Origin of the sequence: Pseudomonas sp. Choline-02u-1, from assembly GCF_002836515.1 — a bacterium.
Taxonomy (GTDB): Bacteria; Pseudomonadota; Gammaproteobacteria; order Pseudomonadales; family Pseudomonadaceae; genus Aquipseudomonas.
The window spans coordinates 170,583-227,713 of record NZ_PJBC01000061.1; the positions used below are offsets into that span (position 1 = coordinate 170,583).

The window sequence follows — 57,131 nt, forward strand, 5'->3', positions numbered from 1 at the left end:
AAACCAACCGAACCTGTGGATATTTCAACAGGCTGCTGACGACCTGATCGTTGAGCAGGAGCAAGTCCGCGGTGTCGTCACGCAAATGGGTCTGCGCTTTTTCGCCGACTCCGTGGTGCTGACCACCGGTACGTTCCTCGGCGGACTTATCCACATTGGTCTGCAGAATTTTTCCGGCGGCCGTGCCGGCGATCCGCCGTCGATCGCGCTGGCGCACCGTTTGCGTGAACTGCCGTTGCGTGTCGGTCGTTTGAAAACCGGCACACCACCGCGTATCGACGGCAAATCTGTGGATTTCTCGGTGATGACCGAGCAGCCAGGCGATACGCCGATCCCGGTGATGTCGTTCATGGGCAACAAGGAACAGCATCCACGGCAGGTCAGTTGCTGGATTACGCACACTAACGCTCGCACTCACGAAATCATTGCCGCGAATCTTGATCGTTCGCCGATGTATTCCGCTGCCGGGGAAATCGAAGGCGTCGGCCCGCGTTATTGCCCGTCGATCGAAGACAAGATTCACCGCTTTGCCGACAAGGAAAGCCATCAGGTGTTCATCGAGCCGGAAGGTCTGACCACCCATGAGCTGTACCCGAACGGGATATCCACAAGCTTGCCGTTTGATGTGCAGTTGCAGATCGTGCAATCGATCCGCGGCATGGAAAACGCGCACATCGTGCGTCCGGGTTATGCAATTGAGTACGACTACTTCGATCCGCGCGACTTGAAGTACAGCCTGGAAACCAAAGTCATCGGCGGTCTGTTCTTCGCCGGGCAGATCAATGGCACCACCGGTTACGAAGAAGCTGGCGCGCAAGGTCTGCTCGCCGGGGCCAACGCTGCGCTGCGTGCCAAGGGCAAAGAAGCCTGGTGTCCGCGTCGCGATGAAGCGTACATCGGCGTTCTGGTCGACGACCTGATCACCCTCGGTACCCAAGAGCCGTACCGCATGTTCACTTCACGCGCCGAGTACCGCCTGATCCTGCGCGAGGACAACGCCGACTTGCGTCTGACCGAAAAAGGTCGCGAGCTTGGTCTGGTCGATGACGCGCGTTGGGCGGCCTTCTGCAAGAAACGCGAAAGCATCGAGCTCGAAGAGCAGCGTCTGAAGAGCACCTGGGTACGGCCGAATACCCCTCAGGGCGAGGCGATTGCCGAGAAATTCGGCACGCCGCTGACCCACGAATACAATCTGCTCAACCTGTTGAGCCGCCCGGAAATCGATTACGCCGGTCTCGTTGAAGTGACCGGGCAGGGCGCCGAAGATCCACAGGTTGCCGAGCAGGTTGAGATCAAGACCAAGTACGCCGGTTACATCGATCGTCAACAGGATGAGATCGCCCGGCTGCGCGCCAGTGAAGACACCAAATTGCCTGTGGATATCGACTACACGAACATTTCCGGTCTCTCCAAGGAGATCCAGAGCAAGCTCGGCGCGACGCGCCCCGAGACGCTCGGTCAGGCTTCGCGAATTCCGGGCGTGACCCCGGCAGCCATTTCGCTGTTGATGATTCATTTGAAAAAACGCGGCGCGGGCCGTCAGTTGGAGCAAAGCGCTTGAGTGCCAATGTCACTTCGCAACACGCCGAAGAGTTATCCACAGGAGCCCTTGAGCTCGGTATTGAGCTCACGCAAACCCAGCACGAATTGCTGCTGGGTTATCTGGCCCTGTTGATCAAATGGAACCAGGCCTACAACCTCACTGCCGTGCGCGATCCGGACGAAATGGTCTCGCGTCACTTGCTCGATAGTCTGAGCGTGATGTCGTTCATCGAAAACGGTCGCTGGCTCGACGTTGGCAGTGGCGGCGGGATGCCAGGCATTCCGTTGGCGATCCTGTATCCGGGATCGCAAGTGACCTGCCTGGACAGCAATGGCAAGAAAACCCGCTTCCTGACTCAGGTCAAACTCGAACTCAAGCTGGATAACCTGCAAGTTATCCACAGTCGCGTCGAAGCGTTTCAGCCTGCCCAGCCGTTCAACGGGATCATTTCCCGGGCATTCAGCAGCATGGAAAACTTCACTAACTGGACTCGCCACCTGGGCGACGCCGATACACGCTGGCTGGCAATGAAGGGCGTTCATCCGGCCGATGAGCTGGTAGCATTGCCGGCAGATTTCAAACTCGATAGCGAACACGCCCTGGCCGTCCCCGGTTGCCAAGGCCAACGCCATCTGCTGATACTGCGCCGCACGGCATGATTGGGAACACAAGCAAGAATGGCTAAGGTATTCGCGATAGCGAACCAGAAAGGTGGTGTGGGCAAGACCACCACCTGCATCAACCTCGCAGCATCCCTGGTCGCGACCAAGCGCCGGGTGCTGTTGATCGATCTCGATCCACAAGGCAACGCCACCATGGGTAGCGGTGTGGATAAACATGGTCTGGAAAACTCGGTCTACGATCTGCTGATCGGCGAATGCGACCTGGGCCAGGCCATGCACTTCTCCGAGCACGGCGGTTACCAACTGCTCCCGGCCAACCGCGACCTGACCGCGGCCGAAGTGGTGCTGCTGGAAATGCAGATGAAGGAAAGCCGTCTGCGTAGCGCGCTGGCGCCCATCCGTGACAACTACGATTACATTCTGATCGACTGCCCACCGTCGCTGTCGATGCTCACGCTTAACGCATTGGTCGCCGCTGACGGCGTCATTATCCCCATGCAGTGCGAATACTTTGCGCTGGAAGGTTTGAGCGACCTTGTGGATAACATCAAGCGCATCGCTGAACTGCTGAATCCGAACCTGAAAGTCGAAGGCCTGCTGCGGACCATGTATGACCCGCGCCTGAGCCTGATGAACGATGTCTCGGCGCAGCTCAAGGAACACTTCGGCGATCAGCTGTACGACACGGTGATCCCGCGCAACATTCGCCTGGCCGAAGCACCGAGCTACGGCATGCCGGCGCTGGCTTACGACAAGCAATCGCGTGGCGCGCTGGCCTATCTGGCCCTGGCGGGCGAGATGGTTCGCCGTCAGCGCAAAAATTCACGTATCGCCGCTGCCCAGCCAACTTAAGGAATCCCCATGGCCGTCAAGAAACGAGGTCTCGGACGTGGACTGGATGCACTGCTGAGTGGTCCGACGGTCAGCGCGCTCGAAGAACAAGCCGCGCAGGCTGACACCCGCGAACTGCAACACCTGCCGCTGGACCTGCTGCAGCGCGGCAAATATCAGCCGCGCCGCGATATGGATCCCCAGGCACTCGAAGAACTCGCGCAGTCGATCAAGGCCCAAGGCGTGATGCAGCCGATCGTAGTACGACCGATTGGCGGTGGCCGCTTCGAGATCATCGCTGGTGAACGCCGCTGGCGCGCGAGCCAGCAGGCCGGGCAGGAAACCATCCCTGCAATGGTGCGCGATGTGCCTGATGAAACGGCCATTGCGATTGCGCTGATCGAAAACATCCAGCGTGAGGATCTCAACCCGATCGAAGAAGCAGTCGCCTTGCAGCGTTTGCAGCAGGAGTTCCAGCTGACTCAGCAGCAGGTTGCCGAGGCTGTGGGTAAGTCTCGAGTGACTGTGGCTAACCTGTTGCGACTTATTGCACTGCCTGAAGTCATCAAAACCATGCTGTCGCACGGTGATCTGGAAATGGGTCACGCACGTGCCTTGCTCGGTCTACCGGACAATCAGCAGGTCGAAGGGGCGCGACATGTTGTCGCACGAGGGCTGACTGTGCGCCAAACCGAGGCACTGGTTCGCCAGTGGTTGAGTGGCAAACCGGAGCCTGTGGAAGCTGCAAAACCCGACCCGGACATCGCCCGCCTCGAGCAGCGGCTGGCCGAGCGCCTGGGCTCTGCGGTGCAGATTCGCCACGGGAAGAAGGGCAAGGGCCAATTGGTGATTGGTTATAACTCGCTTGATGAGCTTCAAGGTGTGCTCGCGCACATCCGCTGAAACATTTCCTCATGTAGCGTGCAGTCGGAAATCACTACCTGACAGTTGAATAGGGGCAGAACCGCCCCTATACTCTGCGCGCATTTTGTCGGCACAAATTATGCCAAGTTATTGAATTCTGGCAGCCGACCATTGGAGAGCATTTGTGATGGAAACCCGCACGCCAAACCGCTTGCCTTTCCATCGCCTGGCGGTATTTCCGGTGTTGATGGCTCAATTTGTCGTTCTGCTTATTGCCGCTTTGGCGCTCTGGCAATGGCATGGAGTCGTTGCGGGGTACTCGGGACTTTGCGGAGGCCTGATAGCCTTGCTGCCCAATGTGTATTTCGCTCATAGGGCATTTCGGTTTTCCGGCGCCCGAGCAGCCCAGTCCATCGTCCGGTCTTTTTATGCCGGCGAGGCAGGCAAACTGATTTTAACGGCAGTGCTGTTTGCACTGGTGTTCGCAGGTGTGAAGCCACTGGCGCCAATCGCAGTATTTGGCGTGTTCGTGCTGACTCAGTCGGTCAGCTGGTTCGCTCCCCTGCTGATGAGAACAAGACTTTCGAGACCTTAGGGCGTTTGAGGCAACCATGGCAGAAACAACCGCTTCGGGCTATATCCAGCACCACTTGCAGAACCTGACTTTCGGTCAGCTACCCAACGGCGGCTGGGGCTTTGCCCACACCGCAGCAGAAGCCAAGGAAATGGGCTTCTGGGCTTTCCACGTCGATACTCTCGGCTGGTCGGTCGCGCTGGGTCTGATCTTCGTTCTCCTTTTCCGCATGGCGGCAAAGAAAGCGACGTCGGGTCAGCCGGGTGCTTTGCAGAACTTCGTTGAAGTATTGGTCGAATTCGTCGATGGCAGCGTGAAAGACAGCTTCCATGGCCGTAGCCCGGTGATTGCACCGCTGGCACTGACCATCTTCGTCTGGGTGTTTCTGATGAACGCCGTCGACCTCGTACCGGTCGACTGGATTCCTCAGTTGGCCATCCTGATCTCCGGTGATGCGCACATCCCGTTCCGCGCCGTGTCGACCACCGACCCGAACGCGACCCTGGGCATGGCGTTCTCGGTGTTTGCACTGATCATTTTCTACAGCATCAAGGTCAAGGGCATCGGCGGCTTCATCGGCGAACTCACCCTGCACCCGTTCGGCAGCAAGAACATCTTCGTTCAGGCCCTGCTGATCCCGGTGAACTTCCTGCTGGAATTCGTCACCCTGATCGCCAAGCCGATCTCTCTGGCTCTGCGTCTGTTCGGCAACATGTATGCCGGCGAGCTGGTGTTCATTCTGATCGCTGTGATGTTCGGCAGCGGCCTGCTCTGGCTGAGTGGCCTGGGCGTTGTTCTGCAGTGGGCGTGGGCAGTGTTCCACATCCTGATCATCACCCTGCAGGCGTTCATCTTCATGATGCTGACCATCGTCTACCTGTCGATGGCGCACGAAGAAAACCATTAAGACGAGTCTCGACTAGTCTGATGTCCTTCCCGGTGAAACGGGAAGGGGCTCCTGACGGGGCATCTGAAACGATTTGTTTTACCGCTTTAATCTAAAAAACCTAAACCATACGACGTAAAAGTCGGGAGGAAAGATGGAAACTGTAGTTGGTCTAACCGCTATCGCTGTTGCACTGTTGATCGGCCTGGGCGCACTGGGTACCGCAATTGGTTTCGGCCTGCTGGGCGGCAAGTTCCTGGAAGGCGCAGCGCGTCAGCCAGAAATGGTTCCAATGCTGCAAGTTAAAATGTTCATCGTTGCCGGTCTGCTCGACGCCGTAACCATGATCGGTGTTGGTATCGCTCTGTTCTTCACCTTTGCGAACCCGTTCGTTGGTCAGATCGCTGGCTGATTACTCGGATATTCCGGGTAATTTGGTGTGATGGACAACGTAACTGCGAGGTGTTGGCGTGAACATTAATGCGACCCTGATTGGCCAGTCCGTTGCGTTCCTGATTTTTGTACTGTTCTGCATGAAGTATGTATGGCCTCCGGTCATCGCTGCGCTGCACGAACGTCAAAAGAAGATCGCTGATGGTCTGGACGCTGCCAGCCGTGCAGCTCGCGACCTGGAGTTGGCCCAAGAGAAAGCGGGTCAGCAACTGCGCGAAGCGAAAGCTCAGGCAGCTGAAATCATCGAGCAAGCCAAGAAACGCGGTAACCAGATCGTCGAAGAGGCTGTTGAAAAAGCCCGTATCGACGCTGACCGTGTGAAGGTTCAGGCTCAAGCCGAGATCGAACAGGAACTGAACAGCGTCAAAGACAAGCTGCGTGCCCAAGTGGGCTTGCTGGCTGTTGGCGGCGCCGAGAAGATCCTGGGTGCCACAATCGATCAAAACGCGCACGCAGAGCTGGTTAACCAACTGGCTGCTGAAATCTAAGCGAGGGCGATCATGGCAGAACTGACCACGTTGGCCCGACCTTACGCTAAGGCGGCCTTCGAGCACGCTCAGGCCCACCAGCAACTGGCCAATTGGTCAGCCATGCTCGGCCTGGCAGCAGCGGTGTCGCAAGACGACACCCTGCAGCGCGTGCTCAAGGCCCCGCGACTGACGAGCGCAGAAAAGGCCGCCACGTTCATTGACGTGTGCGGCGACAAGTTTGATGAAAAGGCACGCAATTTCATCAACGTCGTTGCCGAAAACGACCGTCTCCTGCTTCTGCCGGAGATCGCCGCTCTGTTCGACCTGTACAAGGCCGAACAAGAGAAATCGGTAGACGTTGAAGTGACCAGTGCTTTCGCATTGAACCAAGAACAGCAAGACAAACTCGCCAAGGTTCTCAGTGCACGACTCAACCGGGAAGTGCGCCTGCAAGTTGCGGAGGACGCTGCCTTGATTGGTGGTGTCGTGATCCGCGCCGGCGACCTGGTTATCGATGGCTCGATTCGCGGCAAAATCGCGAAACTTGCCGAAGCATTGAAATCTTGAGTTTGAAGGGGCAGCAGAGCAATGCAGCAACTCAATCCTTCCGAAATAAGTGAAATTATCAAGGGCCGCATCGACAAGCTCGATGTGACCTCCCAAGCCCGTAACGAAGGCACTGTCGTCAGCGTATCTGACGGCATCGTGCGGATTCACGGTCTGGCCGACGTCATGTACGGCGAGATGATCGAGTTTCCGGGCGGCGTCTACGGTATGGCCCTCAACCTGGAGCAGGACTCCGTAGGTGCCGTGGTATTGGGCTCCTACCAGTCGCTGGCTGAAGGCATGAGCGCCAAGTGCACCGGCCGCATCCTCGAAGTTCCTGTTGGTAAGGAATTGCTGGGCCGCGTAGTCGATGCTCTGGGTAACCCTGTTGACGGCAAAGGTCCACTGGGCAACACCGAGACCGACGCGGTCGAGAAAGTTGCTCCAGGCGTGATCTGGCGTAAGTCGGTAGACCAGCCTGTACAGACTGGCTACAAGGCTGTCGATGCCATGATCCCGGTCGGCCGTGGCCAGCGTGAGCTGATCATCGGTGACCGTCAGATCGGTAAAACCGCTCTGGCGATCGACGCGATCATCAACCAGAAAGACAGCGGCATTTTCTGCGTCTACGTAGCGATCGGTCAGAAGCAATCGACTATCGCCAACGTGGTTCGCAAGCTGGAAGAAAACGGCGCCCTGGCCAACACGATCATCGTGGCTGCCAGTGCTTCGGAATCTCCTGCGCTGCAATTCCTGGCACCGTACTCCGGTTGCACCATGGGTGAATTCTTCCGCGACCGCGGCGAAGACGCGCTGATCGTTTATGACGATCTGTCCAAGCAGGCAGTGGCTTACCGCCAGATCTCCCTGCTGCTGCGCCGTCCACCAGGCCGTGAAGCTTACCCAGGCGACGTGTTCTACCTCCACTCCCGTCTGCTGGAGCGCGCATCCCGCGTTTCGGAAGAATACGTAGAGAAGTTCACCAACGGCGCAGTGACCGGCAAAACCGGCTCCCTGACCGCACTGCCGATCATCGAAACCCAGGCTGGCGACGTTTCCGCGTTCGTTCCGACCAACGTGATTTCCATCACTGACGGTCAGATCTTCCTGGAATCGGCCATGTTCAACTCGGGCATCCGCCCTGCAGTGAACGCCGGTGTTTCGGTATCCCGTGTGGGTGGTGCCGCTCAGACCAAGATCATCAAGAAGCTCTCCGGTGGTATCCGTACCGCTCTGGCTCAGTACCGTGAACTGGCGGCATTCGCCCAGTTCGCTTCTGACCTGGACGAAGCGACCCGCAAGCAACTTGAGCATGGTCAGCGCGTTACCGAGCTGATGAAGCAGAAGCAATACGCACCAATGTCGATCGCTGACATGGCGCTGTCGCTGTATGCCGCTGAGCGTGGGTTCCTGACTGACATTGAAATCACCAAGGTTGGCAGCTTCGAACAAGCGCTGATTGCTTTCTTCAACCGCGATCACGCCGATTTGATGGCCAAGATCAACGTTAAAGGTGACTTCAATGACGAAATCGACGCTGGCATGAAAGCCGGTATCGAGAAGTTCAAGGCCACCCAAACCTGGTAAGCCGCAGCGGGAGCCGCGAGGCTCCCGCTTGCTAACCTGATAGGTGTTACATGGCAGGCGCAAAAGAGATTCGCAGTAAGATTGCGAGCATCAAAAGCACGCAAAAGATTACCAGCGCCATGGAAAAAGTGGCGGTCAGCAAAATGCGCAAGGCACAAATGCGCATGGCTGCTAGCCGTCCTTATGCGGAGCGTATCCGCCAGGTAATTGGGCATCTGGCCAACGCCAACCCGGAATACCGCCACCCGTTCATGATCGATCGCGAAATCAAGCGCGTCGGTTATGTCGTCGTGAGCAGTGACCGTGGTCTGTGCGGCGGCTTGAACACCAACCTGTTCAAGGCCCTGGTCAAGGACATGGCGGTAAACCGCGAAAACGGCGTCGAGATCGATCTGTGTGTAGTCGGTAGCAAGGGTGCGGCCTTTTTCCGCAACTTCGGCGGTAACGTCGTTGCAGCTATCAGCCACCTGGGTGAAGAGCCGTCGATCAATGATCTGATCGGCAGCGTCAAGGTGATGCTGGATGCCTACCTGGACGGCCGTATTGACCGCCTGTCCGTGGTGTCCAACAAGTTCATCAACACCATGACGCAACAGCCTACCGTGGAGCAGTTGATTCCACTGGTGGCAACCCCGGATCAGGATCTCAAGCACCACTGGGACTATCTCTACGAACCGGACGCCAAAGAGCTGCTTGATGGCTTGATGGTCCGTTACGTCGAGTCGCAGGTCTACCAGGCGGTGGTCGAGAACAACGCGGCTGAACAGGCTGCGCGGATGATCGCGATGAAGAACGCTACCGACAACGCCGGTGATTTGATCAGCGATTTGCAGCTGATCTACAACAAGGCGCGTCAGGCTGCGATCACCCAAGAGATCTCGGAAATCGTCGGCGGCGCTGCCGCGGTTTAACGGTTCAAATATTCAGAGGATCCAGCTATGAGTAGCGGACGTATCGTTCAAATCATCGGCGCCGTTATCGACGTGGAATTTCCACGCGACAGCGTACCGAGCATCTACAACGCGCTGACTGTACAAAGCGCGGCCGCAACCACCCTGGAAGTTCAGCAGCAGCTGGGCGACGGCGTGGTGCGTACCATTGCGATGGGTTCCACCGAGGGCTTGAAGCGCGGTCTGGAAGTCAGCGACTCTGGTGCAGCCATCTCCGTACCGGTCGGTAAAGCGACCCTGGGCCGGATCATGGACGTCCTCGGCAACCCGATCGACGAAGCTGGCCCGATCGACACCGAAGAGCGCTGGGGCATTCACCGCGCAGCACCTTCGTTCGCCGAGCAAGCAGGCGGCAACGACCTGCTGGAAACCGGCATCAAGGTTATCGACCTGGTCTGCCCGTTCGCCAAGGGCGGTAAAGTCGGTCTGTTCGGTGGTGCCGGTGTAGGCAAAACCGTAAACATGATGGAACTGATCCGTAACATCGCCATCGAGCACAGCGGTTATTCCGTGTTCGCCGGTGTGGGTGAGCGTACTCGTGAGGGTAACGACTTCTACCACGAGATGAAGGACTCCAACGTTCTGGACAAAGTGGCACTGGTTTACGGTCAGATGAACGAGCCGCCGGGAAACCGTCTGCGCGTAGCACTGACTGGCCTGACCATGGCCGAGAAGTTCCGTGACGAAGGTAACGACGTTCTGCTGTTCGTCGACAACATCTATCGTTACACCCTGGCCGGTACTGAAGTATCCGCACTGCTGGGCCGTATGCCTTCGGCAGTAGGTTACCAGCCGACCCTGGCTGAAGAGATGGGCGTTCTGCAGGAACGTATCACTTCGACCAAGGAAGGTTCGATCACCTCGATCCAGGCGGTATACGTACCGGCGGACGACTTGACTGACCCGTCGCCAGCGACCACCTTCGCCCACTTGGACGCCACCGTCGTTCTGTCCCGTGACATCGCTTCCCTGGGTATCTACCCGGCGGTAGATCCACTGGATTCGACTTCGCGCCAGCTGGACCCGAACGTGATCGGCCAGGACCACTACGACACCGCTCGCGGCGTTCAGTACGTTCTGCAACGTTACAAAGAGCTGAAAGACATCATCGCGATCCTGGGTATGGACGAGCTGTCGGAAGCCGACAAACAGTTGGTTAACCGTGCTCGTAAGATCCAGCGCTTCTTGTCGCAGCCGTTCTTCGTGGCTGAAGTCTTCACCGGTGCTTCGGGTAAATACGTTTCCCTGAAAGACACCATTGCTGGCTTCAAAGGCATCCTCAACGGTGACTACGACCACCTGCCAGAACAAGCGTTCTACATGGTTGGCGGCATCGAAGAAGCGATCGAGAAAGCCAAGAAACTGTAATCCCGGCGCCCGGCAACGGGCGCTAATTTAGGTTGAGGCAATCAGATGGCTATGACAGTCCATTGCGATATCGTCAGCGCGGAAGGGGAAATCTTTTCCGGCCTGGTCGAGATGGTGATTGCGCACGGTGCACTGGGTGATCTTGGTATCGCTCTGGGTCACGCGCCGCTGATCACTAATCTCAAGCCGGGTCCGATCCGCCTGATCAAGCAAGGCGGGGAAGCCGAGGTGTTCTACATCTCCGGTGGTTTCCTCGAGGTTCAGCCGAACATGGTCAAGGTACTTGCCGATACCGTGCAACGTGCTGGTGACCTGGATGAAGCTCAGGCGCAGGCCGCTCTCAAGGCTGCCGAGAATGCCCTGAACGAAAAAGGCGCGGACTTCGATTACGGCGCCGCTGCCACACGTCTGGCCGAGGCTGCAGCTCAGCTGCGCACCGTCCAGCAGATCCGCAAGAAGTTTGGCGGTTAATCCGTCAGCCGCTTGTTGTGCGATTGATAAAAAAGGGTAGCCTCGGCTACCCTTTTTTCTTTTCCGAATTCAAACCCCGGTCGCAGTCGCTGACCACCCAGGATTGGTAGCCAGTCATGTCTCTTGAAATCGTTATCCTCGCGGCCGGTCAAGGCACTCGTATGCGCTCGGCGCTGCCCAAGGTGCTGCACCCGATTGCCGGCAACTCCATGCTCGGCCATGTTATCCACAGCGCTCGGCAACTTGATCCACAGCGCATTCACGTCGTGATCGGTCATGGGGCCGATGTGGTGCGTGAGCGCCTGGCGGCTGATGACCTGAATTTCGTGCTGCAGGACAAGCAGCTCGGCACGGGTCATGCCACCGCTCAGGCCGTGCCGTTCATCAATGCGGACACCGTGCTGATCCTCTACGGTGACGTGCCATTGATTGAAGTCGAAACGCTGCAACGTCTGCTCAAGCATGTCGTGCCGGGTCAAATGGGCTTGCTCACCGTGCAACTTGATGACCCGACCGGTTACGGCCGTATCGTGCGCGATGCCGACGGCAAGGTTGCGGCCATCGTCGAACATAAGGACGCCAGCGAAGCGCAACGTGCGATCACCGAAGGCAACACCGGCATCCTCGCCGTGCCGGCCAATCATCTGGCGGACTGGATGAGTCGCCTTTCGAACAACAACGCGCAGGGCGAGTACTACCTCACCAACGTGATCGAGATGGCTGTCAGCGACGGCTTGGTGGTGGCCACCGAACAACCCCACGACCCGATGGAAGTGCAGGGCGCCAATGATCGCAAGCAGCTTTCTGAACTGGAGCGTCATTATCAGTTGCGCGCCGGCCGTCGCCTGATGGCCCAAGGCGTGACCCTGCGTGACCCGGCGCGTTTCGATGTGCGTGGTGAAGTCAGCGTAGGCCGCGATGTGCTGATCGACATCAACGTGATTCTCGAAGGCAAGGTGATTATCGAAGACGACGTTGAGATCGGCCCGAACTGCGTAATCAAGGACAGCACCCTGCGCAAAGGTGTGGTGATCAAGGCCAACAGCCATATCGAAGGCGCCATTCTTGGCGAGGGCAGCGACGCTGGCCCTTTCGCGCGTTTGCGCCCGGGCACGGTACTCGAGGCTCGCGCCCATGTGGGTAACTTCGTTGAGCTGAAAAACGCGCACATGGGCGAGGGTGCCAAGGCTGGCCACCTGACCTACCTGGGCGATGCCGAAATCGGCGCACGCACCAACATCGGTGCCGGCACCATCACCTGCAACTACGATGGCGCCAACAAGTGGAAAACCGTGTTAGGTGCTGACGTATTTATCGGCTCGAACAACTCGCTGGTGGCGCCTGTGGATATCTCCCACGGGGCGACTACCGCAGCCGGCTCGACCATCACGCAGAATGTGGATAACGCCCAGTTGGCGGTCGGACGAGCACGCCAGAAGAACATCGACGGCTGGAAGCGGCCGGAAAAAATCAAAAAGTCCTGATTTATCCACAGCCTCACTTAGCCACGCCAATCCATTGTGGAAGCGGGCTTGCTTGCGAAAGCGTCATGTCAGTCAACATCAAAGTTGAATGATTAACCGCTTTCGCGAGCAGGCTCGCTCCCACGCTAATTTCAAGCATTCTGAATTTTTCTCCTTGCGACTTGACGGCAACCTTTCGATAGAGTTTCATTGCTTGCGTTATCTTTCGAATCGAAACTTAGGCCGCCATGTCCAAGCGCAATACTCCCCAGCGTCGCCATAACATCCTCGCCTTGCTCAACGAGCAGGGCGAAGTCAGTGTGGATGAGCTGGCCAAGCGTTTCGAAACTTCCGAAGTTACGATTCGCAAGGATCTCGCGGCGCTGGAAACCCATGGTCTGTTGCTACGTCGCTATGGCGGTGCGATCACCATGCCGCAAGAGCTTGTCGCGGAAACCGCGCAGAGTATCTCCAAATACAAACAGGCGATTGCCCGTGCGGCGGTCAAACGCATCCGCGAACACGCACGCATCATCATCGACAGCGGCAGCACCACCGCGGCGATGATTCCCGAACTGGGCCAGCAACCTGGCCTGGTGGTGATGACCAATTCCCTGCATGTCGCCAATGCCCTGAGCGAACTCGAACACGAGCCGGTGCTATTGATGACCGGCGGTACCTGGGATCCGCATTCGGAATCCTTTCAGGGCCAGGTCGCCGAGCAGGTACTGCGCTCCTACGACTTCGATCAACTGTTCATCGGCGCCGACGGCATCGATCTGGTGCGCGGCACCACCACTTTCAATGAACTGCTCGGCCTCAGCCGAGTGATGGCCGACGTCGCGCGCGAAGTCATTGTGATGGTCGAGGCCGACAAGATCGGCCGCAAGATTCCCAACCTGGAGCTGCCCTGGAGCAGCGTCCATACCCTCATTACCGATGATCGCCTGCCGCAAGAGGCACGCGATCAGCTTCAGGCCCGCGGGATCACGTTGATCTGTGCGGCTGTCAGTCAGGAGAAATAACCATGTGTGGCATTGTCGGCGCTGTAGCTGAACGTAACATCACCGCCATCCTTCTCGAAGGCCTGAAGCGCCTCGAATACCGCGGCTATGACAGCGCCGGCGTGGCGATTTATACCAACGATGAAACCCTGGAACGCATGCGCCGTCCGGGCAAGGTCAGCGAACTGGAAACCGCGTTGGCCGAGCAGCCGCTGGCCGGCCGTCTTGGTATTGCCCACACCCGTTGGGCCACCCATGGCGCGCCGTGCGAACGCAACGCTCACCCGCATTTTTCCGGTGACATCGCGGTGGTGCACAACGGCATCATCGAGAACCACGAACCCCTGCGCGAACAACTCAAAGCGCTGGGCTACGCGTTCAGCTCCGACACTGATACCGAAGTCATCGCCCACCTGCTGACCCACAAGCTCAAGGAACAACCGGACCTGGCCGCCGCGCTCAAAGCGACCGTCAAGGAGCTGCACGGCGCCTACGGTCTGGCGGTGATCAATGCCCGGCAACCTGATCGTCTGGTTGCCGCGCGCAGTGGCAGCCCACTGGTGATCGGCCTGGGTCTGGGCGAGAACTTCCTCGCTTCCGACCAACTCGCTCTGCGTCAGGTCACTGACCGTTTCATGTACCTGGAAGAAGGCGATATCGCTGAAATCCGTCGCGACAGCGTGCAGATCTGGGACGTGAACGGCACCGCCGTCGAGCGCCAGACCGTGCAGTACACCGACGGCGCCGAAGCCGCTGACAAGGGCGAGTTCCGCCACTACATGCTCAAGGAAATTCACGAGCAACCGACCGTGGTCCAGCGCACCCTCGAAGGTCGTCTGGGCAACAATCAGGTGCTGGTTGAGGCCTTCGGTCCGCAAGCCGCCGAGCTGTTCGCTAAAGTGCGCAACGTGCAGATCGTCGCCTGCGGCACCAGCTATCACGCTGGGATGGTCGCGCGTTACTGGCTCGAAGAATTGGCCGGTATCCCGTGCCAGGTCGAAGTCGCCAGCGAATTCCGTTATCGCAAAGTGGTGGTGCAGCCGGACACGTTGTTCGTGACCATCTCGCAGTCCGGCGAAACCGCTGACACCCTGGCCGCATTGCGCAACGCCAAGGAGCTGGGCTTCCTCGCCAGCCTGGCCATTTGCAACGTCGGCATCAGCTCGCTGGTGCGCGAATCCGATCTGACCCTGCTGACCCAGGCCGGCCGCGAAATCGGTGTGGCTTCGACCAAAGCGTTCACCACGCAACTGGTCGGCCTGTTGCTGCTGACTCTGTCGCTGGGGCAAGTACGTGGCACGTTGGTCAACGGTGTTGAAGCCACGCTGGTCGAAGAGCTGCGTCGCCTGCCGACCCGCTTGGGCGAGGCGCTGGCGATGGACAGCACCGTGGAAAAAATCGCCGAGCTGTTCGCCGAGAAAAACCACACGCTGTTTCTCGGCCGTGGCGCACAATTCCCGGTAGCGATGGAAGGCGCTTTGAAGCTCAAGGAAATCTCCTACATTCACGCCGAAGCCTATCCGGCTGGCGAGCTCAAACACGGCCCGCTGGCGCTGGTGGACAACGACATGCCGGTGGTCACGGTCGCGCCGAACAATGAACTGCTGGAAAAGCTCAAGTCCAACCTGCAGGAAGTCCGCGCCCGTGGCGGCGAGCTGATCGTGTTCGCAGACGAGAAGGCTGCCATGACTAACGGCGAAGGCACTCACGTGGTGCAGATGCCGCACATTCACGACATCCTCTCGCCGATCCTTTATACGATCCCCCTGCAACTGCTGTCGTACTACGTCGCCGTGCTCAAGGGCACTGATGTCGACCAGCCTCGAAATCTGGCGAAATCCGTCACGGTGGAATAAGTTATCCACCGTAGATTGACGCTGGTGGTTTTTAACAATAAAGATTGACACAAAACAATAAAGTTTGACACTGGCGAACATAGATTGACACAAGGCTCAAACCCCCGTATCTACGGGGGTTTTCCTTTCCAGGCTTTCCCTTTGGTCTGGAATCATCGCTTCAACTTTCAGCGGGTGTAGTCTAGAAAACGTTTTGTATACGGCCGCTTTGCCGGTCGTGTCCTTCTACGACTTTTTCTCGGCGCGAGGTGAAGCGGTCCGCATCGACTGAGGAGGCGTGGGTTGCGAGGTCGTAAGTTTGCATCACAGCAGGACATTGAACGGCACATTGCAAATGGATTTGGCGAAGGCGCCGGGGCAAGCTACGTGCCTTGGCTGCGGGTACAAGATGTCCCGTCGATAGGTCGTTCGCACAAGATTCAAGGCGTGAAGATCGAGAGGATTCATCACCTCCTGTCAGATCTCGAGCGTTCGTACTTCCTTGTGTGTGAATTTTCTGAAGACGTCGTGGATATACGGGAGCAATACCCTTTACTACCCACAGAGCGTGCGCAAGCGATAGCGTCGGCGATCGATGTACGCTATCCAAGATACCCTAGAACAACACTGCCTTATGTGATGACAACAGACTTCCTGTTAACTGTTAAGGACCCGAGCGGAAACTTCAAATCGGTAGCTAGGACGGTGAAGTATCGTTCCGATTTAATTGGCAATGGAAGTAAAAGAACGCTTGAAAAACTTGAAATTGAAAAGCGTTTTTGGGAAAGCCAAGGTGTTGATTGGAAAATCGTAACAGACGAGTTTTTTACACGAGATTTGATTAAAAATCTTGGACTAATCAGGAGGTACTCGAAGCTCTCTCGTGATTTAATGAAAGCGCCGTTGCATTCGAGTTTTATCGAGTGCCTTGTAAACAGCCGGGAATATTCGTGGACCTTGGCCACCTGTCTAAGAAAAATAGCATCACTTCTGTCCATTTCCTATATAGACGCTCAAGCAATTTTCTTTCATCTGGTTTGGAACAAGATACTGAAAATCGATTTGGTTAACACTCCTCTCTACCTTACTGGTCTAGTTCCTGGCTTCGAAGTTTCACCGGGCCCTGTCCAAGTATCGTTGAAGGAGAAATTATCATGACTGTTCTCGTTAATGACGTTTTCGAGCCTGTAACCGATCTGTCGGTCATTGCTACGATAGCCAGGCTCCTTTACCAGGATGAAACGCATGACTTAGCAGTTTTGATGGATCTAGCTGACCCACCCCGGCAGCCGTACGCGGTTGGTCTGGATGAGCTGCGTCGCTCGATAGCGTCTGGTCACACCAAACCAGCAGCCATCACCACGCCCGAGTTTATGCTTGTGCTTGAGGAACAGTTGGATGAGAGAGCCAAGCAAGGCCGGGACGAAAAGTGGGCCGTCATCGCCCCTCTATTAGATCCTGAATACCCGGGACAAATATTTGTACGAGGTGAGTTAGGCCGGCTTGTTAGCAGACGGGCGTCAGAGCTCGGAATCCAGCGGAAAACGATCTATCGGCTTCTTTACCGATATTGGTTTTATGGTCAAGTTCGCAACTCATTGCTTAATAATTATACGGCGGTAGGTGTTGCCGATAGAAAATATGATCCGAGCAGGCCACCAGGGCGAAAGCCTAAATTTCAAGGCGTTCTTACTTCGCCTTCCAAGATGCTCAGTGCAGTTGATAAACGATGCATCCGTGTTGGATATGCTCTTTATGTAAGAGATAAGAAATCATCTATTTCGAGCGCATATGACGAAATGTTGAGACGATTCTACTCTGTTCGAGACATCTCTAAAAACAGTGAAGAAGAGCTTCGTTTGTTGCCTGGTTCAGAACTCCCCAGCTTGAGGCAGTTCCAATATTGGGGACAGATTTTTTTCGACGAGATTGAAACCGAGCGTGGCCGTAAAGGGTTGAGGAGGTGGTTAAAGGATTGCCGTCCGCTTTCAGGTACCGTTCGAGATTGGCTGCGTGGACCCTGTCATCAGTTCGAAATCGACGCAACGATTGCCGATATTTATTTGGTCAACAGCTACTCTAGACGGATGCTCATTGGTCGGCCCGTTGTTTATATCGTAGTGGATAGTTTCTCCGGAATAATTGCTGGTCTCTATGTAGGATTGGAGGGCCCTAGTTGGAATGGGGCGAGACAAGCGCTGTTCAACGCGTTTACCTCCAAAGTCGAGTTCTGCGCTCAGAACGGCGTTGACATCAATGCAGATGATTGGAATTGTCACCACCTGCCCCACCAGATTTACGCCGACCGGGGAGAGATGCTGTCACTCGCAGCAGAGGGGTTATCCTCAGGGTTGGGAATTGAGATGGGCACTGCCCCACCTTATCGGCCTGATTGGAAGCCTATGGTAGAAAGTCGGTTTGGCATTTTGAATGATTTGACGGGTATCAGGTGGCTACCTGGCGGGGTAGCTGCGCGGGACAAAGAGCGCGGCGAGCGAGATTACCGGCTCGATGCCACGCTGAACCTCAAAGAGTTCACCCAAATCCTCATCAATTGCGTGCTCCACTATAACCGTCACCATCGACAGCCTGACCGACTGACTCAAGCGATGATGAATGACGGCGTAGAACCTACGCCTAACGGTATATGGAATTGGGCCTGCGACAACGACCTGATCGAATCCAACAAACGTCCCGACGAGCTGGTTTATCTCCACCTTTTACCGCGTGAGCGCGCGACCGTTCAAAAGGGCGGAGTGATGTTTCGCGGCATGCACTACGTGTGTGATATGGCCATAGAGAAAGATTGGTTTGCCAAGGCTCGCAAAGGGGGCGTTTGGTCAATAGAGTGTTGGTTCGATCCGAACTCTGCGGCACACATTTGGATTCAAGGAGAGGCCAAGCAGTTTATCCGTTGTGATCTTCGACGATCGGATGCCGGTTACGCGAATTATCGCTCGGACGAGATTTTTGATCTGCTCGAAGCCTATCGCCAAAAACCGCCTACTCGCCGTCGAGCTGAGCTGGAAAGCCGTGTGCAGCTTAGCGATCAGGTCCACCAGATCATCAGTCACGCGCTCGCAGAACGAAAACAGGAACCTGCTCCGCCTACTAAGGCAGAGGCCACTGGAAACATCCGCGAGAACCGCGCAGAAGAACGTCTCCGCGAGCGTGAAAATGCGGTTGTTCCTGAAGGCGTCAGGGTGGAGCCAGCTTCACTTCAATCTGAAACGACACAGAAAGCGCATGATTCATATGCCGGTGAGCGCACCGCTCAGGTTATCGATTTGCTCAAAAGAATTCGGCCAGGACAGGCAAAATGAAAGGTGCACAGACGTTTGCCAATTACGTCAGACAGGACATTAGTGAGTATGCGGGTAACCCGCTTATCGAAGCTTTGCCTCCGATATTGTCGGAGGCGGCGGCTGTTGAACTGATTTCGAACTTTCCTCAGCCGGTGGATCCGAAAGAGCTGACGCTCGAAGGAGCCACTCGAATTCACTGTATCGACAGGCTGAGAACCGTCGTACAGCCGTTCTTGCTACATCTGGAACTGGAGGCCCTGTTCTCACTGCTCATCCGTCGAGGGTATGTCGGGCGTAACCCGATGTCGCCCGCTACCGTCCGGCATTTGCATTCTTTATCGGGAGCTCAGCGTTACCACGATGCGTTCAAGTCCACTGCAGAAACGTTTACGGTCGTCGGCCTGAGCGGCATTGGCAAGTCAACGGCACTCCACGCCATCTTGAGCCTTTATCCACAGACAATCCGTCATGAGCGCTATGAGGGAAAGCAGTTTGTTCATACCCAAATCACATGGCTGAAGCTTGACTGCCCTCGGGATGGATCGCTGGCTGGATTTTGCCAGCAGTTTTTTTATGCGGTTGGAGACGCTCTAGGAGACAAGGACTACCACAAGCGCTACCGGCATCGAAACATCAATGATGCGCTGCAACAGATGGAGCAGGTGGCCAGCACGTTTTTCATCGGCGCCTTGTTGATCGACGAGCTGCAAAACCTCCACCTGGCGAAAACCGGTGGTAAGGAGAGCATGCTGAATTTTTTCCTGCACTTGGTAAACAACATCGGTATCCCGGTGGTTTTCAGTGGCACGAACTCGACGATTAGCCTGTTCTCAGAAGCCATGCGGACTGCCCGCCGAGTTTGTGGTGCTGGTACGCTCGAATTCAAACGATTCGAAAAGGATGATGAGGAGTGGCGGTTGTTGGTCGAAAATCTCTGGAGCTATCAGTGGTGCAAACAGACGGCTGAGCTGACCGACGAGATTTTTGACACGCTGTATGAGCACACTCAAGGCGTCACGGATTTCCTGGTCAAGCTGCTGGTATTGAGTCAGCGTTATGCGGTCCAGAGTGGCTCGGAGTGTTTGACTGCCGAGATCCTGGTGAAGGTAAGCAACTCAAAAATGCAGATTCTAAAGCCAGCCCTTTCAGCTCTGCGTAGCCGTGATCCGAAGCGGATGCGACAGTTTGACGATTTGCTGCCGATTGAGGATCAGCTGAGCGAAATGATGGTTTTCGATGGATTGGCACGAGAGGATCGCCTCACCTTGCTTCGAAGCGTTGTATCCCGTGAGAAGCCGGTAGACCCATCTCCGACCATTTTTGCGAAAGATCACCCATCGCCGATTGCTACTGCTGTGGAAAACTCAGAGGCTAAAGCGCTTAGCGAACATGACGCTCCCCTCGACGCTCTGCGCGCTGCGGGCTGGCTCAACGAGGACCTGTTTGAGTTCTCACCGATGTATCACAAAGCGTGAGTCGGAGGGGGGGTGAAGTGCAACTTAAACTCCATTTCTTCCCCGCCGCGTTTCCCGACGAGACGCTGCACAGCGTGATTTCTCGTTATGCCCGTCTTTGCGGTGTTCGTAATTGCCAAGCAGCATTTGCCGGACTGAAATCGGCGGCAGCTTTTTCGCAAAATGTGGCATTCCCGAGTCATTTAGGGGATTTTGTCGATGCGCTACCCAGCGGTACTGAGCTATCGGTAGCCGAGGTCCTCATGCGCCACACATTATTACCCTACTATGCGCCGTTTTTGAGGATGAGCCAGGTCGAACACGCTCGGACGCTGATGACCGCTGATGGGAAAGGCTTGATGTTGAAGCTGGGCGTCAACGCGAGCCGTATTGGATTCGCCTCCCGAGTGCGGTTATGCCCAGAATGTATCGCACAAGATCAGGCTCAACGGGGAGTCGCTTACTGGCACAGGGTCCACATGCTTCCAGGCGTGCTGGTATGTCCGCATCACGGTACGTCACTCAGGATCCTTGATCCTCGCTGGTCCAGCCGCAGCTCTCGACAACTCAATCTGCCCAATGATGAGAATGTGCAAGCACACACAGTACTTCTCGACACCCCGTTGCGGTGCATGCCACCGCTTCACGAAATAGCGTTGCGCTCACTTCAGGTCCTCGAGTCTGACGTCACTGCTTTGTCGGCGGAGGCGGTGCGCTTCACGCTTTTACACAGGGCAACGCAGCTCAACCTTGCTTCTGATAACCATCGCTTGCACCTGCACATGCTGGCGCAGCACATGGCCGATTTTTTTGCTGCACTCCCGCGAGAATGGGAGTTTTCTATACTCGGAGATGTTCGTGCAGGTACACCCGCCTCATGGGTCACGAAGCTGCTTCGTACGCCTATAACCTCTCACCATCCGCTCAAATACATTTTATTGGCCGGTGCTCTGGGCGTTGAAATGGTGAGCTTGCTTCATGGTCAATGCCCAGTGAAAGAGGCGGTGGCATGTGATCCGAAAGCTCACATTCGGCTTCACGCGCGCCTTTCTCCGGTGATGCCTGGTGAAGGCCTGGACTGTTCGTCAGCCGCTGTGTGGCAACATGCTCTTGAAGGAGCTGATGCCAAAAAGATCGCTGCCGTTCTAGGCGTTTCATCAGCGTATGTCTATCGTCACATCAGAAATGTACCCGGCGGGCAAGATGCTTGGAGGGAGGCACGATTTCACACTGAGCTATGCGCAAGACGCGCGGCTTTCGAGGCTGATTATCGATTTTACAAAGCACATGCATGCAGGGGGTATGCGTGGCTGTATCGCCACGATAAGCAGTGGCTTTCGGAGTCAACTGCAAACCCAAGCCCCCATCGTACGCCTCGTCTAAATAGCACCGAAATGTTCGCTGCCCTCGATGCGAGACTGGCCGGCGAAGTCCGTCAGTGTGCCGACGCGCTTTATGCTCTTGCGGGTAAGCCTGTCCGCATTTCGCGTACCAGGATAGGTCGGGAGCTTCATGTTCTTTCTCGCTTCGAAAAGCAGCTTTGCAAGCTTCCTCTGTGTGCCGCAATGCTCGAAAAAGTATGTGAACCAATCGAAGGCTTTCACGATAGGCGTCTGCGATGGGCTAGACGCCAATTGCTCTCAGAGGGCAAGGCTGTATCACGTTCTTCGCTCTACAGGGTCGCGAGCATTCGACCCATGCTGTAATCCAGCTGGGCATTCCCCCTCCATCTAAAAAGTTCTAAATCAATTCACCATAAACCCATTATTTTTCTGTTAATGAAAAAATTCCCCTCCAGAATAGGTCCGGCATACGCTGGATCATCACGATCAGCATGTAAACGTACTAACCCGCGATCAACTGAAATAGTTTTGCAACCGGCATGGGCTGACCTACGCGGGTTTATCGATACGTGTTTTGTATTCGAGGAATACGGGCGCGGCAGGATTTAGATGAATTCACTACGATTCAAAGTTGAGCGGCTTGTCATTTCAAATCCAGACCGGATGCAGAATTTTAGGGGTTGCATATATACTGCCCCCGGATGCACATTCTCTTCGAGCCCTACCTTTAATCGGTAAATGATGTCTGATCTATTATTTTTCCCCGTTTCGATGCCGGATGAAATGCTTTACTCTCGTGTCACCCGATATCACTATCTGTCAGGTAACAGAACCGCGACGGAAACCTATCGCGATTTGTTCGCATCGAAACCCTTTTGCATCGGTGGCATCGTACCCAAGCAGATCGAGAGGCTCGCGCACAGGCTGCCGGGGCAATCGGAGAGCAATCTCGCAGAGTTGATCAGAAGCAATACTACTTTTCCTGCTTACCGACCGTTTCTTGGGGTTAAGCAGGGGCCAGAGAACGACGTAGGGCCACTGGGTTATGACGGGGTGGTACGGGTGCCCCGCAGAGAAGAGTCCACCCATGGCAAGGCTAAGCTTTGTCCTACCTGCGTTCAGGAAGATTTGATTGAGCGGGGTTCTGCCTACTGGCATCGATCTCACCAGATACCCGGTGTTGCCGTCTGTTGGCGTCATGGCGACGCATTGATCCATGCCTGCCCCGAGTGCTCTCGCCCGTTCTACCGTAAATTGAAGCTGCTTCCCAATCTGACTGAGCCATGCGCATGCGGCTGGAGCCCGTTAAACAGCGCAGCAATACACAAGGGGTCAAAGATGGAACAGAAAGTCGCTCTGTTCGCACACGATATCCTGCAACGCAATATCCCTCCGATAGGCAGTACGGTATTAAGTTCGTGCTACGTCCGCCAATGCAAGAAACGCGGATTCATTTTCGGAAAAAATGCGGGTATCGCAAAACTATTCGACAGCATCCAAAGCGCTTACGGCGATGAGCTTTTGGCGCAGATTGATCCAGCCTACAACACCGGAAAGCATGAGCAATGGATCCGGCTCAAATCAGATAAAGGTCAGCTAAATATGCCGCTCGCGCGGCATTTGATCATTGCTCTTCATTTGTTTTCCAGTGCAGATGGCTTTGAAGAGGCTCTGAAGAATGAGTCTATTCTGCTGAGTGCCGCTGTTTCTCCGCGAGCGCCCAAAGTCGAAGAATCGCGTCTTAGTCAAAAAACTAGATATCGCCAAAAAATCGAGTTGCTTTTAGCGCTACGTACCGATGCCAATATCGAGTACCTCTGGAAGAAGGCGTACAAACCTACGCAATGGATTCTAGAAAATGATAACGCATGGTTAATGGCAAAACTCCATGCCCCTAAAAAAGCTACAGTTAAGGTCGAAAAGTCCGTCGACTCAAGAGACGACGCCTATGCAGCCCTTATCGAAGCGGGCGTAGATGAGCTGTATAAAGTTACGAAAGATCCGAAGAGAGTGAACATTCGGAATTTACAATCGCTGCTCCCAGGTTCGTTACCTCATGAGCTGGATCTACGCAAGCAGAGGTTCCCTCTTACTTATCAACAGATCAAGATTCATCAGGAGTCAGTATGGCATTTCCGTCTAAGAACTTTAGTGTGGACTGTCTCTGAACTCATCAGGATGAAGCTCCCCGTGAATTACTCGACGGTAAGATTGACCTCAGCGGTATCAAGCAAGGTTTTCCTGGCTTTTTGCAGTTTCTTCGAGTGGGATCTGGAAAGCCTGGCAAGAACCGGGGTCGACGCGGAGGTCCTGCTCAGGTCTACCGGCGTATCGAGGAATTGGGAGGGACCACCGGTTCAAATAAGCTTTTGAGGGCATCTTTGTTCCGTCACCGTCTGCCAACCTTGGGTGTTAACAAAAATCCTATCTGGCTTGAAAGCGTAAATGCGGGGTAGCGTCCACCTTTCACATTAGTAACCTTCGCGGCAGCTTTCTGAAAGCTTTCACTTGTTACTCTTTAACTCAGTAAATTGAGCTTTAGGAGAAAATCATGAAAGCAATGACAGCAGTGAAAGCGTTTTGCGCCGCTTCGATTTTGACCTTATCTTCATTAGCCATGGCTGAAGGAGGCGGTGACCGCGTGTATGGTCGAATGATGCAAGAGAACCAACAAGCAATGGAGCAATATGCCTCAAGGAACGGCAAGACTCCTCCTGAAGTTGTTCATTATGAATATGGTATGAACCTCGATATCCAGAAGGTCGTCAGTGTCACGCAAGCCAATAAAACCTGTGGGGTTGCTCCTTCACGCATGACCTATGAAGACTCTACGGGCAAGCTTAACACCGTGGAATATAAGGTCATGGCCGACAACTGCCCCCATGGAAGCTAGACAATGAAAATTATTTAAGAACTGCATAATTTTCCTTTGTCCGAAACTAGCTTACTGCTCGCTGACGTAGAAGTAATTTTCAGGAAAGCCTGAAGTTATCCATTTTATGAAATCATTCCGTCAGTCGAAGGGTTTCTAACGTGCAGTAAACAATTGCTCGACCACCTGATACATCCCGCCTCCTTGTTTTTCCTTTGGTTTGGGAGGTGGTTTAGGCGCCCTAGTGGCGCCTTTTTTACGTTCGAAATGAGCTATGTCCTCTGCACGGCCATGACCTTCAGCATGCAGGAGTGAGATTAGAAGATCAGTTTTCGGGGTATTCAGCAACGACGTGGTCTGTGCCTGCCTTTGACAAGCCGATTACGTTATACGCGTCATGTTTCCCGTCCACTTCCATTCCTGGGGAGCCGGCCGGCATGCCTGGAACGGCAATCCCGAGCAGGTCATCACGTTTGCTCATCGCAATGATTTGCTCGGCGGGCACGTGACCTTCAACAAACTTTCCGTTGATGGTTGCTGTGTGACAGGACGAGAGCTCAGGAGAAATCCCGAGACCGCGCTTGATCGCGCTCATGTTGGTTTCCACGTGATCAACGACGGTAAAGCCGCTGGCTTCAAGGTGCTGGACCCATTTCTTGCAGCATCCGCAATTAGCGTCGCGATGTACATCGATCGTCAATGGCTCTGCTGCGTGACTGGCTGAACTGATGAACAGAGCCACGAGAGCAGCGAGACGAAGTGCCCGTCTGCGACGAAGAGAATTATTTCGCATGGGTATGTTCCTTCCCATCAGTATGTGTATGTGATTTGGGCTGTACGGTTGGAGTCGGGGCCGCGTCATCTGAAGCTTCCCTACCCTTATGATCGGCGTGGTCCGCAGGCTCCTTTGCAGACGGCGCTGCGGAGGGGCCATGGGCATGTGCCGTGTTTTTCTCGTCATCATTAGCGCGGACTTCCGCCCTTTGGTTGGCAGCACCTGCGCCACTTTGCCCCTGGGTCGTTCCATGTTGACCCTCATGGTTGTGCATCACGCTTTCGCCACCACCGTGTTGATGGCCACCGCTACTCGTGATCAGGGCTTTGTATTGCTCTGTATCAAGTGACGGAAGCTGCTGGAGAAATGCGACCATCCCCCATATGTACGGATCGGCCATGCTTTTGCCCCACGCGGGCATGCCGGTGGATTTGATTCCGTGTTTGATGATCCAAAAAGCTGCAGCTGGGTGCCCGTCGACGCCCAGTTTCGAAAGATTCGGAGGTGCAGGGTAAAGGCTGTTACTCAGTTCGGTGCCTGCAAGCCCCGGAGCCAAATGGCAACCGACACACATCGAGTTGTAGTTGCCAGCACCTTCACGGATGAGAGCTTCTTGGCTCAGGTCGGGGACCTGAATGTCGCGCGAGCGCACGTGTATCGAGCGATCCCGAGCAATAGAAAGTAGCGCGTAGACGGGGGCAGAGTGGGGATCATCCGCCCCGACATTGATCACGCCGAAATACACCACGCCGGCAGCCGCTGCTACGGTGGCCAGACCAGCAGCTATTAGTGCCTTCAGTGTAATCTTCATGCCCGGTTCTCAGAACCACATCCGTATACCGGCGACAAAGCGTGCCTCGCTGGCATCTTCACCTTCCTCACGTGCAAAGTCTGCCGTATTGCCATAGGAACGGCTCCAACTCACCCCGATATAAGGGGCAAATTGGCGGACAATCTCATAACGCAATCGGAGCCCCACTTCGGTGTTGGCTAATCCGGACCCGATGCCGCGCTGAGGGTCATTCTTCCCATAAAAATTGACCTCGGCCGTCGGCTGCAAGATCAATCGATTCGTCAGCAGAATGTCGTAATCGCCTTCCAGTCGAGCAGCCGATTGACCGTTCTCACCGATGTAGGCAGTTGCTTCGGCCTCGAAGTTGTAGAGGGCCATGCCCTGAATGCCGAGTGCGGCCCAGGTTTGAGGGGACCCTGGTTTGAAATCCTGTCGTACACCGGTGACGACGTCCCACCACGGTCCGATGGAGTGCCCCCAGAGCGCGGATAATTCAGCGCTTTCCGTCACGCCATTGGTACGTTCGCCTTCCGAGCGCAACCACAGTCGATCAATGTCACCGCCGATCCATCCTTTCGCATCCCAGGCCAACGCACTACCGTTGTCAGCATCCTGGTATTCAAACTTATCCAGCAGCATGAAAGAGTTGATTGTTTTGTCGTGGACACCATGACCAGCGACATCTGGGAAGGCGGCTGCACGGTCAGCATCGGTAAGAACGGGGATAGGGGTTCGACTGGTTGTCGTCGTCCCTTCATCCATACTTTCCATGCCGGTCATTTGACCGTCGTCCATTTTCATCTTGCTGTGCTCCATAGCCCCCATGTTGCTATGGTCCATCGCTCCCATGGAGCCATGGTTCATCTTGGAGTGATCCATCTCTTCAGCGGCGTGAGCCACGGCAAAGAAGACAGGACTCGTAGAAACTGCCAATACCATCAACGTTGGGCGTAAAAAATTCCTGGTCATGATCTCAATCCGCCTTCTTGTTTTCTTGGTCATGATCCATCGACTCATGGCGCATCTTGGTATGAGGCATCGTCGCGTGATTCGGCGTTGCCTCGTTTGACGTGGTCGCAGTCTTGTTCGGCGCATCCGCAGAAGTAGCAGGTGAAGGATCACCACGTTCTTCGACTGCCAATGCTACGCAGGAGAATCCACCCATCAGGCCAAAGGCAAAGAGGCAACCGACCAGCGATTTACGATTTAGGTGTGTGCTCACAGATCGTCTCCTTTACTCATCAACCCGTACTTCACGGAACATGCCCATTTCCATATGGAAAAGCAGGTGGCAGTGATAGGCCCAGCGACCTAAAGCATCGGCGGTGACTCGATAGCTGCGCTTGGTACCCGGTGGCATGTCGATTGTGTGCTTACGTACCATGAACTTGCCGTTTTCATCTTCAAGGTCGCTCCACATTCCATGAAGGTGGATGGGGTGCGTCATCATGGTGTCGTTTACCAAGGTGATGCGAAGACGCTCCCCGTACTTGAGGCGAAGGGGCTCAGCATCAGAAAATTTGATGCCGTTGAAGGACCAGGAAAACTTTTCCATGTGACCGGTCAGATGCAGCTCAATGGTGCGATTGGGCTCTCGGCCATCAGGGTCCTGGAAAGTGCTCTTCAGATCTGAGTAAGTGAGCACGCGTCGACCGTTGTTCCGCAAACCGATACCTGGATCGTTCAGTTTTGGCGTTGGGTTCATGGCCTGCATGTCAACCAACGGGTTGTTGGTTTCGGACGCTGGGTGAGATTGCATCTCGCCTCCCATGCCCCCCATGCCTCCCATCTGGCTGTGATCCATGCCGGCCATGTTGGGCATGTCACCTTTGTCCATCCCCGCCATCTTGCTGTGGTCCATGCCGGCCATGTTGGACATGTCACCTTTGTCCATACCTGCCATCTTGCTATGGTCCATGCCGGCCATATTAGTCATGTCACCACTGTCCATGCCGGTCATCCCGGTCATGCCACCTTCGTCCATTCCCTGCATCTTGCTGTGATCCATGCCAGCCATACCTGACATGTCACCCGGTTTCATATCGCCGCCGCCCATGCCAGCCATGCTGCCATGGTCCATGCCAGCCATACCGCCCATGCCCATGTCATCCATGGTCAACAGCGGACGCGGATCGATCGCCGGTACCGGTGCTTTCAGTCCTTCACGAACTGCCAAGGTCCCCCGCGCATAGCCGGTTCTATCCATGGACTGGGCGAAGATTGTGTAAGCCTCCTCGGTGGCAGGCTCAACAATCACATCATAGGTTTCTGCCACGGCGATGCGGAATTCATCGACACTGACTGGTTGGACATATTGGCCGTCGGCCGCCACCACGGTCATTTTCAAACCAGGAATGCGAACATCGAAATAGCTCATCGCTGAGCCATTGATAAAGCGCAGGCGTAGCTTCTCGCCAGGCTTAAAAATACCGGTCCAGTTGCCGTTCGGCGCTTGGCCATTCATGAGGTAGGTGTAAGTATCCCCGCTGACGTCTGCCAGATCAGTTGGGTTCATTTTCATTTCGGCCCACATTTTCCGGTCGGCGACGGCAGCAGACCAACCTTGCTTGCTGACGTCGTCGATGAAGTCGCCCACGGTACGTTTGTGGTGGTTGTAGTAGTCCGATTGTTTCTTGAGTTTGGCCATGACGCGCCCAGGATCCTCATCGGTCCAGTCAGTCAGCATCACCACATAGTCGCGATTGTATTGAAACGGCTCAGGCTCTTTCGAATCGATGACTATTGGCCCGTAAACACCTGCCTGCTCTTGCAACCCAGAATGGCTGTGGTACCAGTACGTGCCGTTTTGATGCACCTTGAACTTGTATTCGTACATGCCGTCGGGCGCGATGCCGTGGAAGCTCAAACCCGGTACGCCATCCATGTTGGCAGGCAAAATAATGCCGTGCCAGTGGATGGAGGTGTCTTGATCCAGACGGTTCTTCACGCGCAGAGTGACCGTCTCCCCTTCGCGCCAACGCAGCAAAGGCCCCGGCAACGAGCCATTGATGGTCATGGCTGTGCGCGGCGAGCCAGTGATGTTTACCGGCGTTTCACCAATAAACAGATCAAATTCGTTGCCGGTGAGGACGCTCGGCAGGCCGGGACTGGTCACTGCCCATACAGGAGTGCGCCACAGACCAAGGCCACCAAGGATGCCGCCGGCGGCCAGGCCTTTAACGAATGTCCGTCTAGAGGTTTTGGAATGCATGCCGTTTATTTCCAATCAGTCAAAAGGGAGCCGTTCAAATCAACCCGTGAGTTGGCAAGATGAGCTTCGCGTACCGAAAAAAAGACGAATTTTTCATTGCAAGCGAGCTCAGAAATTGCCACATCTAAACCACCTTCGTGATTACATTTCTGTCAGCTTGGCCGCGTGCCTGATCGTTCAGCAGTTTTTATGGTCCATCGCTTTGGCTTTGCTTTCAGCGACAGGCGGTTGAGCGCTCTGCGTTTGAGCTACCTGGTACGATTCCATCGAATTCGTCCTGGCCACTTCCATACGTGCGAAAGTCCGGTCACCACCGCCTTCAGCCATGGCCAGAGTGGAAACAGTCAGCGCTGCGACGACGAACAAGGTTTTGATGGTGTTCATATGGGCTACCTCAGATGTGTGAAAATATCCCCTCTGAATCACATCATGGATTGGACTCTTTGGGGGTGAGCAAAAGACTCAGTTGGACTATAAGAGACACCCCCTGTCAGGAAGCTTAGGCCAATATTACAGTTGTGTCAGTTTGGAATATTTTTCTTGAAGTACACGCTATTTAATACGTATGGTCTCCATCTTTTCGCATTGCGCGACTTTTATTGAATATAAGATTGAAGTGTAATCATTGCTTTGGGTTCCATTAATTCTCACGGAGGCGATGTTCTAGGTCTCTGCATTAAAATTAATAGGAGACTTGAATGCTCTGCTGCAACAGCTGGGTGTTCAATGATCAAAGAAGATAGTAATGCCACCGAGGGTGATTAATTGTGAGTATTAATTTTGAGAAAGCATTAGGCTCCGCAGAAAGAGCGTTAGTTTATCGTGGCCAAAGAGCTGAGATCTTAAGTAACAATATCGCGAACGCTGACACTCCGAACTTCAAAGCCCAAGACTTGGATTTTTCTACTGTGCTCGCCAGCCAAACCAAAGAACCTGCTACCACTGCGTTTTCTTTGAAAACAACAAACGCAAAGCATTTTCTTAAGAAAGAATCGGCGGTGGCTATATACGGGCGCGACTTGCTTTACAGCACGCCGGCTCAGCCTGCCTTGGACCAAAATACTGTCGATCAGCAGGTCGAGGTCGCGAAATACACGGAAAACGCGATACGTTTCGATGCCGCTTTTACTCGGCTAAATGGAGCATTCAAGGGTTTGCTCAAAGCTCTGCGCGGTGACTAGCAGCATAGGCGCATGCGAGCCAACTTTGGCCGATACAGCGGCTCAGGTACTTTCGGATTCAAAGGTATTCACCATCAGACGACGCTCTACTCAGGAGCAGGCGTCTCCATTCAATGGCTGATCTTGGAAGGAAAACCAACAGCCTCCACAGCTTTACGGAGCTGTTCAGCGTTTTCGCTACTTTCAACACTCACCTTACCGGTTGATCGATCGACGGAGACCGTAGCGTTGTCGTCCAGTGCCTGGATCGCTCTGGTGATTTTGCCGACGCAGCTGCCGCAACCAATGCCTGATACATCTAAGACGACCATGTGAATTACCCTCGTGCTGAGCGGTGTCTTTTCCCCGCAGCGACAGCATCGACGTTGACACCATGGCAAGGTCAACGATTATCTAATCAAAGCCGTGAGCGCAGATTTCGAGAAGTTTTACGGGACTTGACCACTCGGCTGCTAATTAGCTCGCTACCATTTGAACGGTTTCCAGGAGTGCGCCCTATTGTTCTCGTCGGTAAAGGTCGGCTAACGGCAACATTGCGGCTCTCTCGCTTGATCCAACGATTTTGTATGCCTCTCGTTTCGTCAACGGCTTTGATCTGTCCTCCCGCGAACCTTGCATAGGTATAGGGGGGAGGCCTATCATGCGACCCTATATAGGTAGGGGGGGTATAGCGTGGGTCATATCGCATCACACAAAGACGATCTTCTTAAACGTGTAAAACGTATTGCCGGGCAAATTCAAGCTGTTGAACGAGCATTGGAATCGGACTTCGACTGCGCCAAGACACTACATCTTGTTGCGGCCACTCGGGGTGCCATCAACGGGCTGATGGAGGAGATCATCGAGGATCACGCACGAGCACATGTCGCGAACCCCGCGCTCAGCGAAGAAGAGCGTAACAAGGGCGTCGAAGAGCTTCTTGAAGCTATCCGCCGGTACTCCAAGTGAATGCATCCAGGTAAACACGTATGAGCAGGACCGACATCGATTACACACACGACCACGTGTTTCTAGGCTCAGCGCACGATGAGAATGCCAAGCGTACGCTTTGGGTTGTAGCACTCACGGTGGTAATGATGATCGGGGAGATCACCGCCGGCTATATCACGGGTTCGATGGCGTTACTGGCCGATGGCTTCCACATGGCAACCCATGCCGGCGCATTGGGCATCGCGGCGGCCGCTTACGGATACGCAAAACGCCACGCTACCAGCCAGCGCTACAGTTTCGGTACAGGAAAGGTTGGAGACTTGGGCGGGTTCGCCTCGGCGCTGATTCTTGGCATGATTTCGTTGGGCATTGGCGTTGAATCGTTCATGCGTTTGTTGCAGCCAACACCGGTTCAGTTTGGCACCGCGACCCTCATCGCCGTTGTCGGTTTGCTCGTCAACATTGTCAGTGCCCTGCTGCTGGGTCATGGGCATGGGCATGGGCATGGACATGGACATGGGCACGACCACGATCACCCTCATGCCCACAACGGAAACGACAACAACTTGAGGTCCGCCTATGTCCACGTCGTTGCAGACGCGCTGACGTCGATTCTGGCCATCGCTGCCTTGCTTGCCGGTCGATATCTGGGTTGGGTGTGGCTCGACCCGGTCATGGGTATCGTCGGCGCTATCGTTATCGCGCGTTGGGCCTGGACCTTGATGGGGGTAACTGCGGGCGTGTTGCTCGATCAGACCGACGCGCACGTTGCCGAGGAAATCCGCGAACTCGTTGAGAAACCTGGTGGCGCTACCATTACAGACTTGCACGTTTGGAGGGTGGGACCTCAAGCGTGCGCGGCGATCGTCAGCGTTCTAGGTGAAGCCACTGTGAACGCCGAGAGCATTCGTGAGCGTCTCAAAACAGTTCACGAAGTCAGCCACCTGACCGTCGAGTTCCGGCAGACATGACTCAGCGCCTGTCCAGCACAACCTCTATAGGACACACCGATGCCGCCCGGTAAACGTGAACTGGCTCGGATCGAGCGCCAGTTGATCGTCACGCTCACCGACGCGTGCGAAACAGCAAAGGACGAGATAAAGGGGTTTATTTGGCTCACTCACACCGCTGACCTAAGTGCGTTGGCTGAAACCCTGAAGGTCATCTGGGTGTTCGAAACCCTGGCTGACAGGAAGCGGGCCGAGATTGACGCGAAGGCCCGCATCTTTGAGTTGACGGCGATCGCCTTGAAAGAGGCCAATCTTGACCTGCCTGTTTCAGACCGCAATGTCCGCTTTGACTCGGAGCAAGAGTGCCAACGCACGCACATAGGCGACTGGAAACGTCGCGTGGCTCAACTACATAAAGCTAAGGGGGACTGACCATGGCAAAAGAAATCGAGAATCCTTGTATCTCGGTTTGCCAACTCAGTGGTGATCTGTGTGTGAGCTGCGGGCGGAATAAGGAAGACATCAGAAAGTGGAAGCGCATGAAGCGGCCCGAAAAAATGGCCGCTGTGCAAAGGGCGAATGCGCGCTTAAAGGGATTGAAGAAAGCACATGGATCGCCATTCCCCCCGAGTTAAAACCGCTGCAATTTTGAAGGTCAGTCAACTCGGGTATTCCTCAGCCTCAATGCATTGAAAACTACCGACGCGGAACTGACGCTCATGGCTATGGCAGCGATCATTGGCGACAGGAGGTGCCCCGTCAATGGATAGAGCAAACCAGCGGCAAGAGGTATACCCATTGAGTTGTAGAGAAAAGCAAAGCCCAAATTCTGGCGCATGTTTTTAACTGTGGCGACCGAAAGAGCTCGTGCTCGTAAGATCCCCATCAGGTCACCTTTGACCAGCGTGAGTTGCGCGCTATTCATCGCCACGTCAGTCCCCGTTCCCATGGCTATCCCCACATCTGCTCGCGCCAGGGCCGGAGCATCGTTGATACCGTCACCTGCCATGGCCACTTTTCGCCCGTGTTGCTGTAGGTCTGCCACCAGACGTTCCTTGTCTTGGGGTTTGACTTCACCGTGGACCTCTTCAATCCCCATCTCCCTGGCGACAGCCCGAGCGGTAGTAAGCCCGTCCCCAGTAGCCATGATGATTTTCACGTTGTGAGCCTTAAGCTTGGTGACGGCCTCTTTTGAGGTTGGCTTGATCGGATCTGATACGGCCAACAAACCTGCCAATGCGCCGTCGACGGCGAGGTAGATAATACTGATGCCGTCAAGTCGCAACACCTCAGCGCGCTCTTGTAGGGAGTTGGTGCTCACGCCTGCGGCTTCCATCAACGCTGTGTTCCCCAGCTGGAGCTTCTTGCCATCGACAACGCCACTGACGCCGATACCCGAATCCGACTCAAAGGATTCGGGCTTGGTGAGCTTTATGTTCTCGGCTCGGGCGTGATCGACGATCGCATGTGCTAAAGGATGCTCGCTGCCCTGATCAAGGCTGGCAGCCAGGTGAAGGACGTCGTCGGGATTGAAGGTGGGAGTGGCCTCCACGCTGTGAAACACGGGCCGTCCCTCTGTCAGGGTGCCTGTCTTGTCGACAATCAGCGTGTCGATTCTGCAAAGGCTTTCAATTGCACTGGCATCTCTGAACAAAACACCCATGCTGGCTGCTTTACCTGTCGACACCATGATCGACATAGGCGTAGCAAGTCCCAACGCACAGGGACAAGCGATGATCAGCACGGCGACAGCGTTGATTAGACCAAACACCCAACTGGGCTCAGGGCCGAAAAGCCCCCAACCGATAAATGTCATTATCGCAATCGCGATAACACCCATCACGAAGTAGCCGGCAATCGAGTCGGCCATTCGTTGCATCGGCGCCTTGGAACGCTGAGCTCTCGCGACCATCTGTACGATCTGGGACAGCATGGTTTCGGCACCGACCTTCTGGGCCTCCATCACCAGGCTCCCATGCGTATTCAGCGTGGCGCCGATCAGGCTATCTCCAGCTTTCTTCATTACCGGGACTGGCTCGCCAGTGAGCATCGACTCATCCACCGCACTTTCACCCTCAAGTACCGAACCATCAACTGGCACCTTTTCACCCGGTCTGACCCGTAAGTGGTCTCCCAGGTGCACATGTGTGAGAGGAATGTCTTCCTCCTGGCCATCGGCATTGATCCGGCGTGCAGTTTTGGGCGAAAGGCCGAGAAGAGACTTAATGGCGGCGGAAGTTTGTGATCGGGCTTTGAGCTCAAGGATCTGGCCAAGCAACGTGAGCGAGATGATGACCGCTGCCGCTTCGAAGTAAACGCCGATACGTCCATCTTGCATGAAATTGGAGGGAAAACTTTGGGGGAAGAGCGTTGCTATGACGCTGTACAGATAAGCTGCGGCGGTGCCCAACCCAATCAGAGTCCACATGTTGGGACTGCGATTTTTAACCGAGGCCAGTCCCCTTACAAAAAAAGGCCATCCTGCCCATAAGGTCACGGGTGTCGCCAGAGCGAACTCGATCCAGTTTTGAGCCGAACCATGAAGAAGTTGTAACGAGTGACCCGCCATCGCGAGCACGGTTACGACCACGGTTAAGGGCAGCGACCACCAGAAGCGGCGATTGAAATCCCGGAGTTCAGGATTTTCTTCTTCATCAAGCGCCGGCATGACAGGCTCTAGTGCCATGCCACATTTAGGACAGTTACCGGGGCCGGTCTGCCGTATTTCAGGATGCATCGGGCACGTAAATTCAGTGCCCGTTTGTACCGCAGACTCCGGCGTTGTGCTGCCTGACTCGTTGCGCACCACGTGGCCACTGTAGCGCTCAGGGTCCGCTCGAAACTTCTCCTGACATTTCAGGCTACAGAACCGATACGTCTGTCCTTGGTAAGTCTCAGCAAATTCACTCGACGAAGTGACTGCCATTCCACACACCGGGTCATGTAGATCAGCATCATCCCGGGAAGCAGCATGGGTGTGATTATGGTCGTGATGGCCAGAGGTGGTAGGCATGTCTATTCCCCTTGTAAGGTGCTACTAGAAATGAGCATATTCAGTACAACGCTGATTTGCGGCTCCACAGTGGTGCGGTGATGTTTCCGCACGGACCCCGGCTGAGAAGCGTTGCTATGTTACTTGCGACTTAGCGTAGCCAACTCTTGCGTCGGGCCGGCAGAAACAGCCGACTCCGGTTTATTTCAGATCAAATTCGCCGACCATTCCCGATTGGTAATGCCCCGGCACGTTGCAGGCAAACTGAAGCCCTGCACTGTCGTTGAAGGTCCAGATCAGCTCTTGGGTTGAGCCAGGCTCAATCAGGACACTGTTAGGGTCGTCATGCTCCATTGCGACCATCTTCATTCCGCCCATGCCGTGGCTCATGCCGCTCATCTTCCCGGTACCGGTAGGGCTTAATGTTCCGTTCTTGAACATGCTTGCCATTTCTTTCTGGTGTGCTGCATGAGCAGCGGCTTTGCCGATGTTGAACTCATGCAGCAGCGAACCCTCGTTGCGAAGGACAAAGCGGATTGTTTCACCAGGTTTTACGTCGATGCTTTTAGGCTTGAAAAAAATGTCGCCCATCTCGACCTCTACAGTGCGGGTAACGTCAGAGGCCACACCAGGCTGGCCTATGTCGTCTTGTCCATGCCCAGCATTAGCCATAGCCGTAGCAGCGAAAAAAAGGGTCATTGCTGCGATGAACGGGGTAGCGAGCGTAGTTTTCATGGTGACCTCAGGAATACGTGGGAACATTGGCTATGCTAATGATGCTCAGCTGCCAGCTAACTGACTTGGGCATTACTTCTTTGTCAGTTTTCTAAATAGATACGGCGTCCAATTGACGCCGCAACAAGATGCTGACAAGTACTTATCCTGGGGGCGTTTATTGATGGTTTTCTGAAAGCATCAATTTGTGCTCGCGCTGCATCTGGCGCAAAACGTCGTCAACAATTTTGTCGTGCTTCTCCATCCAGGCTAGATGCTGTTGGGGTGACATTGAGGCATCTGGGTGATCGTTGTGGAGCTGGCTCATGATGTCGCCAAGCATCTTCATGTGTTCTGCCATGTGGACGTGACGCTCTCCTTCAGGGGCTTGTTCAGCTTTCATCAACGTGGCCTCGGCCTTGTCGCGCAAACCTTCCATACGCTCAATCACACGATCTCCGCCGCTTTCAGCCCACACAGAAGCCGAGACCAGTATCGAGCTTACAAAAAACAGCATTTTCAGGTGGTTCATCGGGGTAGCTCCTCATGAGGGAATCCGACTTCCATACGATTCATCGCTCAGAGGTCGGTCGAGCACCAATGAAGTGCTCATGTCTGAACCCTAGCCAGCACTCGCTGACATCTACCTGAAGCCAAGATTACTTTTCTGTCAGTTGCTGGTTGGCTGCCAGTTTTCGTTGCAGACTCCGCTTAACCTTTATCTGAGAACGACCTCATGAGACTTCTTGTCGCTGAAGACGAACCAAAAATAGGTATCTATTTGCAGCAAGGGCTCAACGAGGCCGGGTTCAATGTCGACCGTTTCACGAATGGAAAAGAGGCGCTTCAGCACGCTTTGAGCGAAGCCTATGATCTGCTGATTCTCGACGTCATGATGCCGGGTTTGGATGGCTGGGAAGTCCTGCAGAAGGTGCGCGCTTCCGGGAAAGACGTCCCGGTGCTTTTTCTCACCGCCAGAGACCGCGTTGAAGACCGAGTGAAGGGACTTGAACTCGGTGCGGATGACTATCTGATCAAACCCTTCGCGTTTTCTGAATTGCTTGCTCGAGTCAGAACGCTGCTGCGTCGCGGTAGCAGCGCACCTTCGCAAACCTTTATGAAACTGGCTGACCTTGAAGTGGACCTGCTCAAGCGTCGAGCCATCCGAGGAGGCAAACGCATAGACCTTACGGCCAAAGAGTTCGCGTTGCTTGAGCTTCTGCTGCGTCGTCGAGGGGAGGTGCTGCCAAAGTCTCTTATCGCCTCCCAGGTTTGGGATATGAACTTCGACAGCGATACCAACGTTATCGAGGTTGCAGTGAGACGGCTCAGGGCCAAGATAGACGACGATTTTGAGGTCAAGTTGATTCATACCTCAAGGGGAATGGGTTACATGCTCGATGCACCAGATTCGGAGTCGTGATGAACCGGATGTCCCTGACGACTCGTATGAGTCTGATGTTTATGCTCGCGGTAACGGCCGTGCTCACGGTCGCCGGACTCAGTTTCAATAACCTCAGCCGGCATCATTTCAAGATGCTGGATCAGCAGGCATTGTACGAAAAACTCCACTCGACCCAGCGGATCTTGTCCGGGCTGAGCAACATCGATCAATTCAGCGAGGCTAAACCGGAGTTAGAAGCGCTGCTGGGCGCACACCGTGATTTGACTGCGCTTATCATCGATGGCGACGGCAAGGTGCTGTTTGCGGATCCCGGCCCGGTCGACGTTCCGAAGGCGTTTCGAACAACCACAAACACAACCGTCTGGGAATGGCGGGAGCAAGAGCAGATGTTCCGTGGTGTGACTGCGCAATCCGTAGTGACGGGACAAGAAAGGCCATTAACTGTCATGTTGATTTTTGACGTTACGCAGCATATGTCCTTTTTCGAGACGCTCGAACGATGGTTTTGGATAGGGTTGGTGATCAGCGCATTGGTCAGTGCTGCACTCGGCTGGATGGTAGCTAGCAGTGGCATGCGGCCTATCCGCCAGGTCACATGGGTTGCTGCCTCCATGTCAGCAAAATCACTCAAGGAGCGTATTCCCCTGGCACCCGTTCCGAAAGAGCTTCAACAGATGGTGTTGTCGTTCAACGCCATGTTATCCAGGCTCGACGATGCATTTGTCCGGTTATCCAACTTTTCGGCAGACATTGCCCACGAACTACGGACCCCCGTGAGCAACTTGATGACCCACACTGAAGTGGTGCTTTCGAGAAAAAGAAACATCGAGGACTACGAAGACAATTTGTACTCCAATCTTGATGACTTGAAGCGCATGAGCCGGATGATTGATGACATGCTTTTTCTGGCGAAATCTGACAATGGTCTAATTACGCACGAGAGCAAGCCAATAGACCTGGTGGCTGTCGTGGAAAAATTGCTTGAGTACTACCGCCTGTTGGCTGATGAACGAGGGATCGAGCTCAAGGTTTCAGGACGGGGGAGCGTGCGAGGTGATGTTCTTATGCTCCACCGAGCGATTTCCAATCTGCTCTCAAATGCGCTGCGCTACACCTATGAAGGGACGTCAATCAGTGTCGATATTCAGCACAAGGATGCGTCGGTAACGGTTGTCGTGGAAAACTATGGTGAGCCCATTGCCCCCGAACACCTTGAAAAGCTGTTTGATCGTTTTTATCGCGTGGACCCAGCGCGGCGAGAAGGAAGTCCGAGCAACGCAGGGCTAGGTCTGTCAATTACCCGATCAATTGTCGAAGCGCACAATGGCAAGATCTGGTGTACGTCAGGCGACGGGAAAACGGCTTTTCATCTTGAGTTTCCGGCCGTCGATTCCACGGTTAGCTGAGCGACAAAACATTGGGACCAACGACGTCTTGGCGTTCTGCGTTTGCTACGCCTCTGCGGATTTTTCAAAGTGATTGAGCTCCCCTGTCCTGCGGTACGCCGTGTCTTTTCCAGGTCTTGCTACGCTCAACGATTAGATGCCAAACATCGGATCAAGCTGACTGAAATGTAATCGAACAGTTTGTGATCGTGTGGCATCGTGTTCTCGCACTGTGACGTTAGGGCTAGCGAGTTTCTCCTGTTCAACCTGGCGAAGAGGACGGGGCTCCAAGTTAATCAACAGTGGTTTTTAAAGAAATTAAAAACTAGTTCCTCCCAAAAAACCTCGAATCAACAGCGCTTGCTGTGAGGAGTCTTGCATGTCATTCCTTAAAACTACGTCCGTGGCTGTTGCAATCACTGCTGGTTTGCTTCTGAGTGCAGTGGCCCAGGCACATCCAAAACTACTTTCTTCCACTCCGGCAGAAGGCTCGGATGCGGCGGCTCCGTCGAAAATCGAACTGCATTTTTCTGAGAATCTCACCACTCAGTTCTCCGGTGCAAAGCTGATCATGACCGACATGCCAGGCATGCCTAACTCACCCATGGGTGTAAAGGCCGCCGTCGCTGCTGGTGGTGATCCGAAAACCATGGTGATTACGCCGGCTGCACCGCTGACCACCGGCACCTACAAAGTTGAATGGCGTGCAGTGTCTTCGGACACCCACCCGATCACCGGCAACTTTTCATTCAAAGTGAAATAATCCATGAGCGACTCATTAAATATCGTGGTTCGCTTTGCTCTCTATTTTGACCTGATGTTGTTATTTGGACTGGCCATATTTGGCTTGTACAGCCTCAGGGGAAAGGAAAGGGTATCGGGCACGGTCTTGAACTTTGAGTCGCTTCTCTACGGTACTTCTGTTGCAGGTGTAGTTCTGTCCCTTGCTGCGATGTTGTTGCTTGCAAAAGCAATGAGCGGTGTATCGGAGCTTATGGAGCTACATCACCACATTTTTGAAATGGTCATCATGGGCACCGACGTTGGGCTGACCTGGATGGTTCGGATAGCCGCCTTGGTGGGGGCAATTCTGGGCGTCGCGTTGAATAAACGATATCCGACACCCAGCCTCTGGATCGTCACCGTCTGTGGAGCAATCGCGTTGGCCACGCTAGCCTGGACGGGGCATGGTGCCATGGACGAAGGCAGCCGCCGCTACTGGCATTTTCTCAGCGACATTTTCCATTTATTAGCGGCAGGTGGCTGGTTGGGTGCTCTAGCGGCCTTCGCTCTACTGCTACGGTTGAAATCGCTGAAGGGTGAGGAGGAAGCACGTATTCTTGCCCGCGTGCTGACTGGCTTTGAGTCGGCCGGCGGTGTGATTGTTGCGATCATAAGCGTTACGGGAGTAGTAAATTACCTTTTCATCGTCGGTCCCAACCTTGATGAGGTCATGCTCAGTACCTATGGCCAGTTGCTGTTTTTGAAGATCCTGCTCTTTGCCGGGATGATCGTTTTAGCGACGCTGAACCGCTTTCACTTAAGCCCGCTATTGGAGCGCTCGGTTCGCAATGGTCAATACTCTGTAGCGGTCAATGCCTTGCGCCGCAGCATGAAATTCGAATTCCTGATGGCAATCCTCATCATCTGTCTTGTCGCATGGTTAGGCACGCTAAGTCCTGAAATGGAAATGAGCGCGCAATAGAGGTTTCTGGCAGCTAACCCAGAAGCCTGGAGCGTGATTGTTAGCACCATTTCTACTGGCTACACTTCAGCCCATGACACGCTGTCTACGGCTTTGCCTGATTTTCCTGATTAGCCTGGCGCTTCCCCTCAGCGGGATGGCGGGTGTTCAAGCGCCGGAGAGCCATGTCCAATGAAACCCTTGGATGGCGGATGACAACATGGGCCAACGCTGCCGCCGTGACATGAAGTCCCCCGAACTCGGTGAACCCCGTAAGCCGAGCAAGGGTGCAAAACAGGCGGTAAGCTGCACATTTCAAAGCGGCAATGAATTTACCCTGTCGCACGGTTAAGCACTTTGCGTCAGAAATTTAATAAGCACGGAGGTGTCGGTGGTTCAATAATGATAACTGAGCACGGTTAACTTAGAGCTATTACCATCGATTTTCCCACATGTCGCCGCATGCGGTTTTAATGGGATGGCAAATTTGCGAACCACAGGACAATCCTAAGGCACGCATCCTGAAATAAACCAAGATAGCGGACTTTATTGCACAATGACGATTCTCACCTCGTACAATCTCTACGCACATGGAGTCTTTTGCCGCGTTAACTACGATTCGACAATGATTCAATGATGCGACATTGCTCTATAACACCACCGTGGCAGCAAACACTCAGTCGTGTCAGTTCGGCTTCTAAACCTCGTAAGTCCTGAATACGGATTCGAACTTGTTGGAGTTGCCCTTGCACTTTCGCATCCACAGCGGCGCAGGAAGCGTCGCGTCGGTCAGCCAGGCCGAGTAGATCGCGAATGTCATCGACGCTGAACCCAAGCGCGCGGCTGCGACGGATAAACAGCAGCCGGTTGCGCTCTTCATCTGTGTAAAAGCGATAACCCGACGGTGATCTTCCAGCAGAAGGCAGCAGCCCTGACTGCTCGTAATAGCGGATGGTTACGGCTTTGGTATCGGTCAGCTTCGCCAAGGCACCGATCGTGTACGTGGGCGCATTCATTTCTCTTGACCCTATAGTTGCTGGAATCCTCATTCTACTCGCGTCAGGCAACAAGCAAATCCTTGCTCACCGTTCTACCGATCGCCAGGCCTCTGATCGATGAAAACCCTCCCCGCCGATCTCTTCAACTCGAGTTTGGACGCTTTGCTCTGCACATGGCTGCTTACCTTCGTAGCAGAGCTTCTGTGCTGCTCGTCGGCCGCCGCATAGGGCAAGTGCCCTGTGTGCTTTGCTGTGAGGACGGGATGCCGCCTGATATTAGCGTCACGAAATAGGACGCCGTTGATGCCAACACCGTAGGCGCGAGGGGAAGCAGCATTTCCTATCTACTACCGGCCACTTACTCACTGTGATCACGTTGAACATGAATGGTCGCTGGTGGATGCCTTAAGGCATCGAAGAATCTCTTGACCTTATAGTGGCTATAAGGTGTTCACTCTCGCCATGAAAAGCGGAGAGCGTTCTCATGAAAAACTGTTGCGGTGACGAGCAAGCACCAAAAAAGCCAGCGGGCGTGGACGTTTTTGACCCTGTCGCATCCGGGAGCTGCTGTGCGACTTCCGCAACATCGGGTGAAGACGAAACCGATCGAGATCGAACTACCAGTTGCTGTTCTTCTAAGACCTCGGACGTGAATCCTGCGCTTTCAACAACCAAAAGTGCGGATGGCTGCTCTGCTGGAGGCAACGGCGGAAAGACAAGCTGCTCCACTTCATCTCCGACATCTTCTCAATATCCACCTACCGAACCGAACGAGCCCACCACCTCGGTTGTTACCGATGCATGTTGCTCTGCATCTGGAACGGATGGCCCAAGCGCGTGCGCATCCAAAGTGTCATCAGCCGTTGTCAACGACACGGCTCGCTTGAGTCGTTTCCGGATTGGGCAAATGTGCTGTCCTACCGAGCAGGCGATGATTGAGGGCAAGCTTGCAAAGATGCCTGGAATTCAGAAATTGGAATTCAACATGATGAACCGTACTCTAGGTGTCTGGCACGAATTGCCACATACCCTGGGAATCGAAGCGGCCGTGTCATCGCTTGGTATGCAGGCGGAACCGTTGAATGGCGCGGTCGACGTACCAGGCGCGGATAAGCAGCAAAGCCAGTTTGAAGCTGAATCACTGCGCAAAAGCACCTGGTGGCCGTTAGCGCTGTCTGGTATTGCTGCGGTAGGCGCGGAAATTTTGCATTTCACCCAGGCAGCCCCCGAATGGGTGATTGCTGCTGTAGCTTTAATCTCGGTAGCACTCTGCGGGCCCGCGACTTACAAGAAAGGTTGGATCTCTCTCAAAAATTTCAATCTCAACATAAACGCGTTGATGAGCATTGCGGTGACGGGAGCGGTCCTGATTGGGCAGTGGCCAGAAGCGGCGATGGTCATGTTTTTATTTACTGTTGCCGAATTGGTTGAGGCCAAGTCGTTGGATCGTGCACGCAATGCGATCAAAGGACTGATGGACTTGACCCCAAATCATGCAACGGTGCGCCAGGCAGACGGCAGTTGGCTGGACGTAGATGTCAAAACCGTCCAGATCAGCTCCTTGGTTCGAGTTCGCCCCGGCGAGCGCATTGGTCTGGATGGCAACGTGATCTCCGGCAACTCTACCGTAAACCAAGCCCCTATCACCGGGGAAAGCTTGCCCATCGAGAAAGCTGTCGGTGACCCTGTTTATGCCGGCTCGATCAATGAGTCCGGTTCCTTCGAGTACCGCGTGACGGCTGAGGCCAGCAATACGACACTGGCCCGGATTATTCATGCTGTGGAGGAAGCCCAAGGTTCACGCGCCCCGATCCAGCGGGTCGTCGATAAGTTCGCCAAGGTTTATACGCCATCGGTGTTTTTCTTCGCCCTTGCCGTTGCGATATTCCCGCCCCTGTTTATGGCCGGATTATGGGCTGACTGGATTTATCGGGCGCTGGTGCTTCTGGTAGTCGCTTGCCCTTGCGCACTGGTGATTTCGACCCCGGTGACCATTGTAAGCGGCCTCGCGGCAGCGGCGCGAAAAGGCATTTTAATCAAGGGCGGGGCGTACCTGGAAAGCGGTCGCAAGATCACCCATCTGGCCTTGGATAAAACTGGGACCATTACCCATGGCAAGCCCGTACAGACCGATTTCCTGCCTCTAGCTGATGGATTATCTAGAGATTATCGCATTGCCGCCGCGAGCCTTGCCCAACGTTCGGATCATCCGGTTTCGCGGGCTATTGCCAAACAAACGGCCCAGCAATCGCTGCGGTTGCTGGAAGTGGATAACTTCGAAGCGCTGCTGGGCCGAGGGGTCCGCGGCGAGATCGAGGGTAAGCGCTACCAGTTGGGTAACCATCGTTTGTTGGAGGAGTTGGGGTTCTGCTCACCTAATACCGAAGCCGCCCTGGGCCACCTTGAGCGGCAAGGGAAAACTGTAGTCATTCTGTCCGATGACAAACGGGCGCTGGCGTTGTTTGCAGTCGCCGATACGGTAAAAGCCACCAGCCGAGCCGCAATCGAGGAGCTTCACGCGTTAGGTGTGAAGACTGTGATGTTGACAGGGGACAACCCACATACCGCGCTGGCAATTGCCGCGCAGGTAAACATTGACGAGGCCAAGGGCAATCTCCTAGCGATCGATAAGCTCAAAGCCATCGAAGCCTTGATCGATCATAAAGGCACCGTCGGCATGGTCGGTGACGGAATAAACGATGCCCCTGCGCTTGCTCGGGCTGATGTGGGCTTCGCGATGGGGGCAGCTGGCACCGATACGGCGATCGAGACTGCTGACGTAGCAATCATGGATGATGATTTGCGCAAGATTCCTGCCTTCATTCGTCTCTCCCGCCAGACCGGAGCAGTACTTACGCAAAACATTGCGCTCGCGCTGGGCGTTAAAGCCATCTTCCTAGCCGTTACGCTCACTGGTCACGCTACGATGTGGATGGCGGTATTCGCGGATATGGGGGTAAGCCTGTTGGTAGTACTGAATGGCCTGCGCTTGCTGCGCAAATGATACGGACACGATGCCTGCTTTGCTGTTCCAAGACCTGGATCCCAGTGGGTGATACCGCACGAGCAAGAGTCAGTGCTTTTCAAAAAATACCAGTTTCAGATGTACTGGAACGGTTACTACGGAATAGCCAATGAACGGTTTCCCAATGACAGCTCGTGTACAGCCGCCTACTTTGTGGTGGGGAATTGCAGCGGTCCTGGCGTTGATCGATCAAAGTCTAAAGCTTGGCGTCGAGCACCTTTATGAGCTGGGCTCATCGGTCGCCGTAGGCTCATTTTTCAACATAGTGCATGCACGCAATACCGGCGCCGCGTTCAGCTTCTTGGCTGACGCTGGAGGCTGGCAGCGTTACCTTTTCGTTGTTGTTGCGCTAGCCGTAGCATTGACGCTCGTCGCGATCCTTCAACGGGAACGTCACTGGAGCGAAGCCTTGGGCTATTGTCTCGTTTTGGGTGGGGCTGTTGGCAATCTTATCGACCGTTCTTTGCGAGGCTTTGTCGTGGACTATCTGGATTTTCACTATCAAGGCTGGCACTGGCCCGCGTTTAATCTCGCAGATATATGTATTGTCAGCGGCGCATCGTTTTTATTGGTCATAAGCGTGATTAGCCCCGCGTCGCCAAGCAAACGTTGACGATGGAGCGCCACCTTCCAGTACGTGTCCTAAGGTGGTCTGGTCGCGCATGGCTAACGCCTGGGTTAGCGGTTTTTGCTGGGCATGCTGGTCATCAAGATTGGCATCAGCATCAGGCTCACCAAATAGCTATAGGTATCGACGTGCCTGTAACAGTGGAATGCCTGCCGCGTCAGCACACCGAGTTTGCAGTGTTTATTCCAGCCGGTGTTCGGCATCGAATCAGCGGAGCCCTCATCGTTTCAATCTACTTGGACGTCTTGGCAGAAGAGGGCCAGGTTTTGCCGAAGACCATGACGCCGATTCCGATCAATATCGCCCCGGCTGACGCCGCACTAATTGCTGACTCCTTGAAGGCAGGCGCGGGAGACACTCGGTCCGCAGTGCGAAAAGCCCTACAGATAACCGATGCACCTCCAGTCGCCGATCCTCGCCTGGCAATAGTCAGCACGGCCATTTACCAGGGCATGGTACGACGTGAAGAGTTGGCAGCACTGGTACACCTGTCCCCAACTCGATTCTCGCATTGGTTCGTGGAACAAACCGGTTTGCCGCTGCGTAGCTATGCTAAATGGCTACGACTGACCCAAGCTGTTCGACATCTGGCATCCGGAGAACCTATAACCACCGCTGCGCACGCGTCAGGCTTCTCCGACTCAGCCCACTTTTCCAGAACCTTTCGCTCGCTGTTGGGTATAGATCCCTCATCGGCGCTCGCCGAAGTGAGCTTGCATTAAGCGACTAGGTTAGAGGCTTGCGGCCTTAGCTACAGGCCGCTCGCCGATTGGAATAGTTAAGCTTTTAGAGCCAGGATTCGACGTGCGCCGTTCAAAACGATCAGGCCAACGACCGTACCAATCACCAAGTCTGGGTACGGAGACCCTGTCCAAGCGACCAATGCTCCTGCAGCGATTACGCCAACGTTCGCAATCACATCGTTGGCTGAGAAAATCCAACTCGCTTTCATGTGTGCTCCTCCTTCGCGGTGGCTGTAGATCAGCCACAGGCAAGTGACGTTTGCCACCAGCGCGACGGCGCCTATCCCCATCATCAGCATCGATTCAGGTTCACTGCCATAGAGAAAGCGTCGAGCAACTTCCAAAAGCACACCCAAAGCTAGAATGATCTGAAACATACCTGCCAGGTGTGCTGCACGTACTTGCATTCCCGCGCTGCGGCCGACCGCAAAGAGGGCCAGCCCGTAAACGGCCGCATCAGCAAACATGTCCAGCGAGTCGGCAATCAGCCCCGTCGATTGGGCAATCAGGCCAGCACTCATTTCGGCGAGAAACATTGCACCATTGATGCCGAGCAATATTTTTAATGTGCTGGCTTCCTTTGAAGCGTTTTGCTCTTCATTGGCACTGTTGGCTGATACGGACTCTGGGCTGATGGGCTGCGTATCTAATAGCCTTGCCCCCAAGCCAAGTGACTCCAACTTGGTAGCGATCTGCTCTACGGCCCCTTCGTGAAAAACACTCACCTGTCTACCGGATAGGTCAAAAGAAAGTGAAGCTATTTCCTGCAAGCCATTCAGCGCGAGTCTGATCATCCGTTCTTCGGAAGGACAGTCCATTTTTGGTACTGAAAATTTGCTGATCCATGTCCCTTCATTTAATGGCTTAGCTGCTGCTTCTGGGCCTGCTGAAGCCGGGCCACAGCCACAGGATTTGTCACACGAACTCATGGGGCCGCTCCTCTAAATACACTTGATCCTGTCGATTACAAACCTTCTAGCCGCTATAAGGTCAAGCGAGGATATTCATCATTCGATTGTAGCTCTTTCGTTCAATCCAAACGCCAGCCTGTGACTTATCGTCTTCGCTTCCTAAAAGGAGGTGAGCGATGATCATTATTTTCCGATACGTCATACGTTGGATGAGCTATCCGCTCATATTTGGTGGCACCGCTGCGTTCATGGTTTGGGCGCTTTACACCGGGATTCCGCCATGGCCCACAACACTCCTGATCGCTATTGTGAGCTTGTTCACGATCGCCGCGCTGGAGCAATTCCAACCCTTTCGTCAATCCTGGCTCGAAGATCATCAAGACACCTCGACCGATTTATTGCATATGCTGGTCAACCTTTCTGTCATTCAGTTCACTGCTGAAGTCCTCGCCAAGCTTGGCGATGCGGTGCCGGCATCAGTTCGCCTTTTTCCCAGCGAGAGTCCCCTCTGGTTACAGCTGGTTCTGGTCGCAACCGTCCTCGATTTAAGCCTGTATGTCATGCATCGCATCAGCCATCGGGTGCATTGGCTGTGGCGTATGCACATGATTCATCACAGCGCTGATCGCCTTTATTGGATGAATGGGGAGCGCAGACATCCGCTGCATGCGGCGCTAATGGCCGGACCGGGGCTGGTGGTTCTGCTCGCCTCAGGTGCGCCGTCGGCCGTTATCGCGACTTGGTTCAGCATCTTGACCGTTCATTTAGCCTTCCAGCATTCGAACCTGGACTACTCGTTGGGCTGGTTACGCAACGTGATTGGAGTCGCCGAGACACATCGCTGGCACCATAAGCGAGAGTTCGAAGATGCCCAGGTCAACTTCGGAGAGTTTTTACTTATTTGGGATCACCTATTTGGAACCTTCTATGACGCAGCAAACAAGCTCGGTGATGCGCAGGTAGGGCTAAAAGAGCGAGACTTTCCAACAGGCTATCGTGCGCAGCTAATCGCGCCGTTTAGGCGCAAGCCTCAGAACCATATGATCTGAAGTTGCGTACCACGAAACGCCTATTCGCGCATTTACTGCCATGTGTTGTAGGGTCGTGTAGTGACGAACGTCGTAGGGTATGAGGAAGGTATGTATCGAAATTAGGGAGTTTATGTCTTTCGCATAAATTCCCTAATTTCAATACATACGCTGTGCTCAGCACCCCATTCCCAGCACTTGCCCAAAACGAATGCGGCCATCACTTCGTTTCGCTGAGTCACAAAGTGTCCGGTTCGAAGCCGATCCAGCGCCCATCACCCTCGAATCGCTCTTGAAATCAAAGCAAATGGCCTTAAGATGATCTTATCTTGCCATCATCGTTTTTAATCATGGATGTTTCTCGGGGGTAGGTCGGAATGGCAGAACAAGAAGATGCTAAGCCCGCAAGCGGGCGCTTCAACACAAATGAAGAGACGAAGCGGATCGTATGGACACAGACCGCTGGTCATTGTGAACTGTGCGGTACGGATCTGACGTTCGACTATCGTGCTGGCAAGCCAATGAGATGGGGCGAAGTGGCGCATATTCTGCCCGCCAGTCCCAAAGGCCCTCGGGGACGCGCGGATCATGATGCTGAGGCGCACACTAACGATACCGCTAATCTGATGCTCCTGTGCCCAGGTTGTCATGACAAAATTGATCGTGATGCAGACGGGTATCCTGAAAATGATTTGAGTGGTTTACACCAAGCGTACCTGGAACGCATCCGACTCGCCGCAACGACCCCCGATGGTGGTAGAGCCATTCCTCTCATCGTCCTGAGTCAGCATTTCCAGACGATCAACGACATTCCCGTTCGCGATCTGTTGACTGCGATGTCGGCTGAAGGACTAACGGCCTTCGATCAAGGCATTAAAATCACTTTCCCTGCACCCGGACCGCGAGGTAGGGACGCGACCTATTGGCAGAACATCAAAGACAGTGTCCAGTATGAGTTGGAGCAGCAACTCAAGCGTCGCGGCGGCACCTACGGCGATGCGCCTGCACTAGCTGTAGTGGGCTTGGCCGATATCCCGGCATTGATGATGTTGGGCCAGGGTATCGGCGACCGTTCCAAACGCTTGATCTTCTCCTTCCACCGCGAGCATCGGTTGCGCTGGCCCGATCAGTCCGCTGAGCCGCCCGCTTTTTTGTTTACACCTCCCTCCGACGGCGACGGGCCACTGGCGCTTGTGCTCTCCATTTCTGCGCAAGTCCCGGTTCGCGACGTGACCGACGCTCTGCCCGGTGCACGTATTGCAGAGCTGTCGATCCCAGAACCAAGCTATGCGATGGTACAGAACCGTCGGGTGATTCATGCCTTTCGTGACGCACTTCAAATACGGCTGAGCCAGCTTGAAGCTCTGACTCCTGAACCTATCCACGTCTTCGCCGCTATTCCTGCGGCATTGGCCATCGAGTTTGGTGCGTTGCTCACAACGCAGCATCAACATACGTACCTGATCTTTGATCGGGACAAAGAAAACCAAGATCGGTTTACGCAAACACTGCAATTGGGCTCGATGGCCCAGGAGGCTAGGTAAATGCTGTTGAGCAACGAACAGACCAAGCGCAGCAGTTGGGAATATTTTCTGCTTCGCGCCGCGCGGGAAATCTCGCTGTCGGAAGCGCAGTACCAGAAAATCAATGACCGCTACTCCCAACTGGAAAAAATCCTCTCGGCCTCCGACAACCCGCTCCTCGCTGAGGCCCATATCTTCGTTCAAGGCTCGATGCGGCTGAAAACGACCATCAAGCCAATCCCCGGTGCGCCTGCGGATCTGGACACCATTGATGCGGACGCGATTATCTGGCTCCCTCACGCTCAAGGCGCTAGTGCGAAGGAAGTTCTAGAAGCGATTGAGCAGCGTTTTAGGGAAGGCTCCCGCGTTCAGGAAGAAGTTAAGCAATTACGTCGTGGCATCCGGATTGTTTATGCCGACGAGAATCCAGGCTTCCACATCGATGTCACCCCCGCACGTGCGATCAACGGAAATGGCGAAGCCAACGGCGAGGGTAAACTGGAGGTTCCGGATCGGGTCACAGGGTGGAAAGCAAGCAGCCCTATCCCGTACTCGAATTGGTTACAGGTTGCCTCTGCCCAGGAAATTTCTCTGGAAAGCTTGGTAGTTGCCAAAAGCCAGCGGATGCTCGATGCCGCGACACAAGATCCTTTGCCGCATTATCAGGATTACATCGATCAAGATCCCCTGCGTGCGACCATAAAGCTGCTCAAGCGGCATCGCGATGAATGGGCCATCAACACAAGGAGCGCTGATACTCGCCCCATATCCGCTGTCATAACCACTTTGGCCACTCACGCATACCTGGATGTCGTGAAGGAATCACAGTCGAAGCCTTTGGCTCCGCTCGATGCAATTTTGGAAATCGTTCGTAGAATGCCGCAGCACATCGCGCATAGAGGTAACGATTGCTTTGTCTGCAACCCTGCCGATAACGGCGAAAACTTTGCAGAAAAGTGGAATCGACCAGGCGAGGGGCAAGGCTATCGACAAGCATTTGCCAAGTGGCATGCGGACGCCAGTGCATCCGTATCATTGGGTTTGGAAAGTTTTGAATCCAATGATTCCTTTGCAGAAGCAGTGAAAAAGAATTTCGGTATTGCACCGGCATTCATTTCGGCAGTGAACAATGAGATCCCTGCGAATTGGACCATGCCCGGCCGACCGGATGGCACTACTCGAAACTCTGCTTCGATGGGTTCGCTCTTCGGAGGAGCCAGCGGTGGCGGAACCTCTCAGTCGAGCGTAAAGCCAGTTGGACGCCTTGGCTGATCCTATTACGACGCCATTGCAGCGCGGAATCGCCGCACTGCGAAATACCCTAGGTCAGGATGCTGCCGATGCATTGCTCCAGCCCGCACCCATGCGGGCTGACGAAGCGGCGTCCTTTCACTTTCCCTTGCCCATCGATTACACGGGCCAGGAGCGGCGACTGCGTATTGGTTTTCCCTCCAACTTCCCCCGTGGGCTTTTGCGACTGAACGTCGAACCCTCTCCGTGGCTGGTCTGGCCGCATGCCACCAAGTCGGGGCTTTGCCTTCATGGCTTTCAGGAACGCCCCATTATGGGCTCCCCGGAGGTCGTTGTAGAGGACAGCCTTAATCGCCTAGCCCAGATCGTTTCGTTGTCCAAGATGGGATCAAGCCAGGCAACGCGCGATATCGAATTTCAGAATGAGATCACTACCTACTGGTCTTTCCAGCACGGTCAGTCATTCCAGAACCTCTTACTTTTGGATCGACCCCAGGCCGCCTCGCAATTGTTTGCGCTCAGCGATCCGCGCCGGGCTGTGCCATCCGGACAGGAAACGGTTTGGCTAGCATCGAACGTAGCTGCACTCAAAGGGCATTACCGACGGGTTGTCGGGCGCTCCGCTGTCATTCGCGCGGCCGAAACTCCCGGTTTTTACGTCAAGCTTCAGACCTATCCGGATATCCGCACCCCGGATCCAGAAGATCTAATGCTGTGGCTAACACCACATCTTCAACCAGACGATGCCGAGCAATTGCTGGCATGGTTTGAGCAGCATGGAACGTTGGCAAGTCGATGGATTGTTCTAGAGCTTCCAGGGGGGACGGATTCTCCAACTTATTGCCTCAATGTACGCTCGCTTGGCGTACAGCAGGAGCGGGGGGCAAAGTTTGGCTTGCGTACAGCGCGCCGCAGGCCAGCGATCGCAAATGCACATCCTCCGGCGCTCGTCCGAGCAACTGCCCTGGACGTGCTTGATCGAGCGTCCATTCTGTCCCGCGATAAAAGCGGCACTGCACAGCGCCTTGAAAATGCTCGGGTAGTTTGCGTTGGTGTTGGCTCGCTAGGCAGTGCGGTGGCAATACAGTTGGCACGATCCGGTGTTGGCCACCTTACCCTCATCGATCCTGACACCTTGGTGTCAGCCAATCTGGGAAGGCATGTTCTGGGAGCGGATAGCCTAGGGAGATTGAAAGCGTCAGCGTTGAGGGACAAGATTCTGTTAGATCTCCCGACGACAGAATGCACCGCTTATTCGACATTCGCCGAAGTGGTGATGAGCAGCAAACCAGAAGTGTTCGATAATGCAGATCTGGTGGTGATCACGACAGCAGACTGGCAGTCGGAGGTCACTGTATGGCGAGCCAAATCCAGCGGCGTTCCTTGGGGGGTCTTACAAGCCTGGAGCGAACCGTACACCCAGGTAGGCCATGCGCTATTCGCACCAGCCGGCACCTTTGATGGCCGTCATCTATTCACGGACGTCGGCGATTTCTTGCATAAATTTACAGAGTGGCCGGGAGGGGGTGTGGTTCCATTGCCCGCTTGTGGGGAGAGCTTTATCCCAGGCGGCTCGCTGGGGATGACCAATATCGCCTCTATGGTTTCGCACACGGCCTTACGCGCATTGACCGGCAACATTGCCACTGCATCTTGGGTCAGCAGTATCTACAGGCCTGAAGATGTGCCGAGCCTGGGAGGCCAATACCATGGGCCCGAACTGCCAGAGGGGGCGCAGCAAATTTTACTCGAGCGCGGATGGCCGGAAGATAAGGACGAAACGGTATGACGGATATTGCGTGGCGCTGGCGATGGCCGGAAGTTAATTCCGAGCTATTGGTGTCCCAAGCTGTCGCGGACATCTTGAATAGTCATCGGCAGGGCCTTTTTGGCGTGGAGCGAGGGGGACAGTTATTCGTCAATCCGGTTGATCCCAAAGGGTTGCTGCTGGCCTCGGCCACGTTGCCTCATCGCGCTGATCGGTCAGGCTGGTCTTGGCTAGAATTGGATGCGGAGCGATGCCGTCTGGAGATCCAGGCTGCCAACGAACAAGGGTTACGTCTAGTGGGCTATTGGCATACGCATCCCCAATCCATTCCAGTGATATCTCCGGCAGACATCGGAAGTTTTTCCAAATTTGCTGCACGTTACACGCAGGATCTGCCGCACCCCATAGCCGTTATTGTCGGCAAGTCCGAAAAACCAGAAGGTATCAAGGCTTGGTCATTCAGGGACGGCAGATACATTGAGGCAACCTGGGTCGGATGAGCTTCAAGTCCGTGCGGTGGAAGGCGGATCAGCGGTTACCTTTACCCGCTAACATTAGGGCGAAGAGCTCCGCCTGAAAGCGGGCATCATCCAATGCGTTATGGTTGGGTTCGCTGATTGGCTTCAGCGCAGCGGTCATTTTGGATGATTTTGTTTCCTGCCAATTGCAACCTACAGCGCCCATAAAGTAGGCCTTCATGTCGATAGCTGTGAAACCAAAGGGGTTGGTTTCCAAATATTTGTGGAAGTAGTAATTGACGAATGACCAGTCAAACGGTGCGTTTAGCCCTACGAAAATGACCTTCTGCCCCGTTTGGCAGGACGATTTCAGCCATTCACTAAGTGTCAGCATCGCCTCTCGCGGAGCGAGGCCCTCGTGCTCCAGCTTTTCCAGACTCAGCCCCGATACTGCCAGTGCTTCTGGATCGTGTTTTGGGCTATCAGGTCGCAGTTCAAGATAGATGGACGTTGCAGGTTGGTTTACAAGGCAAGCTCCAATGGAAAGCAGACTGTATTCGCCTGGTATAGGCCCAGACGTCTCGACGTCGACGGAAACGTATAGCTCATCAGCGTTCATGTCATATCCTTTTCGTGTAATTGCCTGATCACGCTACCAGCGTATTGCGCGTTCCTTTGGTCAGCTCTGCGCCCGAGCATAATGATGTGTGTCATTCTCTGATGGCTTTGATGAGGGCCAGGCGATCATGAGTGAAACTGAGCGGTGGGTAGCCAAATGCCAGAATACTGAGGACGGTACTGGCGACATCATCATTGAGCTGCCTCCAGAGTTGCTTGACCAAATGGGGTTAGGTATTGGGGACGATCTGGAGCTAACGGTAGCGAATGGCACAATAATGCTAACGCCCATGCACAACTTAACATCGGTGCTGCCCATGTTTGCTGGCATCCTGCGACAGGATGTCTATCATGCTTACCGCATGCGTCTGGAGGCCCTTCTTGATATCTCTGTCAATGCTTCGTGTCTGGACATTCACCACATGATAGTAGCTGGATTCCCGGCCTGTCTGGTCCATGTGCTGTGTGATAGTGGGACCCTTAGCAATGAAGAACGCGACAGAATCGTTCAACCAAAAGCGCTCAAAACAAGGTTGGCAGCCAATCAGCTCTTGACGCTGCATGAGAGCGATCGCCTGTTCCGGTTTGCACACATCAGCGCCTTGGCCGAGGTGATCTTCGGTGACAAAGGCAAGGCCAAACAATGGCTTTCCAAGCCCAAAGCCCGTTTTTTGGGTGAAAGCCCATCAGCGATGGTCACTACAACCATTGGCACACATCTAGTCGAAGAAATGCTGATTCAGGTGTCTGAGGGCCTTTCATTCTAGTTCCACCGCAGCCGAGTGGAACCAACCCTAAGTAATTATGCGAGCACAGCACGCATTGCTAAGGCGGCGCGCTCCATTAAAGTCGGGCGCTACAGAATTGAATATTTTTCTCGCCGACCTTCAGATAGCGCGCTGATCCGTGCTGCGTCAAAAGGTAACTGAAAAAATAATGCAGGCTTAATGCTGATGGGCTTACATCGTGCGTTATTAAGCGGCTCGCATGCGCTAGCTGAAAGCCAGCGTTAATTAATTGTTCGCGCCAATTCTGACGGCTACACTCCAACCTCATGAAACGCTACCTGCGGTTTTGTCTTATTTTCTTGATCAGCCTGGCGCTTCCCCTCAGCGGGATGGCGGGGGTGCAGGCACCGACAGAACCGTGCCCGATGAAAGCCACGGGCATGGCGATGATGGACGACATGGGCATGGATTGTTGCAATGACATGAAGAGCCCGACCGAGCATGGGAAACCCTGCAAACCGGGTCAGGAGTGCAAGACGGGCGGGATGCTACAAGTTTCGATCGTCAAGCCGCCCGTGACTCTGCTCAGCCCCGTCGTGCTGGCCTTTTCCAGCGATTCCGTTCCTTTGTCCACCCCATCCGGTGTATGGCGACCGCCCCGCGTCTGATTCCTGTCCGTTATTGAACCTCATCCTGTTTTTAACGGGATGGCATGGCTGTGCGCAGGCCTTTTGAAGCGCTCAGCGGATCATCGCAGGAATCGCAAACATGAACCCCAAGTGCTTTTGCACAGGTTGGTCCCTAGTGGCCGGTCTGGCGGCAAGCGTACTGGCCTTGCCGAGCTTCGCTACCTCGCTGACGCTCGAAGAGGCCTTGCGGCTGGCCGAAAACACCGCGCCGTCGCTGTCTGCACAGGATGCAAAGATTCAGGCTGCCAGCAGTGCGGCCATTCCAGCGGGTGAGCTACCTGACCCGAAGTTGCTCGCTGGTCTGCAGAACTATCCCATCGGCGGCCCAGATCGCTGGAGCGTCAATGATGACTTCATGACCATGCAAATGGTCGGGGTCAGGCAAGACATGCCCAATAGTGACAAGCGCAGGGCGCGGATCGAGGTGGCGAACGCAGGGGTTGAGCGTGCCGCTGCCGAGCGTCAGGTCGAACGCCTGAACGTGCGCCAAGCCACGGCGCTGGCTTGGATCAGCAGCTATTCAATAGAGCGCAAAGACGCGCTGTTCCAGGACTTCTACAAGGAGAACCGCTTGCTGAGCGACACTGTCCGCGCGCAAATTGCCGGCGGTCGCGCACAACCGGCCGATGCCGTGACACCGAAGCAGGAAGCGGCGCAACTGGCCGAGCAGCAAGACGATCTGATACGCCAGCGTGCTCAAGCGCGCGCGGCGCTGAAACGCTGGATTGGTCCGGCCGCCAACGCAACGCCGGCGGGAAGTCTTCCGCAGTGGCCGATCGATACGTCAGGCTTGCCCCATAAACTGCAACATCATCCCGAGCTGGCCGCGTACGGGCCGATGACCCGTGAAGCGCAAGCCAAGGTGCGCGAGGCGCAGGCGGAGAAAAAGTCCGACTGGAGTTGGGAGGTGGATTATCAGCACCGTGATCGGCAGTTCGGCGACATGGTCAGCGTGCAACTTTCCTGGGATCTGCCGTTGTTTCCGCAGACCCGGCAAAACCCAAAAATTGCCGCACGAGAAGCCGAAGTCAACCAACTCGAATCCGAGCGCGAAGCCTTGTCACGCGAGCATACCGAGCAACTGGAAAGTGTACTGGCTGACTATGAACGGCTCAATCGTGCGGTCCAGCGCAATGCGCAAAGTCTGCTGCCGCTGGCCAAAGAAAAAGTCGAACTCAGCATGGCCAGCTACCGCGCCGGTAAAGGCGATTTGAATGCGGTTGTCGCCGCCCGACGTGAACTCATCGAGGCTCGTCTCAAACAAGTCGAAGTGGAGGAACAGCGAGCACTGATCAATGCACGACTGTATTTTGCGTATGGAGAGGCCAGCCAATGAGCCTTAAAAAGAGTGGGGTTTTGTTGGCAGGCGTTGCAATGGCAGTGGGGATCGCCGGTGGTTACTGGCTAGCACTTCAACGCGTCAGCGAAGTACGGGACGCTTCGTCTGAGCAAAATCAAAACGCACCAAATGAACGCAAAGCCATGTACTGGTATGACCCGATGTACCCCCAACAGAAGTTCGACAAACCGGGTAAATCGCCGTTCATGGACATGCAGCTGGTTCCGCAATACGCCAGTGGCGGCAACGATCAAGCGACGGTCAGCATCGATCCGAGCGTGGCGCAGAATCTCGGTCTGCGCTCGGCGATGGTCAGCCGTGGAGTGTTTGCATCCAGCCTTGATGTGAGTGGCATCCTCGCCTTTAACGAACGGGATGTTGCGGTTATCCAGGCTCGTACTCCAGGCTTTGTAGAGCGGGTCTACGCCCATGCACCCGGTGATCTGCTCAAAGCCAATGCGGCGCTGGCGGATATTCTGGTGCCCGAGTGGGCGGCGGCTCAGACTGAGTTCCTGGCCCTGAAAAATAACGGTGATCGCGACTTGCTCGCCGCTGCGCGGCAGCGCTTACTGCTTAGTGGAATGCCGCCGGGAGTGATTGCCCAGGTCGAACGTAGCGGTAAGGTCCAACCTTATCTGACTTTGACCAGCCCGATTGGCGGGGTGCTGCAAGAGCTCAACCTGCGCATAGGCATGACCGTCGCGGCAGGCGAGACACTGGCGCGGGTCAATGGTCTGAGCAGTGTCTGGCTGGCGGTGTCCGTTCCTGAATCCGACGCGGGTACCATCGCCGAGGGGCAAAAGGTCGAGGCGCAGTTGCCGGCCTTCCCTGGGACCAAGGTCAATGGCACTGTCAGCACAATTCTGCCGGACACCAATGCGGATAGCCGCACCCTGCGCGTACGGGTCGAACTACCCAATCCAGACGGTCGCCTAAAGCCCGGTTTGACGGCGCAAGTGCGC

The 57,131-nt window shown here is 54.8% G+C and carries 57 protein-coding genes and 1 pseudogene (2 of these 58 cut by a window edge); 44 read left to right on the forward strand and 14 right to left on the reverse strand.

Annotated elements, in window-relative coordinates:
• The 14 genes from mnmG to glmU all read left to right on the forward strand — a co-directional run.
• Window positions 1-1,561: the 3' portion of a tRNA uridine-5-carboxymethylaminomethyl(34) synthesis enzyme MnmG gene (gene mnmG, locus CXF97_RS18510; protein WP_101159739.1), read on the forward strand. Its footprint begins 338 nt before the window's first position; the window shows 1,561 of its 1,899 coding nt (coding positions 339-1,899); its start codon lies beyond the left edge, outside the window; the stop codon is at window positions 1,559-1,561.
• Window positions 1,558-2,202 (forward strand): 16S rRNA (guanine(527)-N(7))-methyltransferase RsmG, encoded by a 645-nt coding sequence (rsmG, locus tag CXF97_RS18515; protein ID WP_101159740.1) that lies wholly within the window; start codon window positions 1,558-1,560, stop codon window positions 2,200-2,202. Before mnmG ends, rsmG begins: the two co-directional genes overlap by 4 nt.
• Before the next feature lie 18 nt (window positions 2,203-2,220).
• Complete coding sequence (locus CXF97_RS18520) at window positions 2,221-3,018, forward strand: ParA family protein (RefSeq protein ID WP_016772400.1); 798 nt, start codon at window positions 2,221-2,223, stop codon at window positions 3,016-3,018.
• Between the two features lie 9 nt (window positions 3,019-3,027).
• Window positions 3,028-3,900 (forward strand): ParB/RepB/Spo0J family partition protein, encoded by an 873-nt coding sequence (locus CXF97_RS18525; RefSeq protein WP_007960777.1) that lies wholly within the window; start codon window positions 3,028-3,030, stop codon window positions 3,898-3,900.
• A 148-nt stretch (window positions 3,901-4,048) separates the two neighbouring features.
• Entirely contained in the window at window positions 4,049-4,456 is a 408-nt protein-coding gene (locus tag CXF97_RS18530) for a F0F1 ATP synthase subunit I (RefSeq protein ID WP_008064605.1), read from the forward strand.
• A 16-nt stretch (window positions 4,457-4,472) separates the two neighbouring features.
• Complete coding sequence (gene atpB, locus CXF97_RS18535; RefSeq protein ID WP_016772402.1) at window positions 4,473-5,342, forward strand: F0F1 ATP synthase subunit A; 870 nt, start codon at window positions 4,473-4,475, stop codon at window positions 5,340-5,342.
• Window positions 5,343-5,475: 133 nt separating this feature from the next.
• Window positions 5,476-5,733, forward strand: a complete 258-nt coding sequence (atpE, locus tag CXF97_RS18540) for a F0F1 ATP synthase subunit C (RefSeq protein WP_003097235.1) — start codon at window positions 5,476-5,478, stop codon at window positions 5,731-5,733.
• A 58-nt stretch (window positions 5,734-5,791) separates the two neighbouring features.
• Entirely contained in the window at window positions 5,792-6,262 is a 471-nt protein-coding gene (locus tag CXF97_RS18545) for a F0F1 ATP synthase subunit B (RefSeq protein WP_016772403.1), read from the forward strand.
• 12 nt (window positions 6,263-6,274) lie between these two features.
• Window positions 6,275-6,811 carry a F0F1 ATP synthase subunit delta gene (locus CXF97_RS18550; RefSeq protein ID WP_016772404.1) on the forward strand — a complete coding sequence of 179 codons (537 nt, stop codon included), beginning with the start codon at window positions 6,275-6,277 and terminating at the stop codon, window positions 6,809-6,811.
• 21 nt (window positions 6,812-6,832) lie between these two features.
• On the forward strand, window positions 6,833-8,377 hold the full coding sequence (gene atpA / locus CXF97_RS18555; protein ID WP_101159741.1) for a F0F1 ATP synthase subunit alpha: 1,545 nt from the start codon (window positions 6,833-6,835) through the stop codon (window positions 8,375-8,377).
• A gap of 50 nt (window positions 8,378-8,427) precedes the next feature.
• A complete protein-coding gene (atpG, locus tag CXF97_RS18560) occupies window positions 8,428-9,288 on the forward strand; it encodes a F0F1 ATP synthase subunit gamma (protein ID WP_007911960.1) in 861 nt (286 codons plus the stop codon).
• Between the two features lie 27 nt (window positions 9,289-9,315).
• Window positions 9,316-10,695, forward strand: a complete 1,380-nt coding sequence (gene atpD / locus CXF97_RS18565) for a F0F1 ATP synthase subunit beta (protein ID WP_039757213.1) — start codon at window positions 9,316-9,318, stop codon at window positions 10,693-10,695.
• A gap of 45 nt (window positions 10,696-10,740) precedes the next feature.
• Window positions 10,741-11,166 (forward strand): F0F1 ATP synthase subunit epsilon, encoded by a 426-nt coding sequence (locus CXF97_RS18570; RefSeq protein WP_101159742.1) that lies wholly within the window; start codon window positions 10,741-10,743, stop codon window positions 11,164-11,166.
• A gap of 116 nt (window positions 11,167-11,282) precedes the next feature.
• Window positions 11,283-12,650 carry a bifunctional UDP-N-acetylglucosamine diphosphorylase/glucosamine-1-phosphate N-acetyltransferase GlmU gene (gene glmU / locus CXF97_RS18575; RefSeq protein ID WP_101159743.1) on the forward strand — a complete coding sequence of 456 codons (1,368 nt, stop codon included), beginning with the start codon at window positions 11,283-11,285 and terminating at the stop codon, window positions 12,648-12,650.
• A 13-nt stretch (window positions 12,651-12,663) separates the two neighbouring features.
• Here the strand turns inward: glmU and CXF97_RS28260 are convergent, their stop codons facing one another.
• Window positions 12,664-12,840 (reverse strand): hypothetical protein, encoded by a 177-nt coding sequence (locus CXF97_RS28260; RefSeq protein WP_178081213.1) that lies wholly within the window; start codon window positions 12,838-12,840, stop codon window positions 12,664-12,666.
• Window positions 12,841-12,877: 37 nt separating this feature from the next.
• Between CXF97_RS28260 and CXF97_RS18585 the strand changes: the two genes are divergently transcribed.
• The 8 genes from CXF97_RS18585 (at window position 12,878) to CXF97_RS18620 (ending at window position 24,463) form a co-directional block, all read left to right on the forward strand.
• Window positions 12,878-13,654 (forward strand): DeoR/GlpR family DNA-binding transcription regulator, encoded by a 777-nt coding sequence (locus CXF97_RS18585; protein WP_101159744.1) that lies wholly within the window; start codon window positions 12,878-12,880, stop codon window positions 13,652-13,654.
• Window positions 13,655-13,656: 2 nt separating this feature from the next.
• Window positions 13,657-15,489, forward strand: a complete 1,833-nt coding sequence (glmS, locus tag CXF97_RS18590; protein ID WP_101159745.1) for a glutamine--fructose-6-phosphate transaminase (isomerizing) — start codon at window positions 13,657-13,659, stop codon at window positions 15,487-15,489.
• Window positions 15,490-15,771: 282 nt separating this feature from the next.
• On the forward strand, window positions 15,772-16,626 hold the full coding sequence (locus CXF97_RS18595) for a TnsA endonuclease N-terminal domain-containing protein (RefSeq protein ID WP_101159746.1): 855 nt from the start codon (window positions 15,772-15,774) through the stop codon (window positions 16,624-16,626).
• Window positions 16,623-18,791, forward strand: a complete 2,169-nt coding sequence (locus CXF97_RS18600; protein ID WP_045061251.1) for a Mu transposase C-terminal domain-containing protein — start codon at window positions 16,623-16,625, stop codon at window positions 18,789-18,791. The genes CXF97_RS18595 and CXF97_RS18600 overlap by 4 nt, the downstream gene beginning before the upstream one ends.
• Window positions 18,788-20,248: an ATP-binding protein gene (locus CXF97_RS18605; protein ID WP_019816907.1), complete on the forward strand. Its 1,461-nt coding sequence runs from the start codon at window positions 18,788-18,790 to the stop codon at window positions 20,246-20,248. Before CXF97_RS18600 ends, CXF97_RS18605 begins: the two co-directional genes overlap by 4 nt.
• Window positions 20,249-20,265: 17 nt before the next feature.
• Complete coding sequence (locus CXF97_RS18610; RefSeq protein WP_082060923.1) at window positions 20,266-21,933, forward strand: TnsD family Tn7-like transposition protein; 1,668 nt, start codon at window positions 20,266-20,268, stop codon at window positions 21,931-21,933.
• A gap of 378 nt (window positions 21,934-22,311) precedes the next feature.
• Complete coding sequence (locus CXF97_RS18615; RefSeq protein WP_256589868.1) at window positions 22,312-23,943, forward strand: TniQ family protein; 1,632 nt, start codon at window positions 22,312-22,314, stop codon at window positions 23,941-23,943.
• Between the two features lie 187 nt (window positions 23,944-24,130).
• Window positions 24,131-24,463 carry a DUF2790 domain-containing protein gene (locus CXF97_RS18620; RefSeq protein WP_039593249.1) on the forward strand — a complete coding sequence of 111 codons (333 nt, stop codon included), beginning with the start codon at window positions 24,131-24,133 and terminating at the stop codon, window positions 24,461-24,463.
• A gap of 304 nt (window positions 24,464-24,767) precedes the next feature.
• On the opposite strand, the gene CXF97_RS18625 is transcribed toward CXF97_RS18620, so the two are convergent.
• The 6 genes from CXF97_RS18625 to CXF97_RS18645 form a co-directional block, all read right to left on the reverse strand.
• Window positions 24,768-25,235 (reverse strand): DUF411 domain-containing protein, encoded by a 468-nt coding sequence (locus tag CXF97_RS18625; protein WP_032872163.1) that lies wholly within the window; start codon window positions 25,233-25,235, stop codon window positions 24,768-24,770.
• Entirely contained in the window at window positions 25,225-26,028 is an 804-nt protein-coding gene (locus tag CXF97_RS18630) for a cytochrome c (protein WP_101159748.1), read from the reverse strand. Before CXF97_RS18630 ends, CXF97_RS18625 begins: the two co-directional genes overlap by 11 nt.
• 9 nt (window positions 26,029-26,037) lie before the next feature.
• A complete protein-coding gene (locus CXF97_RS18635) occupies window positions 26,038-27,012 on the reverse strand; it encodes a copper resistance protein B (protein ID WP_039593195.1) in 975 nt (324 codons plus the stop codon).
• Window positions 26,984-27,232 carry a hypothetical protein gene (locus tag CXF97_RS28060; RefSeq protein ID WP_143170045.1) on the reverse strand — a complete coding sequence of 83 codons (249 nt, stop codon included), beginning with the start codon at window positions 27,230-27,232 and terminating at the stop codon, window positions 26,984-26,986. Before CXF97_RS28060 ends, CXF97_RS18635 begins: the two co-directional genes overlap by 29 nt.
• Before the next feature lie 12 nt (window positions 27,233-27,244).
• The gene (locus CXF97_RS18640) at window positions 27,245-29,221 is read right to left on the reverse strand and encodes a copper resistance system multicopper oxidase (protein WP_101159749.1); all 1,977 of its coding nucleotides are present in this window, start codon (window positions 29,219-29,221) and stop codon (window positions 27,245-27,247) included.
• 177 nt (window positions 29,222-29,398) lie between these two features.
• A complete protein-coding gene (locus CXF97_RS18645) occupies window positions 29,399-29,605 on the reverse strand; it encodes a co-regulatory protein PtrA N-terminal domain-containing protein (RefSeq protein WP_019816895.1) in 207 nt (68 codons plus the stop codon).
• Between the two features lie 383 nt (window positions 29,606-29,988).
• Between CXF97_RS18645 and flgB the strand changes: the two genes are divergently transcribed.
• Window positions 29,989-30,402: a flagellar basal body rod protein FlgB gene (gene flgB / locus CXF97_RS18650; RefSeq protein ID WP_019816894.1), complete on the forward strand. Its 414-nt coding sequence runs from the start codon at window positions 29,989-29,991 to the stop codon at window positions 30,400-30,402.
• A gap of 110 nt (window positions 30,403-30,512) precedes the next feature.
• Here flgB and CXF97_RS18655 read toward each other — a convergent pair whose 3' ends face one another.
• Window positions 30,513-30,713, reverse strand: a complete 201-nt coding sequence (locus tag CXF97_RS18655; RefSeq protein ID WP_019816893.1) for a heavy-metal-associated domain-containing protein — start codon at window positions 30,711-30,713, stop codon at window positions 30,513-30,515.
• A 361-nt stretch (window positions 30,714-31,074) separates the two neighbouring features.
• Here CXF97_RS18655 and CXF97_RS18660 point away from each other — a divergent pair, with 361 nt between their 5' ends.
• The 4 genes from CXF97_RS18660 to CXF97_RS18675 are packed head-to-tail and all read left to right on the forward strand — an operon-like array spanning window position 31,075 to window position 32,917.
• On the forward strand, window positions 31,075-31,350 hold the full coding sequence (locus CXF97_RS18660; RefSeq protein ID WP_019816892.1) for a metal/formaldehyde-sensitive transcriptional repressor: 276 nt from the start codon (window positions 31,075-31,077) through the stop codon (window positions 31,348-31,350).
• A 20-nt stretch (window positions 31,351-31,370) separates the two neighbouring features.
• Window positions 31,371-32,303, forward strand: a complete 933-nt coding sequence (dmeF, locus tag CXF97_RS18665; protein ID WP_019816891.1) for a CDF family Co(II)/Ni(II) efflux transporter DmeF — start codon at window positions 31,371-31,373, stop codon at window positions 32,301-32,303.
• A 39-nt stretch (window positions 32,304-32,342) separates the two neighbouring features.
• Complete coding sequence (locus tag CXF97_RS18670; RefSeq protein ID WP_045061253.1) at window positions 32,343-32,714, forward strand: hypothetical protein; 372 nt, start codon at window positions 32,343-32,345, stop codon at window positions 32,712-32,714.
• A gap of 2 nt (window positions 32,715-32,716) precedes the next feature.
• Window positions 32,717-32,917: a DUF1289 domain-containing protein gene (locus tag CXF97_RS18675; protein WP_019816980.1), complete on the forward strand. Its 201-nt coding sequence runs from the start codon at window positions 32,717-32,719 to the stop codon at window positions 32,915-32,917.
• A gap of 20 nt (window positions 32,918-32,937) precedes the next feature.
• Here CXF97_RS18675 and CXF97_RS18680 read toward each other — a convergent pair whose 3' ends face one another.
• From CXF97_RS18680 to CXF97_RS18690, 3 genes are all read right to left on the reverse strand, one after another.
• Entirely contained in the window at window positions 32,938-35,295 is a 2,358-nt protein-coding gene (locus CXF97_RS18680; RefSeq protein ID WP_101159750.1) for a heavy metal translocating P-type ATPase, read from the reverse strand.
• Between the two features lie 180 nt (window positions 35,296-35,475).
• A complete protein-coding gene (locus CXF97_RS18685) occupies window positions 35,476-36,009 on the reverse strand; it encodes a plastocyanin/azurin family copper-binding protein (RefSeq protein WP_019816982.1) in 534 nt (177 codons plus the stop codon).
• Between the two features lie 157 nt (window positions 36,010-36,166).
• A complete protein-coding gene (locus CXF97_RS18690; protein WP_024014911.1) occupies window positions 36,167-36,520 on the reverse strand; it encodes a co-regulatory protein PtrA N-terminal domain-containing protein in 354 nt (117 codons plus the stop codon).
• A gap of 204 nt (window positions 36,521-36,724) precedes the next feature.
• On the opposite strand from CXF97_RS18690, the gene CXF97_RS18695 reads away from it, so the two are divergent.
• The 5 genes and pseudogenes from CXF97_RS18695 to CXF97_RS28820 form a co-directional block, all read left to right on the forward strand.
• Window positions 36,725-37,411 (forward strand): heavy metal response regulator transcription factor, encoded by a 687-nt coding sequence (locus CXF97_RS18695; RefSeq protein ID WP_019816984.1) that lies wholly within the window; start codon window positions 36,725-36,727, stop codon window positions 37,409-37,411.
• Complete coding sequence (locus CXF97_RS18700) at window positions 37,411-38,799, forward strand: heavy metal sensor histidine kinase (RefSeq protein ID WP_019816985.1); 1,389 nt, start codon at window positions 37,411-37,413, stop codon at window positions 38,797-38,799. The genes CXF97_RS18695 and CXF97_RS18700 overlap by 1 nt, the downstream gene beginning before the upstream one ends.
• Window positions 38,800-39,157: 358 nt before the next feature.
• Entirely contained in the window at window positions 39,158-39,541 is a 384-nt protein-coding gene (gene copC, locus CXF97_RS18705) for a copper homeostasis periplasmic binding protein CopC (protein ID WP_024014909.1), read from the forward strand.
• A gap of 3 nt (window positions 39,542-39,544) precedes the next feature.
• Entirely contained in the window at window positions 39,545-40,483 is a 939-nt protein-coding gene (copD, locus tag CXF97_RS18710; RefSeq protein ID WP_019816987.1) for a copper homeostasis membrane protein CopD, read from the forward strand.
• Window positions 40,484-40,556: 73 nt separating this feature from the next.
• Window positions 40,557-40,780: pseudogene (locus CXF97_RS28820) on the forward strand (hypothetical protein); the annotation flags it as partial.
• Window positions 40,781-41,070: 290 nt separating this feature from the next.
• On the opposite strand, the gene CXF97_RS18715 reads toward CXF97_RS28820, so the two are convergent.
• Window positions 41,071-41,478 (reverse strand): helix-turn-helix domain-containing protein, encoded by a 408-nt coding sequence (locus tag CXF97_RS18715; protein ID WP_019816989.1) that lies wholly within the window; start codon window positions 41,476-41,478, stop codon window positions 41,071-41,073.
• Between the two features lie 913 nt (window positions 41,479-42,391).
• Here CXF97_RS18715 and CXF97_RS18720 point away from each other — a divergent pair.
• From CXF97_RS18720 to CXF97_RS18730, 3 genes are all read left to right on the forward strand, one after another.
• On the forward strand, window positions 42,392-44,464 hold the full coding sequence (locus CXF97_RS18720) for a heavy metal translocating P-type ATPase (RefSeq protein WP_256589869.1): 2,073 nt from the start codon (window positions 42,392-42,394) through the stop codon (window positions 44,462-44,464).
• 130 nt (window positions 44,465-44,594) lie between these two features.
• On the forward strand, window positions 44,595-45,098 hold the full coding sequence (gene lspA, locus CXF97_RS18725; protein ID WP_019816991.1) for a signal peptidase II: 504 nt from the start codon (window positions 44,595-44,597) through the stop codon (window positions 45,096-45,098).
• Between the two features lie 143 nt (window positions 45,099-45,241).
• A complete protein-coding gene (locus tag CXF97_RS18730) occupies window positions 45,242-45,835 on the forward strand; it encodes a helix-turn-helix transcriptional regulator (RefSeq protein WP_225568928.1) in 594 nt (197 codons plus the stop codon).
• A gap of 56 nt (window positions 45,836-45,891) precedes the next feature.
• On the opposite strand, the gene CXF97_RS18735 is transcribed toward CXF97_RS18730, so the two are convergent.
• Window positions 45,892-46,785, reverse strand: a complete 894-nt coding sequence (locus CXF97_RS18735; protein WP_032872266.1) for a cation transporter — start codon at window positions 46,783-46,785, stop codon at window positions 45,892-45,894.
• Between the two features lie 158 nt (window positions 46,786-46,943).
• Between CXF97_RS18735 and CXF97_RS18740 the strand changes: the two genes are divergently transcribed.
• From CXF97_RS18740 to CXF97_RS18760, 5 genes are all read left to right on the forward strand, one after another.
• Window positions 46,944-47,816, forward strand: coding sequence for a sterol desaturase family protein (locus CXF97_RS18740; protein ID WP_019816994.1), 873 nt, complete (start codon window positions 46,944-46,946; stop codon window positions 47,814-47,816).
• A gap of 356 nt (window positions 47,817-48,172) precedes the next feature.
• Window positions 48,173-49,339 (forward strand): SAVED domain-containing protein, encoded by a 1,167-nt coding sequence (locus CXF97_RS18745; protein ID WP_019816995.1) that lies wholly within the window; start codon window positions 48,173-48,175, stop codon window positions 49,337-49,339.
• Window positions 49,340-50,590 carry a nucleotidyltransferase gene (locus tag CXF97_RS18750; protein ID WP_019816996.1) on the forward strand — a complete coding sequence of 417 codons (1,251 nt, stop codon included), beginning with the start codon at window positions 49,340-49,342 and terminating at the stop codon, window positions 50,588-50,590.
• Window positions 50,574-52,358: a ThiF family adenylyltransferase gene (locus tag CXF97_RS18755; protein WP_019816997.1), complete on the forward strand. Its 1,785-nt coding sequence runs from the start codon at window positions 50,574-50,576 to the stop codon at window positions 52,356-52,358. The genes CXF97_RS18750 and CXF97_RS18755 overlap by 17 nt, the downstream gene beginning before the upstream one ends.
• On the forward strand, window positions 52,355-52,837 hold the full coding sequence (locus CXF97_RS18760; protein WP_019816998.1) for a Mov34/MPN/PAD-1 family protein: 483 nt from the start codon (window positions 52,355-52,357) through the stop codon (window positions 52,835-52,837). The genes CXF97_RS18755 and CXF97_RS18760 overlap by 4 nt, the downstream gene beginning before the upstream one ends.
• Window positions 52,838-52,865: 28 nt before the next feature.
• Here CXF97_RS18760 and CXF97_RS18765 read toward each other — a convergent pair whose 3' ends face one another.
• Window positions 52,866-53,414 (reverse strand): 3'-5' exonuclease, encoded by a 549-nt coding sequence (locus CXF97_RS18765; RefSeq protein ID WP_054916991.1) that lies wholly within the window; start codon window positions 53,412-53,414, stop codon window positions 52,866-52,868.
• Between the two features lie 127 nt (window positions 53,415-53,541).
• Between CXF97_RS18765 and CXF97_RS18770 the strand changes: the two genes are divergently transcribed.
• From CXF97_RS18770 to CXF97_RS18785, 4 genes are all read left to right on the forward strand, one after another.
• Window positions 53,542-54,180, forward strand: coding sequence for an antitoxin Xre/MbcA/ParS toxin-binding domain-containing protein (locus tag CXF97_RS18770; RefSeq protein WP_082060922.1), 639 nt, complete (start codon window positions 53,542-53,544; stop codon window positions 54,178-54,180).
• Window positions 54,181-54,467: 287 nt separating this feature from the next.
• Window positions 54,468-54,809, forward strand: a complete 342-nt coding sequence (locus CXF97_RS18775) for a hypothetical protein (protein ID WP_054916990.1) — start codon at window positions 54,468-54,470, stop codon at window positions 54,807-54,809.
• Window positions 54,810-54,909: 100 nt separating this feature from the next.
• A complete protein-coding gene (locus CXF97_RS18780; RefSeq protein WP_054916989.1) occupies window positions 54,910-56,166 on the forward strand; it encodes a TolC family protein in 1,257 nt (418 codons plus the stop codon).
• Window positions 56,163-57,131, forward strand: the 5' portion of a protein-coding gene (locus tag CXF97_RS18785; RefSeq protein WP_054916987.1) for an efflux RND transporter periplasmic adaptor subunit. It continues 513 nt past the right edge of the window; the window shows 969 of its 1,482 coding nt (coding positions 1-969); the start codon lies at window positions 56,163-56,165; the stop codon falls past the right edge of the window. Before CXF97_RS18780 ends, CXF97_RS18785 begins: the two co-directional genes overlap by 4 nt.

Bases quoted from the DNA above. Each gene is read 5' to 3' on its own strand.
- CXF97_RS18520 (WP_016772400.1), top strand. From the start codon at position 2,221: ATGGCTAAGGTATTCGCGATAGCGAACCAGAAAGGTGGTGTGGGCAAG.
- CXF97_RS18525 (WP_007960777.1), top strand. From the start codon at position 3,028: ATGGCCGTCAAGAAACGAGGTCTCGGACGTGGACTGGATGCACTGCTG.
- CXF97_RS18530 (WP_008064605.1), top strand. From the start codon at position 4,049: ATGGAAACCCGCACGCCAAACCGCTTGCCTTTCCATCGCCTGGCGGTA.
- atpB (WP_016772402.1), top strand. From the start codon at position 4,473: ATGGCAGAAACAACCGCTTCGGGCTATATCCAGCACCACTTGCAGAAC.
- atpE (WP_003097235.1), top strand. From the start codon at position 5,476: ATGGAAACTGTAGTTGGTCTAACCGCTATCGCTGTTGCACTGTTGATC.
- CXF97_RS18550 (WP_016772404.1), top strand. From the start codon at position 6,275: ATGGCAGAACTGACCACGTTGGCCCGACCTTACGCTAAGGCGGCCTTC.
- atpA (WP_101159741.1), top strand. From the start codon at position 6,833: ATGCAGCAACTCAATCCTTCCGAAATAAGTGAAATTATCAAGGGCCGC.
- atpG (WP_007911960.1), top strand. From the start codon at position 8,428: ATGGCAGGCGCAAAAGAGATTCGCAGTAAGATTGCGAGCATCAAAAGC.
- atpD (WP_039757213.1), top strand. From the start codon at position 9,316: ATGAGTAGCGGACGTATCGTTCAAATCATCGGCGCCGTTATCGACGTG.
- CXF97_RS18570 (WP_101159742.1), top strand. From the start codon at position 10,741: ATGGCTATGACAGTCCATTGCGATATCGTCAGCGCGGAAGGGGAAATC.
- glmU (WP_101159743.1), top strand. From the start codon at position 11,283: ATGTCTCTTGAAATCGTTATCCTCGCGGCCGGTCAAGGCACTCGTATG.
- CXF97_RS28260 (WP_178081213.1), bottom strand. From the start codon at position 12,840: ATGAAACTCTATCGAAAGGTTGCCGTCAAGTCGCAAGGAGAAAAATTC.
- CXF97_RS18585 (WP_101159744.1), top strand. From the start codon at position 12,878: ATGTCCAAGCGCAATACTCCCCAGCGTCGCCATAACATCCTCGCCTTG.
- glmS (WP_101159745.1), top strand. From the start codon at position 13,657: ATGTGTGGCATTGTCGGCGCTGTAGCTGAACGTAACATCACCGCCATC.
- CXF97_RS18600 (WP_045061251.1), top strand. From the start codon at position 16,623: ATGACTGTTCTCGTTAATGACGTTTTCGAGCCTGTAACCGATCTGTCG.
- CXF97_RS18605 (WP_019816907.1), top strand. From the start codon at position 18,788: ATGAAAGGTGCACAGACGTTTGCCAATTACGTCAGACAGGACATTAGT.
- CXF97_RS18615 (WP_256589868.1), top strand. From the start codon at position 22,312: ATGTCTGATCTATTATTTTTCCCCGTTTCGATGCCGGATGAAATGCTT.
- CXF97_RS18620 (WP_039593249.1), top strand. From the start codon at position 24,131: ATGACAGCAGTGAAAGCGTTTTGCGCCGCTTCGATTTTGACCTTATCT.
- CXF97_RS18625 (WP_032872163.1), bottom strand. From the start codon at position 25,235: ATGCGAAATAATTCTCTTCGTCGCAGACGGGCACTTCGTCTCGCTGCT.
- CXF97_RS18630 (WP_101159748.1), bottom strand. From the start codon at position 26,028: ATGAAGATTACACTGAAGGCACTAATAGCTGCTGGTCTGGCCACCGTA.
- CXF97_RS18635 (WP_039593195.1), bottom strand. From the start codon at position 27,012: ATGACCAAGAAAACAAGAAGGCGGATTGAGATCATGACCAGGAATTTT.
- CXF97_RS18640 (WP_101159749.1), bottom strand. From the start codon at position 29,221: ATGCATTCCAAAACCTCTAGACGGACATTCGTTAAAGGCCTGGCCGCC.
- CXF97_RS18645 (WP_019816895.1), bottom strand. From the start codon at position 29,605: ATGAACACCATCAAAACCTTGTTCGTCGTCGCAGCGCTGACTGTTTCC.
- CXF97_RS18655 (WP_019816893.1), bottom strand. From the start codon at position 30,713: ATGGTCGTCTTAGATGTATCAGGCATTGGTTGCGGCAGCTGCGTCGGC.
- dmeF (WP_019816891.1), top strand. From the start codon at position 31,371: ATGAGCAGGACCGACATCGATTACACACACGACCACGTGTTTCTAGGC.
- CXF97_RS18670 (WP_045061253.1), top strand. From the start codon at position 32,343: ATGCCGCCCGGTAAACGTGAACTGGCTCGGATCGAGCGCCAGTTGATC.
- CXF97_RS18675 (WP_019816980.1), top strand. From the start codon at position 32,717: ATGGCAAAAGAAATCGAGAATCCTTGTATCTCGGTTTGCCAACTCAGT.
- CXF97_RS18680 (WP_101159750.1), bottom strand. From the start codon at position 35,295: ATGCCTACCACCTCTGGCCATCACGACCATAATCACACCCATGCTGCT.
- CXF97_RS18685 (WP_019816982.1), bottom strand. From the start codon at position 36,009: ATGAAAACTACGCTCGCTACCCCGTTCATCGCAGCAATGACCCTTTTT.
- CXF97_RS18690 (WP_024014911.1), bottom strand. From the start codon at position 36,520: ATGAACCACCTGAAAATGCTGTTTTTTGTAAGCTCGATACTGGTCTCG.
- CXF97_RS18695 (WP_019816984.1), top strand. From the start codon at position 36,725: ATGAGACTTCTTGTCGCTGAAGACGAACCAAAAATAGGTATCTATTTG.
- CXF97_RS18700 (WP_019816985.1), top strand. From the start codon at position 37,411: ATGAACCGGATGTCCCTGACGACTCGTATGAGTCTGATGTTTATGCTC.
- copC (WP_024014909.1), top strand. From the start codon at position 39,158: ATGTCATTCCTTAAAACTACGTCCGTGGCTGTTGCAATCACTGCTGGT.
- copD (WP_019816987.1), top strand. From the start codon at position 39,545: ATGAGCGACTCATTAAATATCGTGGTTCGCTTTGCTCTCTATTTTGAC.
- CXF97_RS18715 (WP_019816989.1), bottom strand. From the start codon at position 41,478: ATGAATGCGCCCACGTACACGATCGGTGCCTTGGCGAAGCTGACCGAT.
- CXF97_RS18720 (WP_256589869.1), top strand. From the start codon at position 42,392: ATGATTGAGGGCAAGCTTGCAAAGATGCCTGGAATTCAGAAATTGGAA.
- lspA (WP_019816991.1), top strand. From the start codon at position 44,595: ATGAACGGTTTCCCAATGACAGCTCGTGTACAGCCGCCTACTTTGTGG.
- CXF97_RS18735 (WP_032872266.1), bottom strand. From the start codon at position 46,785: ATGAGTTCGTGTGACAAATCCTGTGGCTGTGGCCCGGCTTCAGCAGGC.
- CXF97_RS18740 (WP_019816994.1), top strand. From the start codon at position 46,944: ATGATCATTATTTTCCGATACGTCATACGTTGGATGAGCTATCCGCTC.
- CXF97_RS18745 (WP_019816995.1), top strand. From the start codon at position 48,173: ATGGCAGAACAAGAAGATGCTAAGCCCGCAAGCGGGCGCTTCAACACA.
- CXF97_RS18750 (WP_019816996.1), top strand. From the start codon at position 49,340: ATGCTGTTGAGCAACGAACAGACCAAGCGCAGCAGTTGGGAATATTTT.
- CXF97_RS18760 (WP_019816998.1), top strand. From the start codon at position 52,355: ATGACGGATATTGCGTGGCGCTGGCGATGGCCGGAAGTTAATTCCGAG.
- CXF97_RS18765 (WP_054916991.1), bottom strand. From the start codon at position 53,414: ATGAACGCTGATGAGCTATACGTTTCCGTCGACGTCGAGACGTCTGGG.
- CXF97_RS18770 (WP_082060922.1), top strand. From the start codon at position 53,542: ATGAGTGAAACTGAGCGGTGGGTAGCCAAATGCCAGAATACTGAGGAC.
- CXF97_RS18775 (WP_054916990.1), top strand. From the start codon at position 54,468: ATGAAACGCTACCTGCGGTTTTGTCTTATTTTCTTGATCAGCCTGGCG.
- CXF97_RS18780 (WP_054916989.1), top strand. From the start codon at position 54,910: ATGAACCCCAAGTGCTTTTGCACAGGTTGGTCCCTAGTGGCCGGTCTG.